This is a genomic window from Lacrimispora sp. (assembly GCF_036758025.1).
In the GTDB taxonomy this organism is placed as follows: domain Bacteria; phylum Bacillota; class Clostridia; order Lachnospirales; family Lachnospiraceae; genus Lacrimispora.
In genome coordinates this window covers 1-50560 of record NZ_DAIOXM010000031.1, presented here as the reverse complement: position 1 = coordinate 50560, position 50560 = coordinate 1, and the positions used below count along the sequence as shown (strand labels likewise).

51 protein-coding genes are annotated in these 50560 nt (G+C 44.4%); 5 read left to right on the top strand and 46 right to left on the bottom strand.

The features are described from left to right. The 12 genes from V7M78_RS19735 to V7M78_RS19680 all read right to left on the bottom strand — a co-directional run. Positions 1-500, bottom strand: a 500-nt coding sequence (locus tag V7M78_RS19735) for a phosphoenolpyruvate-utilizing N-terminal domain-containing protein (RefSeq protein ID WP_333652234.1), incomplete at its 3' end; no start/stop codon positions are given. 38 nt (positions 501-538) lie between these two features. After that, positions 539-802, bottom strand: coding sequence for an HPr family phosphocarrier protein (locus V7M78_RS19730; protein ID WP_333652233.1), 264 nt, complete (start codon positions 800-802; stop codon positions 539-541). Between the two features lie 50 nt (positions 803-852). After that, positions 853-2151, bottom strand: a complete 1299-nt coding sequence (locus V7M78_RS19725; protein WP_333652231.1) for a CdaR family protein — start codon at positions 2149-2151, stop codon at positions 853-855. Next, positions 2129-3001 carry a diadenylate cyclase CdaA gene (gene cdaA / locus V7M78_RS19720; protein WP_333652229.1) on the bottom strand — a complete coding sequence of 291 codons (873 nt, stop codon included), beginning with the start codon at positions 2999-3001 and terminating at the stop codon, positions 2129-2131. The genes V7M78_RS19725 and cdaA overlap by 23 nt, the downstream gene beginning before the upstream one ends. A gap of 26 nt (positions 3002-3027) precedes the next feature. Beyond that, complete coding sequence (locus V7M78_RS19715) at positions 3028-3975, bottom strand: ABC transporter permease (protein WP_333652227.1); 948 nt, start codon at positions 3973-3975, stop codon at positions 3028-3030. Next, positions 3972-4400 (bottom strand): hypothetical protein, encoded by a 429-nt coding sequence (locus V7M78_RS19710; RefSeq protein ID WP_333652225.1) that lies wholly within the window; start codon positions 4398-4400, stop codon positions 3972-3974. Before V7M78_RS19710 ends, V7M78_RS19715 begins: the two co-directional genes overlap by 4 nt. Positions 4401-4661: 261 nt before the next feature. After that, entirely contained in the window at positions 4662-5873 is a 1212-nt protein-coding gene (locus V7M78_RS19705; RefSeq protein ID WP_333652222.1) for an ABC transporter permease, read from the bottom strand. A 12-nt stretch (positions 5874-5885) separates the two neighbouring features. Next, positions 5886-7094 (bottom strand): ABC transporter permease, encoded by a 1209-nt coding sequence (locus tag V7M78_RS19700; RefSeq protein ID WP_333652220.1) that lies wholly within the window; start codon positions 7092-7094, stop codon positions 5886-5888. Further along, complete coding sequence (locus tag V7M78_RS19695) at positions 7088-7876, bottom strand: ABC transporter ATP-binding protein (RefSeq protein WP_333652218.1); 789 nt, start codon at positions 7874-7876, stop codon at positions 7088-7090. The genes V7M78_RS19700 and V7M78_RS19695 overlap by 7 nt, the downstream gene beginning before the upstream one ends. Before the next feature lie 12 nt (positions 7877-7888). Then, positions 7889-9277, bottom strand: a complete 1389-nt coding sequence (locus tag V7M78_RS19690) for an efflux RND transporter periplasmic adaptor subunit (RefSeq protein ID WP_333652215.1) — start codon at positions 9275-9277, stop codon at positions 7889-7891. 165 nt (positions 9278-9442) lie between these two features. Beyond that, positions 9443-9895, bottom strand: a complete 453-nt coding sequence (locus V7M78_RS19685) for an FMN-binding protein (protein ID WP_333652213.1) — start codon at positions 9893-9895, stop codon at positions 9443-9445. Then, positions 9892-11874 (bottom strand): methyl-accepting chemotaxis protein, encoded by a 1983-nt coding sequence (locus tag V7M78_RS19680; protein WP_333652211.1) that lies wholly within the window; start codon positions 11872-11874, stop codon positions 9892-9894. Before V7M78_RS19680 ends, V7M78_RS19685 begins: the two co-directional genes overlap by 4 nt. A 236-nt stretch (positions 11875-12110) precedes the next feature. Between V7M78_RS19680 and V7M78_RS19675 the strand changes: the two genes are divergently transcribed. Further along, positions 12111-12956: a DUF368 domain-containing protein gene (locus tag V7M78_RS19675; protein ID WP_333652209.1), complete on the top strand. Its 846-nt coding sequence runs from the start codon at positions 12111-12113 to the stop codon at positions 12954-12956. A gap of 115 nt (positions 12957-13071) precedes the next feature. Here V7M78_RS19675 and V7M78_RS19670 read toward each other — a convergent pair whose 3' ends face one another. The 13 genes from V7M78_RS19670 to V7M78_RS19610 form a co-directional block, all read right to left on the bottom strand. After that, the gene (locus tag V7M78_RS19670) at positions 13072-14028 is read right to left on the bottom strand and encodes a M14 family metallopeptidase (RefSeq protein WP_333652206.1); all 957 of its coding nucleotides are present in this window, start codon (positions 14026-14028) and stop codon (positions 13072-13074) included. Positions 14029-14053: 25 nt separating this feature from the next. Continuing rightward, complete coding sequence (locus V7M78_RS19665; RefSeq protein WP_333652203.1) at positions 14054-14878, bottom strand: ABC transporter ATP-binding protein; 825 nt, start codon at positions 14876-14878, stop codon at positions 14054-14056. Beyond that, complete coding sequence (locus V7M78_RS19660) at positions 14875-15705, bottom strand: ABC transporter ATP-binding protein (protein ID WP_333652201.1); 831 nt, start codon at positions 15703-15705, stop codon at positions 14875-14877. Before V7M78_RS19660 ends, V7M78_RS19665 begins: the two co-directional genes overlap by 4 nt. Continuing rightward, a complete protein-coding gene (opp1C, locus tag V7M78_RS19655) occupies positions 15705-16529 on the bottom strand; it encodes a nickel/cobalt ABC transporter permease (protein ID WP_333652198.1) in 825 nt (274 codons plus the stop codon). Before opp1C ends, V7M78_RS19660 begins: the two co-directional genes overlap by 1 nt. Position 16530: 1 nt before the next feature. Continuing rightward, entirely contained in the window at positions 16531-17472 is a 942-nt protein-coding gene (gene opp1B / locus V7M78_RS19650; protein ID WP_333652195.1) for a nickel/cobalt ABC transporter permease, read from the bottom strand. An 81-nt stretch (positions 17473-17553) separates the two neighbouring features. After that, positions 17554-19191, bottom strand: coding sequence for a nickel ABC transporter substrate-binding protein (gene nikA / locus V7M78_RS19645; protein ID WP_333652192.1), 1638 nt, complete (start codon positions 19189-19191; stop codon positions 17554-17556). Between the two features lie 83 nt (positions 19192-19274). Beyond that, entirely contained in the window at positions 19275-20186 is a 912-nt protein-coding gene (locus tag V7M78_RS19640; RefSeq protein ID WP_333652189.1) for a LysR family transcriptional regulator, read from the bottom strand. A gap of 360 nt (positions 20187-20546) precedes the next feature. Further along, a complete protein-coding gene (locus V7M78_RS19635; RefSeq protein WP_333652187.1) occupies positions 20547-21017 on the bottom strand; it encodes a hypothetical protein in 471 nt (156 codons plus the stop codon). Positions 21018-21065: 48 nt separating this feature from the next. Continuing rightward, positions 21066-21338: a hypothetical protein gene (locus tag V7M78_RS19630; protein WP_333652185.1), complete on the bottom strand. Its 273-nt coding sequence runs from the start codon at positions 21336-21338 to the stop codon at positions 21066-21068. An 88-nt stretch (positions 21339-21426) separates the two neighbouring features. After that, positions 21427-23094, bottom strand: coding sequence for a DUF2207 domain-containing protein (locus tag V7M78_RS19625; RefSeq protein WP_333652183.1), 1668 nt, complete (start codon positions 23092-23094; stop codon positions 21427-21429). Positions 23095-23189: 95 nt separating this feature from the next. After that, positions 23190-23702 (bottom strand): ClbS/DfsB family four-helix bundle protein, encoded by a 513-nt coding sequence (locus V7M78_RS19620; protein WP_333652181.1) that lies wholly within the window; start codon positions 23700-23702, stop codon positions 23190-23192. A gap of 28 nt (positions 23703-23730) precedes the next feature. Then, on the bottom strand, positions 23731-24159 hold the full coding sequence (locus V7M78_RS19615) for an N-acetyltransferase (RefSeq protein WP_333652178.1): 429 nt from the start codon (positions 24157-24159) through the stop codon (positions 23731-23733). Positions 24160-24229: 70 nt separating this feature from the next. Next, positions 24230-24685, bottom strand: coding sequence for an AraC family transcriptional regulator (locus V7M78_RS19610; protein WP_333652175.1), 456 nt, complete (start codon positions 24683-24685; stop codon positions 24230-24232). A 166-nt stretch (positions 24686-24851) separates the two neighbouring features. Here V7M78_RS19610 and V7M78_RS19605 point away from each other — a divergent pair, with 166 nt between their 5' ends. Continuing rightward, entirely contained in the window at positions 24852-25847 is a 996-nt protein-coding gene (locus V7M78_RS19605) for an SPL family radical SAM protein (protein WP_333652237.1), read from the top strand. A 51-nt stretch (positions 25848-25898) separates the two neighbouring features. On the opposite strand, the gene V7M78_RS19600 is transcribed toward V7M78_RS19605, so the two are convergent. From V7M78_RS19600 to V7M78_RS19580, 5 genes are all read right to left on the bottom strand, one after another. Beyond that, the gene (locus V7M78_RS19600) at positions 25899-26699 is read right to left on the bottom strand and encodes an ABC transporter ATP-binding protein (protein WP_333652172.1); all 801 of its coding nucleotides are present in this window, start codon (positions 26697-26699) and stop codon (positions 25899-25901) included. 19 nt (positions 26700-26718) lie between these two features. Then, the gene (locus V7M78_RS19595) at positions 26719-27759 is read right to left on the bottom strand and encodes a FecCD family ABC transporter permease (protein ID WP_333652170.1); all 1041 of its coding nucleotides are present in this window, start codon (positions 27757-27759) and stop codon (positions 26719-26721) included. Then, positions 27759-28811, bottom strand: coding sequence for a FecCD family ABC transporter permease (locus V7M78_RS19590; protein WP_333652168.1), 1053 nt, complete (start codon positions 28809-28811; stop codon positions 27759-27761). Before V7M78_RS19590 ends, V7M78_RS19595 begins: the two co-directional genes overlap by 1 nt. Before the next feature lie 162 nt (positions 28812-28973). After that, the gene (locus V7M78_RS19585) at positions 28974-29960 is read right to left on the bottom strand and encodes an ABC transporter substrate-binding protein (protein WP_333652165.1); all 987 of its coding nucleotides are present in this window, start codon (positions 29958-29960) and stop codon (positions 28974-28976) included. A gap of 88 nt (positions 29961-30048) precedes the next feature. Then, a complete protein-coding gene (locus V7M78_RS19580; protein WP_333652162.1) occupies positions 30049-30870 on the bottom strand; it encodes an AraC family transcriptional regulator in 822 nt (273 codons plus the stop codon). 858 nt (positions 30871-31728) lie between these two features. On the opposite strand from V7M78_RS19580, the gene V7M78_RS19575 reads away from it, so the two are divergent. Further along, on the top strand, positions 31729-32217 hold the full coding sequence (locus V7M78_RS19575) for a DUF2975 domain-containing protein (RefSeq protein WP_333652160.1): 489 nt from the start codon (positions 31729-31731) through the stop codon (positions 32215-32217). A 9-nt stretch (positions 32218-32226) separates the two neighbouring features. Beyond that, the gene (locus tag V7M78_RS19570) at positions 32227-32463 is read left to right on the top strand and encodes a helix-turn-helix domain-containing protein (protein ID WP_333652157.1); all 237 of its coding nucleotides are present in this window, start codon (positions 32227-32229) and stop codon (positions 32461-32463) included. Positions 32464-32603: 140 nt separating this feature from the next. On the opposite strand, the gene V7M78_RS19565 is transcribed toward V7M78_RS19570, so the two are convergent. From V7M78_RS19565 to V7M78_RS19550, 4 genes are all read right to left on the bottom strand, one after another. Further along, positions 32604-33545, bottom strand: a complete 942-nt coding sequence (locus tag V7M78_RS19565; RefSeq protein ID WP_333652155.1) for a hypothetical protein — start codon at positions 33543-33545, stop codon at positions 32604-32606. Between the two features lie 149 nt (positions 33546-33694). Continuing rightward, complete coding sequence (locus V7M78_RS19560; protein ID WP_333652152.1) at positions 33695-34219, bottom strand: flavodoxin domain-containing protein; 525 nt, start codon at positions 34217-34219, stop codon at positions 33695-33697. Further along, positions 34212-34673 (bottom strand): MarR family winged helix-turn-helix transcriptional regulator, encoded by a 462-nt coding sequence (locus V7M78_RS19555; RefSeq protein WP_333652150.1) that lies wholly within the window; start codon positions 34671-34673, stop codon positions 34212-34214. Before V7M78_RS19555 ends, V7M78_RS19560 begins: the two co-directional genes overlap by 8 nt. A 99-nt stretch (positions 34674-34772) precedes the next feature. Continuing rightward, positions 34773-35651: a LysR family transcriptional regulator gene (locus V7M78_RS19550; protein ID WP_333652148.1), complete on the bottom strand. Its 879-nt coding sequence runs from the start codon at positions 35649-35651 to the stop codon at positions 34773-34775. Positions 35652-35783: 132 nt separating this feature from the next. Between V7M78_RS19550 and V7M78_RS19545 the strand changes: the two genes are divergently transcribed. Continuing rightward, the gene (locus tag V7M78_RS19545; RefSeq protein ID WP_333652146.1) at positions 35784-36833 is read left to right on the top strand and encodes a threonine aldolase family protein; all 1050 of its coding nucleotides are present in this window, start codon (positions 35784-35786) and stop codon (positions 36831-36833) included. A gap of 143 nt (positions 36834-36976) precedes the next feature. Here the strand turns inward: V7M78_RS19545 and V7M78_RS19540 are convergent, their stop codons facing one another. The 12 genes from V7M78_RS19540 to V7M78_RS19485 form a co-directional block, all read right to left on the bottom strand. Next, positions 36977-37369 (bottom strand): hypothetical protein, encoded by a 393-nt coding sequence (locus V7M78_RS19540; RefSeq protein WP_333652144.1) that lies wholly within the window; start codon positions 37367-37369, stop codon positions 36977-36979. A gap of 47 nt (positions 37370-37416) precedes the next feature. After that, positions 37417-37767 carry a hypothetical protein gene (locus V7M78_RS19535; protein ID WP_333652141.1) on the bottom strand — a complete coding sequence of 117 codons (351 nt, stop codon included), beginning with the start codon at positions 37765-37767 and terminating at the stop codon, positions 37417-37419. A 78-nt stretch (positions 37768-37845) separates the two neighbouring features. After that, positions 37846-38367: a YcxB family protein gene (locus V7M78_RS19530; RefSeq protein ID WP_333652139.1), complete on the bottom strand. Its 522-nt coding sequence runs from the start codon at positions 38365-38367 to the stop codon at positions 37846-37848. 27 nt (positions 38368-38394) lie between these two features. Beyond that, a complete protein-coding gene (locus V7M78_RS19525; protein ID WP_333652136.1) occupies positions 38395-38895 on the bottom strand; it encodes a GNAT family N-acetyltransferase in 501 nt (166 codons plus the stop codon). A gap of 38 nt (positions 38896-38933) precedes the next feature. Continuing rightward, a complete protein-coding gene (locus V7M78_RS19520; protein ID WP_333652134.1) occupies positions 38934-40064 on the bottom strand; it encodes a DUF3810 domain-containing protein in 1131 nt (376 codons plus the stop codon). 526 nt (positions 40065-40590) lie between these two features. Further along, positions 40591-41151, bottom strand: coding sequence for a YdeI/OmpD-associated family protein (locus tag V7M78_RS19515; RefSeq protein WP_333652131.1), 561 nt, complete (start codon positions 41149-41151; stop codon positions 40591-40593). Between the two features lie 215 nt (positions 41152-41366). Then, entirely contained in the window at positions 41367-42395 is a 1029-nt protein-coding gene (gene namA / locus V7M78_RS19510; RefSeq protein WP_333652129.1) for an NADPH dehydrogenase NamA, read from the bottom strand. A 222-nt stretch (positions 42396-42617) separates the two neighbouring features. Continuing rightward, entirely contained in the window at positions 42618-43034 is a 417-nt protein-coding gene (locus V7M78_RS19505) for a YjdF family protein (protein WP_333652127.1), read from the bottom strand. A gap of 324 nt (positions 43035-43358) precedes the next feature. Next, positions 43359-44345: a Fic family protein gene (locus tag V7M78_RS19500; protein WP_333652124.1), complete on the bottom strand. Its 987-nt coding sequence runs from the start codon at positions 44343-44345 to the stop codon at positions 43359-43361. 342 nt (positions 44346-44687) lie between these two features. Further along, on the bottom strand, positions 44688-46229 hold the full coding sequence (gene guaA / locus V7M78_RS19495; RefSeq protein ID WP_333652122.1) for a glutamine-hydrolyzing GMP synthase: 1542 nt from the start codon (positions 46227-46229) through the stop codon (positions 44688-44690). 135 nt (positions 46230-46364) lie between these two features. Next, the gene (uvrA, locus tag V7M78_RS19490) at positions 46365-49190 is read right to left on the bottom strand and encodes an excinuclease ABC subunit UvrA (protein WP_333652120.1); all 2826 of its coding nucleotides are present in this window, start codon (positions 49188-49190) and stop codon (positions 46365-46367) included. A 241-nt stretch (positions 49191-49431) separates the two neighbouring features. After that, a partial coding sequence (locus tag V7M78_RS19485) for an SbcC/MukB-like Walker B domain-containing protein (RefSeq protein WP_333652118.1) occupies positions 49432-50560 on the bottom strand: 1129 nt, incomplete at its 5' end.

The window sequence follows — 50560 nt, the reverse complement described above, 5'->3', positions numbered from 1 at the left end:
GCAGTCATGGAAGGAGTCAAATCCTTTGCCACGATTACGCTTCCCTCAGGAAGGGCTGCAATGTCCACCGAAGATACTCCCATAAGGATTTTCTGCATGCGGGTTTTAATATCACGCATATCCGTGGCCCTCTGCTGCATCAGCTCGTCCCCCATGGAAGCAAAGGTATCCGCGTAAGTATTGCAGACGTTTTCAATGGCATATTCACTGTTAACGCTCTCCCCTGCAATAATGTTTTCAATTTCTCCCATGAGAAACATATCTGAAAAAAGAAGCAGATGGCCGTTTAATATTTCAGCTTCCTTAGGCCCTACTCTGGTAGCCAGATCCTTTGCCAGAACCTCTGTTTCTTCAATGGCCTGCTTTACCGCTGCCTGAAAACGGACTTTTTCCGCTTCAGGATCTGCAATGGTCTCTTTTTTAATCTTTAACTCTGTCTCCTCCACCACGACAGCTTTTCCGATTCCGATTCCCGCAGATGCACTGGTCCCTCTCATCATAATGTATCTCCTCCTTATTAATTAAATTAATGACTCACCTATTCACCCAGGCCTTCTTCAACAGCCTTAACCATGGCTGCAAGTGCCTCTTCTTCGTCTGCTCCCTCACAGACAAAGGTAATCTCATCGCCGCTTTTTACACAGGCGCCCAATACACTAAGCACGCTTTTGGCATTGGCAGTGGTATTTTTAAAACAAAAATTCACTGTGGATTTAAAATTCATGGCTTCCTTGCAAAGAATTCCTGCCGGCCTTAAATGCAGACCGGTAGGATTCTTAATAACAACTTTAGCACTGACCATCCTGAATCCCTCCGTTTTTTTCATCACTATCCTTTTTAGAGGAAGTTTATTTATTGAGTCTCTTCCTCTGTTCCAGAGGATTCGTCTGACGGCTCCTCTGAGGACCGTTCCTGACTCCTTCCTGTAACCGTAACATTGAAAGGAGTAACTGACGCTAATTCAAATCCTTCCGACACTTCAAGCTTCAAAACACCTGGATGAGTGCCGGGCCCTTGATTGGTTAAGTCTATGACAGCCTTTAAATCCTTGACTTCCAAGGCATCCAGATCCTCTGTCAGTCCCCTTATGGTAACATCCACGGAATCCTTATCAAAGGCGTATTCATAATCTGCCGATGCGCCCTTCTGAGCCAGCTCCTCCGGGTCTAAGGTAAAGGTTCTGCTGGTGAGAGGCTCCACCTTAAGAGTTACGGTAATATTTTTGTATTGATCCCTAATAGAAGTGTTTGGCGGCAGGTACTGGCTTAAATCCAGTTCCACTACTTTATCCTCTGTGGCATCTTCAATGCTCAGTTTATCGGAAACGACAGATAAAGAAGACAGGGTAGCCAGTACAGATTTGGTTCCTACAACAGGAACTGACTTTACTTCACTTTCCACTCCTGTAAACCGGTATCCCTTTTCCACCTGTCCGAAAACTTCAAAATTAAGAGTCAGGTTCTTGGCCTTCAGTACGGACACGTTATAATCAACGCCTTCGGTGTTGACAGAAACCTTGCTGCCTATATCCGGCAGCTTGTTGCCGTTGGCATCATAAAAAACAGGAACCGTTGAGCCGCTGAAATCAGCGGTCTGATTTTCTATATCGATTTCCACCCCTATTTTATTAATCTGTCCGATGGCAGACTCCGGCCCTTCCACGGTCACACTGTCCGGAGACAAGCTGACCATGCCAATGTCATATCCATCCGGCTTTTCTCCTGTCGTATGAACCGCAAGATCAAACACCTTACTCTGGAGTTCCTCTGTGTCAACCCTAATCACCATGGGCCTTGCCGTAATGGCATCGCTTTTTACCAGATTCTCTTTATCTCTATTGATCTCCACAGTAACGGGAATCGCTCCCGTCACATTAAAATCCTTTAAATCCACATAAGCGTGAAAGTCCTGCGCCCTTATGAGGGAACGGTCCCTGGTCCTCACCTGATAGCTGACAGTGACCGTGTCCTTCACTAATTCGTAGGTCAGATTAGAGTTTTTCAGAACCTCCTCATTGCGCACTTCCACATTCACCTGCTGGGAATCATTGATGACGGGGTTTGAAATGTTGACCACCGCCATCCAGACCGCAAAGGCCAGGGCCAGGGAAGCAACCTTAAGTCCAAGGTTATTTAAGAGTTTTTCCTTCATTCTTCCGCCTCCCTTTTAAAATCCGGAATCTGCTGCCTTCCTCCTCCGCCTGTTTTACACCTGACAGGATAGAGCGGAGCATATCCGCATCTGCAATCCGTCTCAGTCCGCCTTCCGAGGCAACAGTCACCCGACCGGTCTCTTCCGATACCACGATGGTGATGCTGTCGCTGACCTCACTGACGCCAAGTGCCGCCCTGTGTCTGGTGCCCAGCTCCTTGCTGATGGACATGTTGTCAGACAAAGGCAGATAACAGGTTGCTGCTGCCACCCGGTTTCCCCGGATGACCACCGCTCCGTCGTGAAGCGGCGTATTATGTTCGAAAATATTGATGAGGAGCTGACTGCTGACAATGGCTCCCACTTCAATTCCGGTACGTTCTATTTCTTTTAAAGAATCATTTCTCTCAATTACGATCAAAGCGCCTGTCTTGACCTTAGACATCTCAAAGGTGGCCTTTGCCAGCTCGTTGATGGTCTTGTCTGTAAAGGCAGAGCTGTCCCTTCCGTCATCAAAGGTCAAAATCCCTGTAAAGGGATTTTTGCTTCCAAGCTGCTCCAGCGCCTTGCGGAGCTCAGGCTGGAAAATCACAATGGCCATAGTCACGGCAGGAGTTGCAATCTTATTGAGAATCCAGAAGATGTTGTCAAGCCGGAAAACATATGCGAACAAATAGAAAAGGAGAATCACCACAATTCCCTTTAACAGGGTCCACGCCCTGGTGTTCATGATCCAGGTCAGCAGCTCATACAGCAGAACAGCTATGATAATGATTTCAACCAGATTTGTTTTTGAAATCCTGGGCAGAAAAGATACCCAGGAGTACATTCCATCTAAAAAATCTGCCATAATACCCACCTCCCTCTCATTTCTTCCTACCTCTGCGGTCTTTGGAGTTTTCTGGCATTAATTTTTTGAACCTTTACGTCAGGGGTTTTGACTGTAAGTTTTGGAACAGCCTTCACATAATAATAGTAATCGTCATCTTCAAACTGGACGTATTCCGTCCTGGAATAATCCACTGCAAAGACGAAAAATGTATAAATGGCCGCAAGAACCATGGAAACCAGCACTCCTGCTAAAAGTCCAAGAACTGATACGGACACGGTGGAGGTGATATCTCCCATAAAAATCACGCCAAGCTGGGTAACAGTGCCGCCTGCAATGGCAATGATCCAGGCGTAATCTACAGATAAATTTCTGATGATGACCACGATTACAAGGGCCAGCACGAATGCTGCAATCATGATCAGCATTTCTTTATTTGCCATAAGGCTTCTGATGATCTGCATGAATTTTTGCACTTCATCCTGAGATAAATCATTGGTAAGGACTCCGGCATTCTGCTTCACATAGAGAAGGGCATAGTAGATAAAAACGCCGCAGCTTACGGGAATGACAGAAATGGCGCTTCCTGAAAGTCCTGCAATCAAGGGGATTGCATAGGGAATCCTGAAAAGGAAACACATGGGTGTCAGTATCAGAAGATAGCTGTCTCCGGGTTGGAAGCCATAATACAAAAGTCCTGCCGCCAGAACAAATACCAGCATCACCAGGGTAATCTCTAAGGAGATTCCCCATAATTGGGCCAGCATAAATAATGCAGCCATAAAGGAAATGGCTCCATAAGGCAGAAAGGAACACACCAAAGCCAGAACCAAAGGAACCAAAGGCTCTGTCAGAGGTGCCGTAAAACCAATATTATTATTTATAAGGAAAAATGTCATACCGCTGAAAATGAATTTTATCACCGGCGTGATATAAATATCAAACCTGGCGTAAAGTTCCTTCAGCCTTTCCTTCAGCACAAGGAGGCCCATCATGATGTCCGCCCTCCCTTTGTCCGTTTTACCGGTCTGGAAGTTCCTCCATACCGTTTGTCCAGCTTTTTCAATTTGCCCAGGTAAACCTTTACCCCTCGGCTGGCATATTCGTAGCGTTTTAAATAAACATAGGCGCTGATAAGCAGATAGACAACCAGGCCTGCGCAGTAAATGGTACCGATCCAGATTCCGGCCTGGGTCAGTTTTTCAGGTTCTAAGTTGTTCAGCCAGTATTCCATGTGATATAGCCCCCATAGACTCAGGCATAAGGCAAAGCTTAGGGTGTAGCTGAAAAAGGAGCGGAACAGCTTGCTGCTGATGTAGTCGCTTTTAAAGTACCGGGCCGCAGGCAGGATCTTTTTTCCTTCATGCTTTTCAAACATGGCGAGGTTTGTCATGATTTTGATTTTTTCTTCGCTAATCATGGGATCTCCTTTATTAAGTGAGTCCGCAGGACAAACAGGAATCCTGCGGGGCCGCAGGGCAGCCAACAAATCCGCAGGATTTGTTGGCTCACGGGCATTCGCCCTATGAATCAGGACATAAGAAATTTTTCTTATGTGCAAGCACAACGAAAAATCTCTCACGCCCTGATTCACCCTGCTCATTGCTTTCGTGGATATTATAGCATACAACTCCCCACTTTGCGACCCCAATACAGAATTTTTATTTTTTTGTAATAGTTCTTATTCGTACCGCAATGCGTCAATAGGATCTGCCTTGGCCGCTTTCTGAGCCGGGTAAATTCCGAAAAATAATCCCACCAGGGCGGAAAAACCTACTGCTACCAGGATGACGGCCGGCTTTATGACCACTCCAATACCAAACAAAAGGCCTCCTGCCATCACCAGCCCTGCCCCTGTCAGAACCCCCAGGATTCCTCCCAAAGCAGATAGTATGGCCGATTCAGTCAGAAACTGGATCATAATATCCCTTGTTTTTGCTCCCAAGGCTTTCCGGATTCCGATTTCCCTTGTTCTCTCAGTGACGGAAACCAGCATAATATTCATGATCCCGATTCCTCCTACTAAAAGAGAGATGGCTGCAATACCGCCTACTGCAGCGGACAAGCCGCCCATAACCGCATCCACAGTACCCATTTCACTGGCTGCTGAAGAAAAGGCAATATCCTCTTTGTTCCGGTTCTTGGTCTTTGCAAGATAGGCAGAGAGCTTATCAGAAAAAACCTTCATATCCGTGCCTTCCCTGGCAAATACTCTGACTCCGAAAAAAGTATCATTTGGCCAGGTCAGCAGGGTATCCGGCATATATCCTGCCCTGGTTTCGCTTCTTCCTGCCATAATGGCCTCAAAAGGACTTTGATCCAGGCGGTAAATGCCTACTACATGGTAATCATCCGTACTGCCGTAAATGGTGGTGCGGAAGGTTTTTCCTACGGCATTTTCTGTGCCGAATAACTCTTTGGCCCCATTGGCCTCCAGCACAACATTATTTTTCCTTCCTTTTATATCAGCTTCATTTAAGTTCCGTCCGTAAACAATATTGATTTCATGCACGGCAGAGTAGTCCGCATAAATGCCCTCAAACTGATATTTGACCTTATTGCGTCCATAGAGGGCTTCCGCATTAACTGATGCATTGCTGTCAATGTAAGTCAGTTCATCTCCAAATACTTCTTTCATTCTCTCTGTCTCGTCAAGGGTAAAATAATCGCTTTCCCGCATACCGTCTCCGTCTGCCGGCCAGACGTAAACATAAGCCAGAGTCATGCCCACATTTTTATAAAGATCCGATACCATGAAACGCATGGTATCTCCAATTGACACAATGGCTATGACAGAGCCAATGCCTATGATGATCCCCAGCATGGTCAAAAAAGAGCGCATCTTATTGGCCTTAATGGCATGAATAGCCATATTCATATTTTCCAGCAGCATGACGCCCTCCTTTTACTCATATCTCAATGCTTCAATGGGATCTGCCTTAGCTGCCTTGGAGGCAGGGTAAAGGCCGAAGAAAATTCCCACCAGAGCCGAAAATCCCACTGCCAGGATGACCACGGAAGGCCTGACGATTACAGTCATCTGAAACATAGCTCCTCCGGCTTTTACAAGAAGCACTCCCAGCAAAATTCCGGTCACTCCTCCGCATAGGGACATAAACGCGGATTCCGTCAGAAACTGAACCATAATATCCATTGTCCTGGCTCCCAATGCCTTCCGGATTCCGATTTCCCTTGTTCTCTCTGTGACTGAGACCATCATGATATTCATAATGCCGATCCCTCCCACCAGCAGGGAAATGGCAGCAATTCCGCCTACTGCTGCTGACATGCCGGAAAGACCCGAGTCCACACTTCCCATCTGGTCCGCTACGGACATGGTCCTGATTTCCGATTCCGGCCTGTTCTTTAATTTCGCCACATACCTGGTCAGTTCTTTCAGAAAGGAAGTCATATCAACCCCATCCCTGACATAAAAATTCACGGTCTGAAACATATCCCCAGGCTTTGTAAGCACCGTATCCGGCAGAAATCCCGACTGGGTCTGTCCGTTTCCCATCATCATAGCCACCATGGGGGATAAATCCTTACGATATACGCCCACCACCGTATACTCCTGAGTGTCCTTATTTATGGTCATGCGGAAGGTTCTTCCTGCACAATCGGATGTACCGAATAACTGCTCTGCTCCTTTGTCTTCCAGAACCACATTCCTGGCTCCGCTTTTTATATCCCCTTCATTGATGGCTCTTCCGTAAATCATGTTTAAGGGCTGGACATCCGTATAGTTGGAATCAATTCCCTGGAATTGAAACTTCACTTTCCTGCGCCCGTTGACAGCCTCTGTTTCCGCATAGGAATCGCTGTCAATGTATTCTATCTTATCCTGGTATATATCCTTAATGCGGCCCATTTCCTCTCTGGTGAAAAGGTCGGTCATCCGGAAATCCTCCACCTCCCAGGACACCATGACAATGGCCCGGTTAAATCCTACATCCTTATAGGCATCGGCAAAAAGATTCCTCATGCTGTCACCTACGGACACAATAGCGATAACCGCTCCAATGCCTATGATAATCCCCAGCATAGTCAGAAAAGACCTCATCTTATTGGCCCTTATGGCATGAAGAGCCATACTCATATTTTCAATCAGCATGACATCTCCTCTCCCTGTTTTGCGTCCTCCCCGCTTTCCTGGCTTTTGGGAACATTGGAGATGTCGCTTACCAGTTCCCCATCCCGAAACCGTATGATCCGTTCCGTAAATGCCGCAATGTCCTCTTCATGGGTCACCACCACCACTGTAGCCCCTTCCCTGTGAAGTTTGGAAAACAGCTCCATAATCTCCAGAGAAGAAGCCGTGTCCAGATTTCCCGTAGGCTCATCAGCCAAAATGAGAGGAGGTTCATTGGCAAGAGCCCTGGCAATTGCCACCCTCTGCTTCTGTCCTCCGGAAAGCTCGTTGGGCATGTGTCCGCATCTGGTTCCCAGGCCCACCCGCTCCAAAAGCTCCAAAGCCCGTTTTTCCCTTGCCTTTTTTGAAATATGGGCATAAGTCATGGGCAGCTCCACATTTTTTAGAGCAGAAGTTCTGGAAATCAGATTAAAGGACTGGAATACAAAGCCGATCTTACGGTTACGGATGGCAGACAGGTCATCGGGAGGCAGATCCGCCGTATCAATGCCATCCAGGTAATAGTGCCCCATAGTAGGCCGGTCCAGACAGCCTAAGATGTTCATAAGCGTTGATTTTCCGGAACCGGACTGTCCCATAATGGCAACAAATTCCCCTCTTTTTATGGTCAGGTTGACCCTTTTTAATCCCAGCACCTTGATGGAGCCTGTATCATAAATCTTTGCCAGATCCACCAGTTTAATCAAATCCTCTTTTACATTTTCTGTTATGTAGGCCGGAAGCTTATCTTTCATTTTCCACATAGCGCCTCCCCCTTACTGAAGCTGAGGGGCCACAATCACTGCCATACCGTCAGTCATCATGGGAGAAGGTGTTTCAATCACCTGCATCCCTTCTGTAAGGGCTCCCTCCTCTTTTGGCACGATTTCCGCTTCGATGTCACTTTCCACTCCCGTTTCAACGGGGATGTATTTTACTTTATTATCTTCTACCGCCGCAATGACCATACTGCCGTCAGGCTGCTGGATCACTGAGGAAATGGGAACCACCCATGCCTGCTCCGCCTTTTGAAGCTCGATCCTGGCCTTAGCCGTAATTCCGGCAATGAGCCTGGTATTCTGGTCTATGATGCGGATGGTGGTGGGAATGACCCGTTCCGTGGAGCCGCCGCCCTTTTCTTCACCTGTAGGAGAAATGGCCGTGACCTCTCCCCTTACGGTTTCACCGTTTAAAATATCGGCGTTGATTTCCACCGGCTGTCCGATTTCCACCTTGCCTATGGAATACTCACTTACATTGATCTTCATTTCCAGCACATCCAGGTTACTGATAATGAACATGGGTTTATCGTCATCGGTTTTATCTGCAAACCGGCCCACTTTACAATTGACCCGCACCACTGTCCCTGATATGGGGCTTGTAATCCTGGTGTTTTCCAGTGCCTCCTTCTTCTGTTCCAGCTCAAATGCAGCCTTTTCGATCTGCAGGGCATAAGATTCGTTGGCAATGGGTCTTCCATCTTTTAATGGATAGGAGTTCATCTGTCTTTGGGCATCATTCATGGCATTGGAAGCTGCCTCCAGATCAACCTGGGAAATATCGCCTCCCTGAAACAGAATAAGGGACCGGTCATAACTGGCCTTTGCGGTCTCAAAATCCTGCCTTGCCTTTGCATACCCGTTTTCTGCTTCCAACTGGTTATCGTTATAGGTGCTGACAGCCAGATCATAACCGTTCTGGGCAATATCCACCTCTTTTTTTACATCCTGGTCATCCAAAGTGGCTAAAAGCTGGCCTTTCTCCACCCGGTCCCCTTCTTTGACCGGCAGCTCCAGAATCTCCGCATGGAGGTTGGAAACCACTTCCACGCTGTCGGTTCCCTGAACAGGGCCGCTGACAGAAAGCATTTCCACTACCTGGCCCTTAGAAAGAGGGATGGTGCTGACCATGACCGGCTTTGCACCTCCCCCTGAAAAAATCCGAAGCAGGAGTAAAACAGCTCCCAAAACTCCGGCTCCTGTGATAATCTTCCTTTTTCGGGTCCACTTTTTTCCCGTTTTCTTCTTTTTCTTCTTTCCGCCTGGTTCCTCTGTCATCAGGCTCTGCAGCTCCATGTTAAACTCTTCCTCAGACATGGACTCTGCCTCCTGATCTGCAGCTTCGGTTTGATCAAATTCACCTTTCCTGCCTTTCCATATACGCATCTTTTCTTCCCTCCTGTATGATGACAGCTTATGCTTTCTTTCAATTATAGCAGGTCTTCATAATAATTTTCCATACGAATTTCTTATAACTTTCTAAATATTCCTGTTATTACTGATAAAACAAAAAAATGTGCCGTCAAATTATGACAGCACATTTTCTAAGACTTATTGTTCAGATTCCACGATGCCTAAGGAGGTATCTCCTTTTCGGGCCTTTTCCATGAGAAGGGAGGTCATCTTCTGAAAGTTCCCTCCGGAAACAGAAGCTCCGCTTACGGTATCGATTCCCTGATCACTTTGGGCGGCAAGGAAACTGGCGGCGTAAGCCCGTGTATAATGGTTGGGGTATGTACCCTTTTTGGAATCCATGTTGCGCATATAAGCAATGTCCCAGGATTTGATAAATCCGCTTGAATTCCTTGCATTGTATTCAACGGTTACTATTTTGCCGTTGCTGATCCGGATGGTGACAAATTCTTTCCAGCCCTTGCTGTATTCCGACATTTCTGCGGTGTAATAGCCATCCTGAAGGCTGTTCCCTCCCTTTTTGCAGCCGTTTATGAAAAATACCAGCATAAAGGCCAGGAGGATTATGAGTATGTATTTTCCCCGTTTCATTCTGCATCCCTCCCTTCTGCGTCAGAGCGGAGACGGAAGCGTCCTGACATTTCCTCAAGGCTCTGGGCCTGCTGTGCCAGATCTCCGCTTAAGGAAGCCACGTCGGAACTGGATTCCAGGTTCTGGCGGGCAAGCTGGGAGATTCTGGTTATATCGAGAGACGCATTTTCCAGGCTGGACTTCTCATTTCCCACAAGTCTTGCTAAGTCTTCCGTTATCTCATAGGTCTGTTTGGACATACTCGTCAGTTCGTTTAAGAAACTGGCTGTTAAGTTGGCATACCTGGAACCTTCTTCAATGGCTTTTTGGGAATGCTCAATCATTTCAGCCGTGCGCTTGGAGGAATCCGCACTCTTTTCAGCCAGATTACGGATTTCATTAGCCACCACTGCAAAGCCTTTTCCGGCTTCCCCTGCATGGGCAGCCTCTACGCTTGCGTTAAGGGCAAGAAGGTTGGTCTGGAAGGCTATTTCCTCCAGGAATTTTGCAATTTTCGTTATTTCAGAAGCATTGTGACTGATGTTCTTCATGGACTGGAGGGTGTTTTCCATGTGCTCATCCCCCATTGTCAGCCGTTCCATGGACTGCTCCATCAGTTCCCGGGCAGTTCTTGCGTGTTCATCTACAATGTTTATATCCCTGGATATGGAATCCGTCTCCTCCAAAAGCCGGTCAATGGAAGATGACTGATGGCTTGAGGAGTCATTCATCAAAAGGGCGCTCTGGGATACCCTCTGGGCTGCATGATTTAAGGCTTCCGCTGACCGCTGCAGATCGTGAATCAACTGGTTTAAGAAGTCGGTGATGCTGTGAATAGAATCCTTCATAACCACGAAATCACCGGCAAACTGATTGCTGACGCTGACATCTAAATTGCCGGCTGAAAGCTGTTCCAGGGCATTTTGAAGCTGTAAAATATATCCGCTCACCCGTTCCACCGTATCCTTTAAGGAATTGGAAAGAGTCTGGGCTTCGTCGTTTGTCATCATCACTTCCACAGGGCTGGTTAAATCGCCTTCCGCCAGCTTTTGTATCCGTCCGGTCACATTCCCCAAGGACTTGGAAATCTTTCCTGCAAAGCGGGCAATGAACCATATTGCAAGGAGGGTCAGAGTCAGGGTAGTTCCTATATTGACCAGAATGGCCGTGTTGACAACGCCGGTAAAATCTGATTTTGGGGTGATGATAGCCAGGTACCAATTGACACCTCTTACAGGCGCATAGACAACCAGGGTGTCCTCTCCATCTAAAGATACGGAGGCAGAACCGATCCTACCCGTTTTCATGGTATCAAACACGCTTAAAAGCTTTGTGTCATTCTTATAAAGGGAATAAATATTTTCTCCCTGTCTGATAAACTCCTTATCCGGGTAAGCCATGACCTGTCCGCTTTCGTTCATCACAAAGGCATGGCCGCTGTAGCCGATATGGATGCTGCTGATTACATCGTCAAGCATATCATATTTGTAGCTTCCCACCAGATAATAGGTATTCTCTTTTTCCGTGGTAATGGGCATCCCCACAGATACCTCAAGCCCATCTTCACCGGCATATGTGTCCCCTATTACAAGGTTATTGGTCTCCTGCATCGTCTGAAACAGCTTGTCTCCGGAAATGTCGGAAGGACTGTTTCCCTTTCCTGTGTACAGCTTCCCTTCTTTTGTGTAAAGGGCAAGCCAGATAAATTCTATTCCTGATGTGGCTTTATCGAGAACCTGCTGTTTTTCCGAAATAGTCGCCTCTTCAGAGGACAGTTCCTTATTTTCCCCTATCATAAAGATGCGGTCTGCCATGATATGTAAGTTGCTTTCTATGCTTTTTGAAGCTGTTTTGGCAAAAGGCACAAGAGTTTCCTCCAACGTGACATTTGTCAAAGACATTGCAGAGATGGACAACACAATGGTTGTGACCGCTGATATAATGATGGTGACAATCAATGTATTTAAAATGATTTTCTGACGAATCCCTTTTAAATTCATAGCTCCTCCTTTGTATTGTTACAAAAATAATTTATTACCTATAAAATAATATAACCGATTTTGGGCAAAAAACAATACTTTTGTCAAAATTTGTCATTTTATTGACAAAAAAGCTCAAATAATACCGAAATAGAACATTCCACTGTCTCTTCCTCCATCAGGCTGTTGCTATTTTTATTCATATATGTTAGGATAGCAATATTTAAAAAAATCCAATGCATTTACTGGAGGCAAACATGAAACACACTCTAATGATTATGTTAAAAGGCTTTATGATCGGCTCATCCATGAGCGTTCCCGGCGTCAGCGGCGGAACAATGGCAATCCTGCTGGGAATTTACGACAGACTGATTCATGCTATCAGCAACTTTTTAAAGGACATTAAAGGAAATACCATTTTCCTTTTTAAATTCTGTCTGGGAGCAGGAATCGGAATCGGTTCCCTGGCATTTTTGATTCAGTGGCTCCTTGAAAAATTTCCCTTTGTAGTTTCATTCTTTTTCCTGGGAGCGGTAATCGGAGGAATTCCGGCCCTTTATCAAAAGACAAAGGAACGGAAATTCAGCCTTTCTTCCCTCCTCTACTTTCTGCTGGGCCTTGGCATTGTAATTTCCATCGGCTTTATACCGACAGGCAATTTTGATATTGTTTCCGGCTCCGGCTTCATTCACTATGCAATGATCTTGGTGACAGGAATCGTAATTGCGCTGGCCCTTGTCCTTCCCGGAATCAGCACCTCCCACATGCTTCTGGTGCTGGGAATGTATGATACCATGCTGGCCGCCATCACCCGGTTTGACGTTCTATATATCGGGATTCTGGGCATTGCCACCCTGATCGGCGTATTTTTAATCACAAAACCGCTGGAATTTTTAATGAACCGTTTTCCTCATTCCACCTACTGTATGATCATCGGCTTTGTTATTGGGTCCACCTCTGAAATATTCGGTGAAACCATACTGCCGGCAATCCCGGTCAACGCTTCTATGTCCTGGTGGATTCCCTCCCTTGTTCTGGCTGCCATTGCCTTATATCTGGGTGGTGCAGGAATCCTGGCTTTGTCAAAGTACTCCAACGACTGAAACATTTCATCTTTCTTGTCCATGGTTTTGGGACATAGGGGTATGCTCTCAGGGCGCATCATCAAAAGAAGCATGGCTTCCGGACAAAAGTCCGGCCGCCATGCTTCTTTTTTGTCTATTCTCCTTCTTCCATCATGCCGTATGCCACCAAAGGATCCCCCTCTTTGATTCCCATGCCAACAGTCTGATAGAGAATAATTCCGTCATACTCTCCATAATAAGCCTTTTTTAAATCTCCCCACACATCCCTGATTTCTCCTAAAAGCGCACCGGAAGAAAACTGATCTCCTGCGTTTAAGGCAGGATACCAGAATCCTTCTGTCTCAGCTTCTATGTACGTGGCCTTGTTTACTTCTGACTGGCTGACTGTATGGACTTCTTCTCCCTCCAATACCTTAAGGCGGATCAGAATATTCCTGATATCCTGTTTATAAAGCTCCACCTCTTCCCTGGTAAATACTCCGCCGCCTCCCCTTTCCAATAAAAGAGAGGGAATGCCGTGAGCACCGGCGCAGCCGCAGGCTCCGATTAAAGACCCTGACCTGGCACGAACCGCCATATCCGTTGCTTTTGCCATATTTTTAGAAGCTTCTACCACATCTTCACTGGCTCCTCCCGGGAAATAGAGAAAGGGCATCACCCGTTCACTGGTATCCCCTGCGTGTATGTCCAGAAAGTAATCAGCCTTGGGGTAAAGCTTATTTACCATAGTATAAGCAATCCGCTCCGATAAACTGCCGTCTTCTTTTCCGGGAAACATCCGGTTTAAATTCCTGCCGTCTTCCGGCACCGTAAACCGCACAAAATCCTTAAAGGCGGAAGGGTTTGCAACCAGAAGAAAAATCAGGTTTCCTTTTACATCTTCCGGCTTTATTTCCCTGGACAGCTCCATGGCAGTCTGGATTCCAATATATTCCGCCCCATGGATTCCTGCGGAAATGAGAACCGTTGGCCCTTCTTCTTTTCCGCAGATCAGGGTCATGGGAAGCTTTGGATCATGTTCTCCCACTTCCAGCATTCCGTTCTTCTTTTCCCCCGGTTCCACCTGATAATTTCCTATATGCAGACTCATTCATACTCCTTTCCTGAGAACCTCTTCAAACAGCCTGTTCCCAGCCATCTTTTTTATCAGCTTCCAAATCCTGAATCTGGTCAAAATCCATGACAGATTCCAGTAACCTTTTCGCATAGGGATGGGTCACTCCGGCAATGTCCTCCACATCCCTGATTTCCGCCACTTTCCCCTGATACAAAAAGAGGACGCGGCTGCACAAATAAGTGACTGAGGTAAGGTCATGGGTAATAAAAACATAAGTCAGCTTTCTCTTCTCCTGAATGTCCTTTAAAAGGTCCATAACCTGAACCTGAGTATGGGCATCTAAGGAACTGATGGCTTCATCAAATAAGATGATCCTTGGGTTTACAGCAATCGCCCTGGCAATGCATACCCGCTGAAGCTGGCCGCCGCTCAGTTCATGGGGAAAGCGCTCGGAATAGCTCATATCCAGCCCAACCAGCTCCAGCAGCTTTTCAAGCTCTGCTTCCCTCTCCAGCTTGATCTTTTCCCTTCTTTCCCGCACCATCAGGGATTCTCCAATTAAATCTCTGACCCGGAATCTGGGGTTGGCGGAGGTGGTGTAATCCTGAAATACCACGCTGATCACAGTCTTTTCCTTTTTTCTGCCTCTTCCGGTAAGGGGCATTCCATCCAGCTCAACACTTCCCTTGTCCGGCTTTAAAAGCCCGCAAAGAACTCTTCCCAGGGTGCTTTTTCCGCTTCCGCTTTCTCCTAAAATCCCCAGACACTCCCCTTCCTTCACTTCAAAGGAGACGTCAAACAACACCTGCTGCCGCTCTTTTCCAAACACGGTCTCCTGATTTTCCTTCCGGAAACTGACATCAATGTGCTCTGCCTTTATCATGCCTCCTTCACCTCCATTCCCTTCATGGCATACCGGTATTTCTTCATAACAGCCTTTCTCTTTTCCACCAGCAGTCTGGTATAAGGGTCCTTGGCCTGTTCCATGATCTCCTGGAAGGTTCCCCGGTCAGCCACCACGCCCTGGTTCATCACCAGAACGTGATCCGCAATCCGGGAAATAACCCCTAAATCATGGGTAATAAATATCATGGCTGTTTTGGCTTCTTTTTTAATCCGTTCAAATTCCTTCATGATTTCAAACTGGGTGATGGCGTCAATGGCCGTGGTCGGCTCATCGGCAATCAGAATATCCGGTTCCATGGACATGGCTAACCCAATCATGATTCGCTGGAGCATGCCTCCGCTCAGCTGGTGGGGATATTTTTTCAACACTTCCTGCGGATTTTTAATCTGCATGGTTTCCAGCACTTCTATGGATTTCTCGTAGATTTGTGCTCTGGGCAGATTCAAGTGTTCCTGATAAGTTTCTGCCATCTGGTCATCAATCCGGTAGAGAGGGTCAAAACAGGTCATGGGATTTTGTAAAATCATGCAGACTCCCTTTCCCCGAATCCGTCTCAGCTCCTCTTTATTCTTTTTCAGCAGGTCTTCTCCCCGGTAAACGGCTTCCCCTGAAACAGAAAAGCTCTGGTCCAAAAGCCCCATAATGGCCTTGCTGCTCATGCTTTTTCCGCTTCCTGATTCTCCCAGTATGCCAAGGCACTGGCCTGAGTACAGGGCAAAATCCACCCCTTTGATAATGGGCTGGACCCGTTTTTTATAATGAAAATCCACTTTTAAATTCTTCACTTCCAGAATAGGGGTCATTAAATCTGCACCTCCTTCGGGTCCAGGGCATCTCTTAAGGCATCTCCCAGCAGGTTAAAAGCCGCCACTACCACCACAATGGCAACTCCCGGCGCAATCATCTGTATGGGATTTGTGGTCATGACATTTTTCGCCTCATTGAGCATGGCTCCCCACTCCGGAATAGGAGCCTGTACTCCAAGTCCCAGGAAAGAGAGGGTAGAAATATTAAGGATTGCCCAGCCAATGTCCAGAGTTGCTAAAACCGCCATTTCCGATGCAATGCTTGGCAACAGGTGTCTTGCCAGAATAAACCGTTCCCCGGTTCCGATGCATCTGGAATAGAGAACAAAGTTCCTGTCTCTGTATTTCATTACGTTGGTACGGATCATTCGGGCATACCAGGCCCATTTGATCAGCACATTTGCCATGATTACGTTGCGCACGTCAATACCCAGAAGGGCCACTACGGCAAATACCATGATCTGGCTGGGAAAGGACATCATCACATCCACGGACCGCATAATGATTTCTTCCACCGGTCCCCGGAAATACCCGGCCAAAAGGCCCAGAATGGTTCCAAGACCAATGGTTCCTATCATGGTCACAAGGGAAAGAAACAGGGTGGGACGGATTCCGTAGATCATTCTGGACAGAATACACCGGCCCAAATGGTCTGTTCCCAAGGGGAACTGGAGGCTGTAGGGGGCAAATTTGTTTAATATATCGTTTTCGTATGGATCATTGGGGGCCACCAAGGGGGCAAATATACCCAGCAGCGCCACAATTCCAAGGAGGCACATCATAATAAGAGCCATTTTGTTCTGAAATAAACGCTTCCACATATCAGGATACCTCCCTTCTCAGTCTTGGGTCAGCGATACACTGGATAATATCAAATAACAGGTTAAACACAACAAACAGGGTTCCGATCAGCAGAACGTAAGTCTGTATGACCGGATAATCCCGGTTAAAGATGGAGTTGATACACAGCTTTCCAAGACCGGGCCAGGCAAATACATTTTCCACTACAATGGTTCCTGCCATTAACTGAGGGATGCTCATACCAATGGCTACAATACACGTATGGAGAGAGTTTTTCAAAATGTGCCTGACCAGAATATTTTTCTGCTTCAAGCCTCTCACATTGGCATACAGCACATAGTCTTCCTTCATATTTTCCAGCATGTTGTTGCGGATGAGGCGGATGTAGGTGGAAATATAGGTCAGGGAAACGGTAAAGGCCGGTAAAAGCAGATGTTTCCAACTTCCGCTTCCGCTGGTGGGAAGCAAGTCCATCTTGATGCTGATGAGCCATATCATTAAAAGCCCGATCCAATAGGCAGGCATGGCAGTGGTCATAAACACAATTCCCCGGACAATCCGGTCAAACCAGCTGTCCTTATACACGGCGCAGAAAAAGCCGATGGGAAGGCTCAGTACAATGACAAAGACCAGAGAAGCAGAAGCCAGTACTGCAGTGGCAGGCAGACATCTCTGAATTTCTCCCAGAACGGTTCTGGCCGGATTGGTGTAGCTAACCCCAAAATCCAGACGGAGGCAGTCTGCCAGCCACCGGAAATAGCGGACCATATAGGGATCATTTAACCCCAGTTCCTCCCGGACCTGTGCAATGGCTTCCTCAGTAATAATAGGCGTCTGGCGCACACGAAGGGCCACCTCTGCCGGGTCAGAGGGGATTAAGTTGATAAAAACAAAACACAAAAAAGAAATGCACAGCAAAAGCGGAACAGCCGATAAAATCCGCTTTACAATATAAGCTTTCATAGGAGGTCCTTTCCGAAAAAAGCATGCCTGTCCTGAGATTTAAGGACCGGCATGCATGTTTTCTTGTTTCCTGATTTCCCTCTATTCGAAATACATCTGGGTAAACGGCACCTCATACTGAGTCTGGGTGAAGCCTACTCCCTTTAATGAAGAGGTACTGATGGCTTTGTTGCACTCAAAGGTCAGAGGAATATACACGGCATCCTCATGAAGTCTGGTGAGAACAAAGGTGTAAAGTTCCTGTCTTTTGGCTTCGTCAGTGGAAACCAGAATATCTGTAATAGCCTGGTCGATTTCCGCTTTGTCATCCAGTCCAAGCTGGGCTGCGTAATCTCCGTACACCGGCTGTCTCATAGCTGCCAGTGAGGACTGAGGATCATAAGGGGTTCCCCAGCAGATATTGAATACCATGTCAAAATGTCCTGCCTTCATATTATCACGGTAAGACTGTTCTTCTTCTCCCTTGATATCCAGCTGGATTCCCAGCTTTCTGTATTCAGACTGAAGGTATTCTGAAATAGTTTTTTCTGTAACGCTGTCACTGTTGTAGAGCAGGGAAAGAGCAAGAGGAGTTCCGTCTTTTTCCCTGATACCGCTGCTGCCCATTGCCCAGCCTGCTTCTTCCAGCATAGTTCCTGCTAAGTCAGCATCATATGCATATGGCTTCAGGTTAATATTGCAGTAAGGAACAGTTGAGGAAAACAGGGTATCAGCAGGAGCTTCCAGTCCGTAGAAAATACCGTCGGAAATGGCCTGGCGGTTGGTGGCGTGCTGAATAGCCTGGCGTACAACCTTATCCTTTAAAATAGCATTGGAAGTATTTAATACAATCTGTCTGGTGGATGTGGGATCTGATAAGGAAACCTGGAAATCTTCACTGTCCACGTATTTATTCACTGCATCAGCATCGATCATGTTCTTTCCGAATATGAGGTCGATTTCTCCTTTTTCAAGGGCCAGAATTCTGGTCTGGTTGTCCGGGATTACTTTTACCGTAATCTTTTTAATGGCCGGCTTCTCTCCCCAGTAGTTTTCGTTGACTTCAAATACTGCATATTCATCTGTAACGAAATCTGTCAGAACGTATGCACCGGTTCCTATGTATTCATTAACGCCATCCTTTGTGCTGCCGTCTTTCATGGCCTTAGGGGAAATCATGGCAAAGGGCCGTGTCACTCCAAGCTCTGTCAGCATGGGATAGTAAGGCTCTGTCAGTTCGATCACAAAGGTTTCGTCATCAGGAGCGGACACTCCTACCAGAAGGTTCATCATTTCCAGCCAGGTGTGGCGGTCCTTGTTCTCAATGATAGCATCGAAGTTGGCCTTTATGGCATTGGCATCGCATACCTCTCCGTCGGAGAAGGTTACGCCCTTACGGATCTTAAAGGTATAAACCTTTCCGTCCTCGCTCACTGTCCAGCTTTCTGCCAGGCAGGGCTCATAGCCTTTGTCTGAAATAGTTACCAGGGTTTCATAAAGCATTTCCTGGGCATACATTTCTCCTGCATACAGGTGAGGGTTTAAGTCTCTGATATCTCTGTAATTGACAAATACCAGTTCATCTTTCGCTTCTGCCCCGCTCTCCTGCTCTCCGGCAGATGCTTCTGCCTGTACGGAAGTGCTCTCTTCCTTTGATGGGGCGGCGGAATTTCCGCAGCCTGCTAATATTGACGCAGCCAGAATGCCTGCCGCATATAATCCAAAAAGTCTTTTTTTCATGTCAGCTCTCCTTTTGTTTTTGACTATGGATCATAATAGCACAGTTAGTCTAGACTTACTAATACCAAATCGGAAGAGGGCTGTTATAGCGATTCGTTATAACTAACTAATTTTTCGATCAGCATTTTGCTCTCTTCAGACAGCTCATCCTTTTTGCGGTTCACATATCCTAGCGTGAGAAAATGCTGGCAGTTGTTTACTTTTAACGCTTTTATTCCCTGGTTTTCATAGTCTCTTGATACCAGATCAATTCCCATGCAGCATACGTCCGTATTTTTAAGCAGGTTGTGGATCATGTAGTCGCTGTTGGTATAAAAAGCGGTGTTTAAATTTTCTAAATGGGCGGCGCCTCCGCTGATCTTTTCAATATGATTCTCTATGGCAAAAAAATCTTCCTTTCCCTGCATAAATTTAAGGTCGGTTAACTCGGAAAAGTCAATGCTGTCCCTGTTGTAGAGAGGATGTTTGCTTCCTATATAAATGCAGATTCCCCGCTGGAAAAGGGGATGGAATTCCAGCTTTTTATGACCGATGATGTGGCGGAAGCAGCAGATTTGATCTTTGGCAATGTAGACGATGCCGATTTCAGATATATGATCTGCTACATTGTCTGTAATTTCCTCTACTACTCCTTCCCTGTATTCCAGTTTCAGTTCGTTTTTCTTACCTTCATAAATCTCCGCCATAAATCTTGCAATAAGGCTGCTTTGATAACCGGATACACTGAAGCTGCGGCGTGTCTGCTTCTGCGCCATGGAAAGTATGATATCAGAGCTTTTTAAAATAGAAGCTGCATGGCCGTACAGCATTTTTCCATGCTCCGTAAGCTCAATTCCCCGGTTGTTTCGTTTGAATAACTGCACGCCTATTTCCTTTTCAAGGGCGGCTATTACCTTGCTTACATTGGGTTGGGAGGTGTATAGTCTCTCGGCTGCCCGGTTTAAACTGCCGTGGTCGGCGGTTGCAACAAAGTATTCTAATTGCTTGATTTCCATTTGTCTTTTTGTTCCTTTCTGAACTCTTGGCGGCCTCCTGGGTTGGAATGGAGGGGTGTAGTTATGGGATTATTGGATATTGGGGCGTTATAAGTAATAGAAAGAGGCTTTACAGAGGCGATGGGTGCTAATCTCCTCTGCAAAACCTCTTCTTATATTTCTATCAGCCCTGAGGATTACTGCCCGAAGGCAATAGGGAGGGTTGGATTTTTTTGCTGGTTTTCTTGGTTGGTCTGTCGGTTAGATTTCTCTAACAGTTTTAGTTTATCAATAAAGAGTTGGTTTGTCCATGAAGTTAACGATAATTTTTATCATCAACTCCCATTTTTCCCGTTTCATATTTATATGCCCAATTGAATTTCAGTGCTTTATCTTCTTTCGGTGCTGTAAGTGGATTCCAATGTGTCCGATTCCCAGAATCACAACAGAAATCAAAAGCCAAATTACTTTCCCATACACACCAAGCAGAAAAAACGCGGCTACTGGTAATGTTGCACCGGCTACCGGAACACCCCAAATGCTGCTGTAAAAGTCCCATAAGGTCTTTTTGCTTTTAAAATATCTAATCCACCATGCTTCATACAAGAGCATCAGTAGTACTGCGGCAATCAGCCACAGCGTCCATGTTGACCACGGGCGAAGATTGAAGTCTGAAAAAATGAGGGCAGTGCAGGTAACAAGAATCTGTCCAATGCGTTCAAAAGCCACCAAAATTTCACTTTCGTTTTGAGAATCATACTCCTTAGGCTGATGCCTTGTCCATATGAGGTTAGGGACTATCAGCATCAGCAAGAAAATCAGACCTATATAAGAAAAACCGAAATGTCCCATACTTATCCCCACTAAATTAAAATTGTAATTTCTGTTTGGTTACAGTTCTCACTTCCATATCTTTCTTACAAATATTGAACTAATAGAAAGTATTACAAATATAAGCACAACATTTATTGCCATATCCATGAACCAGGATTTAATTGACAATATTTCTACTATCAAATCTGCTAAATAAAATGCAATGAAAATACCAAAAAAATCAATTATATATTCAATAATTTTTACTTTTTTTCTATTTTTAACTTCGCTTTTAAAGGTATTCTTTAAAAGCTTTTTATTTAACTCTTTTCTTTCCTTTTCATTCTTTTGCTTATCCATTTTTCGGCCTTTCTTTCCCGTGACAAATCCCGATTTAACTTCCCATTATGCTCATAATGGAAAATGCCATAAGATATCGCTGCCTCCATTACCGGCTGCCTCCTCCGCCTCCTCCGGAGAAACCTCCTCCGCCGACTGAACTTGCTCCTCCGCCGATCCCAGACGTGTTATTGGTTGGAGATGCAGCGCTGGAAATGTGATTTGTCATATTCATGAGGTATATCATGGTGTAGGCGTTGTAGCCGTACATGCCTGTAAAGGTATCAAAATATGCAGGGTCAAGAGCTTTCATGCTTTCCAGGACATGCTCTCCCATGCCAAACAAGATAGCAAACACAAGATAATCCCCCCAAAGTTCTCCATGAACTGACCTGTCTTCACTTTGCCTGCGCAGTTCTATCAGGTATTTCCGGAACCCCAGCAGTTTGACAGCATGCTCAAACCCAGATGCAGTAAACCGAACAGTGCCCTTTGTATCCGTTGCCGCCGCACCTGACAGGATTAATGCTTGATCGCCTTCACTTTTTACTTCTGCCGCCCATGCAGTGAGCTTCTCATAAAGCGCCTTCGCTCTCTTTCCGATGTCAGAGGTCCAAAGAATGCCGTCACGGTCAGTGTTGTCGGTTAAGATTTCATACAGCTCCCGCTCCACCCCTGGGTCCAGTATTTTATCCAGGCTAAATACAATGACTTCTTCTTGACTCCTTTTTTTAGTTCGCTCGTTTTCCCGCTTTTCTATGCGGATATAACCCACCTTCTGCCAGCGGATAAGATACGCGCTCATAAGCATTTCACTGGAAATGCCTTTGCGCAGCAGCAGCATTGCGGAATATACAGCAGGAATGCTGCTGCCAAAAGGAACCGACCAATTTAAATCTATTTGTTTCTGTCTTGGAAGCCGCATGACTGTGCCGTCTGCCAGTTTATATTGTGAAGAATAGAAAGTGATTAAAAGAACGGTCACGGCAATAACCGAACCTATAGCAGCAAGAACGATATACAATGCCGTATTAGAGTTTATATTTTCTGCAGATTTCTGCAACTTTTCAAAAGAGATGTCGGCTGCGGGGGCCAGCGGGAACAAGCTTCTGTCAAAGCGGCACAGTACATTTACATAGTCTCCGCCATCCAAAGCTTCAGAAGAAAAAACATTAAGGCTGTCGTCGCTTCCAATCTCTACTTCTCCTGTAAAGCCATATGCCCAGATCCGGGCGTTGTTTTCCGTCAGACCTGTATCCACCATCCGAATTTTAATATAAGCTGATTCCGGAGCACTTGAAAGTTCCGATATAAACTGATGATAGAATCCTGCATAGTCACCATAATCCTTTACCAATCCATCTACGGTATACCGGATGGTATATTGATGGTTGCCATAGCTGCCAATGCCCCAACAGAGTTCATATCCATCGGAGGTTTTCAGGATGCCGCAGGTACCGGACTTCTCCTCTCTGGAGAGCTTTGTGTTCCAGACATCCAGGGTTTTGTATTGGGTTCCCGACTCGTCCCATACAGTCAGGGAATGGACGCTCATCCCATCCATGTTATTCAGAGCCTTGTAATATTCCGTACCGCCGGATACACCGCGCACATCCCAGATCTCAGTTATGACCGCAGAGCCGTCACTCTGAAGAATGACATCCAGCTTAATAGACGGTATCCCATCCTCTTCTGCAAATACTGAAACTGCACTCAGGATGAACAGTACTGTGAACAATACGAAAAAAGCGAGCAATCTTTTTTGTTTTAATTTCATTAGCCATCTCCTGCCTTGTTGATATGAACAATAAGTTATTGAAATTCCCATTATATAAATAATCCACAGTTAAAAATCTCCTGATAAATTCCTATTTACCCGTTCTGCTTTTTCCATTTTCTAATTTTACTTCTAAATGTCTTAAATGGTGCAACAGTGTTTATGTGAATCCATTTCCAGATTGGCCAGTTAGCAGGTGTTGAGGAAGCCCATTTTCTGCCGCCAGACTGAAAAAGTTCTGCATCCGTGTAGCTTTCTGCCAGGTTGATGATTTGCTGTACTGTTTCTCCAAATATACTTTTTAAATCCTGCAAGCTGTAATTTTCATATTGTTTATAGAAGCTGTCATATAATCCGCCAAGATTGTTCCACTTATAGTCAGCATGGGGAGTTGCCACCGTATTTCCTTGCAGTTCTTGTTTTTCCCAATCAAGAATAAGATTAAGCCATCCTAATTGATAAGCTATCATTTGTGCAGGAGTCCGATCAACATCATCAACCAATTTGTTTTTATCTGCTTCTGTAACAGAGGAAAATTCATCAATGAATAATTGGGCCCGCTTTGATATTTCATCAATCAATTCTTGTTTATCTTTGTATTCCTGCATATTGCACCGCCTTCAAATTATAATTTATTTATATTAATTTTATCCAACTCATTACAAGCTCTGTTTCGCCGGTATGTTCATCTGTCTGCTCATTTAATACAGCAAAGCCTTCTCTTATGTAGAATCTGACCGCCCGGGAATTCTTTTTATAAACCTGCAGTAACAATTGGGTGCTGCTTTTCTTAACGTGATCAAGCAACGCTTTTCCTATCCCTTGGGATTGACTGTTTGCATCAACAAATATTCCGGCAATATAATTTTCTGTCAACCCAATAAACCCCAGAACTGCATCTCCTTCTTCATAAACAAATATTTCTGCATCAGGTAACACCTTTTCAACTTGCTTATAATTCTCCTGCCAGTAATTCCGGCTAATAAAATCGTGAGCCGAAATATTCGATTCCAGCCATATTTTCATGACCGCTTCTAAGTGATCAATTTTAAACCTTCTAATCATACTTACCTCTTTTTATAAATACATGTATTTCAAGGTTGCCCGGTAAATCGGAATTTAATTTAATATTACTTTATAATATTGGTACGCAAATCTCACAATGGTGTTGTTTTATCATCTGCATTGCATAGCGTTCCATAATAAGTCTTCTGCCATCAAATTCATAATTTCTTTTACCTAACTCCGAAAATATCTCCAGCCATGCTTTTTGCACCCCATCTGCGGTATGGCTTATTTTAAATACACAATACGTTCCGCCCATGATTTTTCCAAAATTAATAGATTCATCGTCAGCCTTAAACTCATCCGAAACAACGAAACATGTATCATAACGGCAATTTTCAGGCTCTGTGAATTGAGGATTATCTCGGACTATTCCTAATATAATTGAATCTTCATTAAATAAGTTCTTCTCTCTTGCCCAGCTTTTTAATTGTTCCATTATCTGCACATTCTCTGAACCGTAGGAGCCTGTTCTTCGTATATAAGCGATTTTATATGATGGTATCATTTCAATACTGACATTCATAACTTACCTTCTTTTTTAATAGAGTACATCGATGTCTGAATTCATCATATAATGCTTTAAAATGTATTTCAACTTATTTTTTAAAATTGTTGCATTGAACTCTCCGTACAGAAATAATTTCCGCAATTTTCGGTAAACTATTCTCATCGGAGGTGTTCACATGAATATGAGCTTTGATGCGGTTTATTATGAACCAGGAGTGCTTGATTATCAGTTGGGACTGGAGTTGCAGAGCAAATATGCAGACCTGCCTTGGATATCCATAGAGAATCATAACCATATACCGGAAATGACTGCGTCACCCAACCAGGACTTTCCAAGACTAAAAAATCATTTGATCATAGGGACCAGAAAAACCCATCGGTACGTCCCCAATCATAAGGTTTCAGATTGGCTTGTACCCTATACGTCCTCAGGCTGCAAAGCCATGTGCCTATACTGTTATCTGGTCTGTAATTACAATAAATGCGCCTATTTGCGGTTGTTTGTCAACCGCGAGCAAATGCTGGACAGGCTGCTGAAAAAAGATGCCGGGGCTCCGGCTCCCCAAACCTTTGAGATTGGCAGCAACAGCGATTTGCTGCTGGAAAATACAATAACAAATAATTTGATCTATACAATTGAGCGTTTTTCCCATGAAGGCCGGGGGAGTCTGACATTTCCGACAAAATTTGATATGGTGAATCCATTGCTTAACCTTGACCACAAAGGGAAAACCATATTTCGAATGAGCGTGAATCCGCAAGAAATAATACAACGCATAGAACTGGGAACCTCCCCGCTGCACGCAAGAATCCGTGCCCTTAATGCCATGGCGGAAGCCGGATATCCAGTTGGGCTGCTGATTGCTCCCGTGATACTGCTTCCGGACTGGAAACGCATGTACGGAGAGCTGATTGATCAACTGGCAGATGAACTGAGTGTTAAGGTCACACAAAATGGCTTTATAGAAATTATATTGATGACATACAGCTTCGTGCAAAACGCGATTAATACAGATGCATTTCCAAATGCCATACAGCTTCTCGACCGGGAAACAATGACCGGGCGGGGGCGGGGTAAGTATTCTTACCGGAATGATATACGCGCGGAGGTCGAATCCTTTTTGCGGGAAAGGCTGTCACGGCAGTTAAAAAACATGCCAATATTGTATATTTCATAATACTGCGCAGACGGCTTCATAACATGCTGCTTTGTGTTTTGACAAGAAGTATCACATGCCGCCCCATTTATGAATCAGATCATAGGAGATGCAGGTGGGACGTCCTGTCCTGGATTCTTTGACGATCTCCGCATCAATATGGAAGGTTTCCTTAAGGATTCCGGCGGTCATGACTTCCTCCGGCGTACCGTGCTTGATGATATCTCCGCAGCGGATGGCAATCATATAATCGGCAAAGCGTGCGGCAAGATTGAGATCATGGAGCACCATCACAATGGTGCAGCCCTGCTCCCGGTTCAAGCGGTAAAGAAGCTCCAACACTTCCAATTGGTAGGCCAGGTCAAGGTAGGTAGTGGGCTCGTCCAGTAAAATCAAATCGGTCTGCTGGGCCAACGCCATGGCAATCCATACCCGCTGCCGCTGACCGCCGGAGAGATTGTCTACCTCCGTGTTTTCATGTTCAGTGAGTTTTGTGACCTCCAGCGCCCAATTGATAATCTTCCTGTCCTCCGGTTTTAGCTTTCCGAAGCTCCGCTGATGGGGAAAACGGCCATAGGCCACCAGCTCACCCACGGTCAGCCCCGCCGGGGCCTGGGGGGATTGGGGAAGAACCGCCATCTTCTTCGCCACCTCCTTGGTGGAAAGACGGGTAATGTCGTCCCCATTTAAGTACACCATGCCGTTTTTCGGTTTAAGGATGCGGCCAACGGCCTTGAGCACCGTGGACTTCCCGCACCCGTTGGGCCCGATGATGGTTGTAATCTTTCCTTGAGGTATCTGCATATCCAGGCTGTCTACAACCAAGTGATCCTCGTAGGCGACAGCTAAGTTTTCTGTTGCAATACTGTTCATTTTATTCAGCTCCTTTTTGCTATTGCTTGCTTTTGGCCAGCAGGTACAGGAAGTAGGGAGCGCCAATAATAGCGGCCATAATCCCTGTGGGAATCTCCGAGGGCTGCACAATCACCCGTGCTATCGTATCCGCCGCCGACACCAGCACCGCACCAGTGAGCAGGCAGACAGGCAATAATATTGAATGCTTCGGCCCAACCAAACGTCTTGCCAGATGAGGGGCGATCAGCCCTACAAAGCTGATACTGCCGCTAACCGCCACACAGGAGGCAGCCAGCGCCACCGACGCTGCCAGGAGCTTTCGCCGTTCCTTTTCCACCGGCGCACCCAAGCCGTACGCCACATTGTCTCCAAGATTCAGTACGTCCAGCACCCGGGATTTTGTCAGTACATAAGGAACCAGAATCACCAGCCACGGCAGCAACGCCAATACAAACTGCCAGTTGCTGCCCCAGATACTCCCAGCCTGCCATGTGGCGACGAAGTTATATTGGGTTTCGTCCAGCTTCACCACCAACACAGTAGTCAGAGCAGAAATACCCGCTTGTACCGCCACACCGGTCAAAATCAGACGCATAGGCGCTATACCTTCTCCCTTTTTATAGGCCAATGCATAAATGATGACGGCCGTCACACCTGCTCCTGCCAGTGCCAGAAAGGGCAAGGTGAACACCGACAGAAAGGACTGTGTACCCCAAAACATAACATAGAGGATCACCATCATTCCAGCTCCCGCATTAATCCCCAGCAGTCCGGGGTCTGCCAGCGGGTTCCTGGATATCCCCTGAATGATACATCCGGAGAGAGCCAATCCCATTCCCACCAGCATGGATACCACAATTCGGGGCAGACGGAAATCAAATAAAATTAAGGTTTCCTTGGGGGTGCCTCTGCCAAGCAAAGTGCGCAGAGTATCCATAGGAGACAATTTGGCATATCCCGTATTCATGCTGACGATAAAAGAAATGGCCAGCAAAGCCCCGCATCCAATGACAATGATCATATTTCGAAGGACGATTTTCTTTTTGTATACTTCATTTTTCTTCTGTATGTCCTCCATTACAGCGCCCTCCTTTGCCTGCGTGCCAGATACAGGAAGAAAGGCACGCCAACCAGCGCAATCAATGCACCAATGGGGGTTTCAAAGGGCGGATTGATTATCCTGGCTCCTAAATCTGCCAACACAACCAACAGCGCCCCCAGCACCGCTGAGGAAGGAATGATCCAGCGGTAATCTACGCCGACGAGATACCGGGCAAGGTGCGGAATGACCAGGCCGACAAATCCCACCGCACCCACGATGGACACCGATACACCTGCCAAAATCAGCACAATGACCGAACAGAGTACATTGACCATAACGGTATTAAGCCCCAGCCCCTTTGCCGCCTCCTCTCCCAAACTAAGAAGGGAAATGCTGCGGGAGAGCGCCATAGCACCAAGCAGTGCCGCCGCAACCAAAGGAGTCATTATTTTGATCTGCTCCCAGTTGGAGCCAGCCACACCGCCTGCTGTCCAAAACATAATACCCTGTGCCACATCGAAATACAGCGCAATGCCCTGGCTTAAGGCAGCCAGTAAAGCACTGACCGCAGCGCCGGCCAGCACAAGCCGCATGGGAGCTGCACTGCCCCGGCCCATGGAAGCGGCACCGTTGACCAGCACCATTCCCATAGCAGCTCCGAGGAAAGAAAATAGAATGATTTGCATATATTTCATGCCGGGAAAGAAAGCGAAGCATAGGGCCAGAGCAAAACCCGCCCCGGCATTCAGTCCCATCAGACCTGAATCAGCCATAGGATTTCCCGTTATTCCCTGCATGATGGCTCCCGCAACGGCAAAGGATGCGCCCACCAGCGCGCTGGCAATAACACGGGGAAGCCGTAAATCTATTACGATCAGGTGATGGGTATTTTCTGCGCTAAAATGGAACAGGGCGTTCCATACAGAGGAAAGCGGAATTTCTGCCGCTCCCTTGGTAATAGAGAACGCCATGAGCAATGGCAAAATTCCGCTGCCTATGAAGATGATGTGCCAAGCCACCCAAGCACGGCACTTTGATTTTTGATTGGTTTCCTGAACCAAGGTTTCCGGTTCCTTTTGACGATTCATGATATTCTCCCTTTGCCGTTATCTTGCCTGAATCAGTTGTAACGGCTGTTACATTTAGTTTTCTTCCTTAATGACCGGGAAGCCCAAAAACCGACTGACCATACGGTTTTTGGGCTTCCAAAGTACTCAATCATGATTCTGCTTGGAAAACAGTGTAAATTCTTACTCTTCTGTCATCAAGCGCTGAATCTCATCTATAGACCATACGAGGGATAAAACATCCCCTGCTGACAGGCGGGAACCCAGCTCATAAACACGTCCATTTTTTACGGCGGACAATTGCTTCCACACTGAGTTGTTAGTTGTTTCCGCTATAAACGCTTCATCTGCATCAGACAGCTTGGTTATAAAAATATAATCGGGATCATATTCAGGCAGGATCTCAAGAGAAAGCTGGAAAGTCTGCTGGGAAGCGTCTGTCTGCAAATTTGAAATGGCGCCGGACGGAACGTCCAGATCCAGATATTCATAGATAACAGGGAATGTGCTGGAGGGGTAGGTGTACATACTCTTCTGATAGAACTGGATGACCATGGCGGTTTCCCCAGCCTGAACCATACCGCTCAGGGACTCCTTGACCTCATCAAGATGAATTTTAAACTTGTCCTGCCAGTCCCGGGCTTCTTGCGTTCTGCCGGTCAATTCTCCCATGATCTGAAGGTTTTCCAATGCATTACCGTACCACGGGCCAACAACAGTAGGCGCAATTTTTTCCAGGGATGCAAGCACCTCGGGAGAGGTAACCCTTTCTATATTGGGAGTAATAATCAAATCCGGGGCCAGTTCTGCAATCTTTTCAAGATTCAGGGTTCCGGCAGCACCCGCACCAATTGACTCAATGCCCTTTTTCTGGTCGTCATCCATATATTGAAGCCATCCGTCTGCCCCGCCTACAGGTGTTATACCCAGAGCAACCAGCTCGGCAACCATATTGACTGTGACGATTCTTTCCGGGTATACGGGAATTTCCACGGTTCTCCCGGTTTCATCGGTATACATTCTGGTATCCGGCTTCTCATCATTTAGCACCTGGGAAGAGGATGTGTTTTGTGACGCAGAAGGTGTACCAGTTGCGGCTTGTTTTCCGCAGCCAGCGAGTATACTGGTGAGTATTACAAGTGAAAGCAGTAAAGCTATCATTTTTTTCATATAAAAACCTCCATATAGTTTGCTTCGGCTAACCATTAACCATATGTTAGTTTAGCAAAACCATATGGAGATTTGAATGTCCATATCATTAATATGCATGTCTATTTTTACAGTCATATGATTTTTGGAAATAGCTTGGCGGAATTCCATATTTTTTCTTAAATTGCTTGCTGAAACTGAATGCATCAGAATATCCGACCGTCAAGGCCACATCTTCTACACCGATTCCCCCAACTCTTAAAAGTTCGGCTGCCTGGCACATTCTGCAGTTATTGAGATAACCTGCAGGTCCCACCTCCGAGTATTTGCGAAAGACATAATGAAGCCTGTTTTCCTTAATACCGAAGTGCCGCGCTACAGAAAGCATGTCCAAATCCTGTGTACAGTGATCCTTGATATATGATGCAATCTGGCTGTATAAGGCGTGCGCATCCATATCCCGGTCGCTCATAGTATTCGAGAAAATTTCATACAGAATATTATAAAACATACTATTTGCACGCAGCCGATACATTTTCTCATCTAAATTTTGATTCATGTGCATTTGAATGAGTTGCTTGTTTATTTCCGGCGATTGATATGTATTTAAGCTGTACCCGCTTGTTATATCATTTGCATAGGGACCCAAAATGTCATAAGCTATGATAATAATATCCCATTCATTTTCCCCCAGTGTAGCATACTCATGCCAGCAGTTGGGTCCACCGTGAAATACTACGTTATTTTGTGCGATTCCCTTGGCATCGTTAAACTGCATTCTACCCTTGCCTGATAATGTAAATATTAAACCGTAATGTTCATCAATGGTAGGCCCCTCGTAATTGAATCCGGGTTTATGCTGCATTCGGTAGATGTTTTGTACAACAAGCCCGGCGTTGTTATATAAATCAAATATTTTTTGTCTGTCCATACTTGTTCACCTCTAAGTAGGCTGTCAAATTCATTAATTGTTATTTTAAAACCAGAATCTTAGTTAAGGTTGACTTTGTGTGATAATAGGTCCCAAGCCAAGGAGCTGCCGTATGGCTTCCTCCATTGCTTCACATAAATTTATTTTAATATTGATTCCCCCGCAAAATAATCATCTTGGTGCATATGCCGGACTTTTATCACAAATAAGCCGTTTGGTTAGAATCAACTAACTACAGAATACCATGATACCATGTTTAAATGGAAAGTTCAAGAATAACCCCTTGTCACGGAAGTTAAAGACTATGCCAATATTGTATGTTTCATAACACTCCGGAGTTCATTTTCCTATGATATTCTCCGGAGTATTATGTCCAACCAATTATCTGAACAATTTAAAATGAGAATTGTTTATGCCTTGCTCCTTTTTTGCTCCTTTTTTAATGAATTCACGGCTCAATTGTAAATCGAAATGCAACCCTTCCGATTCTCGATATTTATTTATTGACAAACGATAAATCAAGTGTTATATTAACAATATAATCTTTTATGGAGGTAGTTTATGGCGTGTGTAGCTGCTACGGTATTATGAAGAGCCGCTATTCTAATAGGATCAGTTGCGCCGGCATTTTGTGTATATCTGCCGAGACAGCTTTTCTTTGGATATGAGCCGCAAATTCCATAAGTATCATTCTACCCATTTTGTCCACGGGTGGATTGACGGCGGTACTCATAATAGCTGCTATTGTTGCTTTAATTTATGTGCTTCAATATCTGTTTCAACAGGCTATTGATAACAAAGTTATGAATGATGGTATTGTCTGACGAAAATATTATGAATGTGTTAGAGGTGAACAGTATGAAACAACGTATTTCCACAATTTTTCTTAAAATTGCACTTATGATTATTGGCCTTGCTGTATTCGTATTTTGTATATTTGCGCTTCCTGTTTTCGCAAATAATGCAGTGAAATTTGTACCTGATACAGCTTTTTTCAAATATCCATTTTTAATCTGCATGTACGCTGCAATGATAACCTTTTTCTTTGTTATATACCAAGTCATCATATTATTAGGCTACATTGACAGAGGCATGGTTTTTTCCGACTCGTCGATTAAGGTATTAAAGTATATTAAAATATCAGGAATAATTATTACAGGGCTATTATATATAGCAGCGTTACCTGCAATATATCTTGTGGCACAGATAGAAGATGCTCCTGGTCTTATCGTAATCGGATTTGGATTTGTTTCAGTTCCGTTATTGATGTCAGCTTTTGTTGCAGTAATGCAGAAACTATTACAGGAAGCCGTAGACATGAAATCTGAAAATGATTTTACGGTTTGAGGTGTCTGAATGGCAATTATTATTAATATTGATGTAATGCTTGCAAAAAGGAAAATGAGTGTAACGGAATTGTCTGAAAAGGTGGGCATAACACTAGCCAATCTTTCTATATTGAAGAATGGAAAAGCAAAAGCAATTCGGTTTTCCACACTCGAGGCAATTTGCGAAGCTTTGGAGTGCCAGCCGGGGGATATACTTGAATACAAGGCAAGCGAACCCGTGCAGAATGTATCAAATCAACCGTAATTCTATGAAGATGAATTTATTCTCTATGAAATAACGAAAATCGGCATAGCCTAGTGTGCTATGCCGATTTCCCCATGAAATATTTTCTCAGCTCACCGGCCTTAATAGGCTGGTTACTCCGTTTCAAATGCCCCACTGTTTCATATCTTTGCCTTCGTAATTAAATCATTCAGCACTGCTTTTTCATTTTCCAGGCTTTTATCATTAACACCGAGCATAGCAGTCAAACTGCCCATGACATGCTCGATCTGGATTTTAGTATTCTGTACCTGAGCTTGGGATTTATTAATTTTATCCAGCACTGCCCAATCTGCAAACAATCCATCCAAAAAAAAGTCTGCAAAGCCCAAAAATCCTCCAATACCGACCTGCATATCTGCGGAAATCTTTACATCGGTCAGTTCTGTTTCAAAGCGGCGCAATTGTACCTGCAAATGCTCAACCTTCCGCTGGGCTTCATCCAGATGACCGTGCTTTATCATATCCGATAGAAACCCGCCTCCTATCAAGTCCCAAGTCCCCCACCCTTCCGCACTATTAAGGCTGGAGAGAATATTATCCGTAGTCTCAAGCGCTGTCTGACCGGCACTGAGCGCCTCTTGGATTTCTTTGGCCTGCCCCTCTAAATAAGAGATACGCTCCTCAACCCGAAGAATTTCCTCAGCTTCTTTAGTGCCGAGAGATTTAACAGCCTCCAACTTATCCTTCACGATCTGATCATATTGCTGCTCGCATTGGCGCAGTTCATCAAGTTCCGCCTCGCAGCGCTTGATGTCTTCCTCAACCGCATAAAGTTCATATGCAGCAACATCATACTTCACGCTGGCAGCGTAGGCCTCTTCTCGTTCTTTGTCCAGCTTTTCATCCATTTTGCCAATGACTCCATAGAAGAAGGCGGTTAAACTATGGCCTTCCAGGTGTTCAACATCGGCTTGTTCGTCCAGCTTACATTTTTTAAGCTCATCGACTTTGGCACTCAAAGACTCCCTCTGAAAATATAATTCTTTTAGCTTGGACTCTTTGTGCTTTTTTTGTTCAATTTGCAGCCGAAGACACTGCATTTTTTCATCATAATACGCCACTGGGAGCTCCTTTCGATTCAATATCCTCCGGTTGATTAAAATGCGTCTGTTCCAACGCAGTCTGTATGCTTGATTATACCCAATATCGCTATAAAGCACAATCCCATTGCTAATGCACTTGCTCAACCACGTGATTGCTTGTATACAGTTTATAGACCTTTTACATAAGCAATTATGGAATCTATGGTTTGCTTATCTTCAAAATTCACTTTTGAATTATATGTATCAAGAAATTCCTTGTCCTCAGCTTCCCGTTCGGATTCAGGCTTTTTTTGAATCATGCTTTTCATCATAGCCATCATAACTTTATGGACAGGGCTGAGTTTTTTGTAATCAATTCCTCCGCGAAGGTGAAAAAATTTTGTTTTTGCCAGAAGTCCTGGCGTAAAGTTTTTATTTATAATGGTACTGTAGTCTGTCGTATGGGGATCAGCTAATCCAACGGTAAACACAATAAGATTGTTGCAGGGATTATGAGTAACCAGTTTTACACCCGCTATGCCGCCTGCATACAAACCGCCTCCATATATAACAACGTCGTATTGGCTTAGTGTTTTCGCTTTAACCGTTTGAGATGGAAATAAATCTGCATTCAGCGCAGAAGCAATCCATTCAGCATACTTACGGGTTGAACCGTACTTCGATGTGTATGCCACTAATATTTTTTTAGACATTTGCTGTTCCCCCATTTACGTTATCCAGATTTTCAAATATTTTCATTAATGAGCTGCTTAAACCGGCGATCTCCTCCATACTCATACCAGAGAACATACCGTCAATAAATTGTTCTGCCATTTGTTCATTCTCTTTGTCCCACTGCTCGCATTTATCACTTGCTGTTATCCGCATGGCTCTACCGTCTTTCTCATCGCTCTGGATTTTCACAAAGCCCTTTTCAACCAGCTTCATAACAAGCTGCTTTGTATTTTGGTGAGACGTATCGCAAGCTGACGCAAGTTGTTTTAGCGTGGGCGGGTGTTCAAATAATCCCAGTGCCAGAATTACAAACCATTGCTTGGCAGTCAGGTCTTTCATCTGCGAATCCATTTTACTTTGAAGACGATTCGCCACACGAAACAGATAGCCAAACACCAGTAGTCTTTTATCCATCGTATCGAAATCATACATTGGCATACCTCCAATATAAGTAATATATTCCCTATATAGGTATTATATTACCTATTACTTTCCTTTGTCAATAAATATATCGGAAAAAGACCATATGCCCTATGGTAACTCTTTCAAAGTATCTTTTACACAGTCGATAAATCTTTTCGTTGCCGGGGAAGCTTCCTTCAGTGAGGGCACTCCAATGCCCAAGGAGATGAAATGCGGTGGATCAAACGGCAGCGTGACGACGCTGCCACCCCATTTTTGTATAATAAGACGGTTGTTAAAGCTGATACCAAGCCCTTCCTCCACCATGCAATAAGTCGTATATGCATCTGCTGTAGAAAACCGGATATTCAGTGAAAGCTGCTCATCCCGTACCAGTCTGTCAATATCAGTGTCCTGATTCGGCATTGTGATGATAAATGGTTCATTTTCAAGTTCACGGATCGGGAATGCCTTCTGCATCGCCTTAGGGTGTGTTGGAGGTATCCACACCAACAGTTCATCCTGCCGAATCGGTATCCAATCACACAAAGTTTCCTTTGAAGGCTCGGCAGCAAAACAACAATCTACAGACTTCTCATTGAGCCATTGTGTCATTTCACGGTTGCCGCCCTCTTTCATATTGATTCGCACGTTGGGATACATCTGCTGAAACCTTTTGAAAATTGACGGCAGCCAAAGAGCTGAGACGCTGTAATAACTGCCAATGGTCAGTGTTCCGCTTAAAATTCCCCGAATGTCAGTACCGATCTCAGATGCATATCTATGGGCACGTACAATCTCCCGGAAAGCCGGAATCATGGCTTCACCGTTAGCCGTTGGTGACACACCTTTTTTAGTGCGGACAAATAACGGAAAGCCAATCTCATCCTCCAATGAATTAATCATTCTTGTAATACCAGGCTGAGTGTACCCCAGTGCCTTGCCAGCAGCTGTCAGACTGCCGTAGTCTATGGCGGCAAGAAATGCCTCACATTTGGTACTATCCATATCATTTTCCTCTCTTTATATATGATGATATGTTATGACACATATGCTGATTTGCAATTTGTGTCATGGATAAAATGATTGTACAATTACATTAATGACATGTCAAATACAATATGAAGGAAAGATAAAATTATGGATACATACGCAGACAAACTGTCTTTTTCATCTGATTACATGGAGGGTGCCCATCCCTTCATTATGACACGCTTAAGTGATACCAATTTGTTAAAATCCCAAGGATATGGAACTGATTCGTTTTCTCAATCTGCCAGGGATAAAATCAGAGCGGCCTGCGGCTGCCCGGATGGCGAAGTGCATTTTCTTATGGGAGGTACTCAAACCAATGCAACGGTAATTAACGCGGTGCTGAAATCCTATCAAGGCGTGGTTGCGCCAAATAGCGGACACATCAGTGTACATGAAGCCGGGGCAATTGAATTTGGCGGGCATAAAGTGCTGACCCTGCCGCAAAAGTTAGGAAAGATTACAGCAGATGATATTCAAGAGTTGCTTTCAGATTATCAAAATGATGAAAATCATGACCATATGGTCATGCCCGGTATGGTTTATCTCTCTCATCCGACAGAATATGGGACACTGTATTCTCTTGAAGAATTGCGGTCAATCAGTCAAGTCTGCCGGAAAAATGGTCTTCCTCTTTATTTGGATGGCGCACGGTTAGCTTATGCACTGGCCTGCCCGGAAAACGATGTCACCCTTCATGACCTGGCTGAATTATGTGATGTGTTTTATATGGGAGGGACAAAGTGCGGCGCATTGTTTGGAGAAGCTGTCGTAATTCCTCAAAAGAATTTCATTCCACATTTTTTCACCATTATGAAACAGCACGGCGCACTTCTTGCCAAGGGAAGATTGTTGGGTATTCAGTTTGATGTGCTGTTTACCGATGATTTGTATCTGCATATTGGAGAACCTGCAATTATTGCAGCTGAGAGAATCAAAGAAGCCCTTCTTTATCAGGGCTATCAACTCTATTTTGAATCTCCCACAAACCAGTTATTTGTTGTAATGGAAAACACCAGGATAGCAAAACTTACCCAAAAGGTTGAACTTGGATTTTGGGAAAAGTATGACGATACTCACACTGTCGTGCGTTTTGCCACCAGTTGGGCAACGAACAAGGAAGATGTGGAGAAGTTGCTGAAAATCCTCGCTGAATAACCTCTCTTCACTGAAATGCATACAGTAAAGTCAAATTGAACAAACTCGCTGCGTCATGGCCTGCTAAAGCTGAGATGCAGCGAGTTTGTTCAATTTTAATTTATTGGTTAGAAAGCCAGCTTAAAATCATGATTTGGCATGGATTAATTCACTGCAAAGGAATTATATGATTCTTTCAGCGCAGAAAGCAGCCTTTCCCCACTCATATCCTGAATGGAGTCCAATGCATTTGTAATCCAACCAATGGAAACCTGATGTTTTTCGTATTTGTCAAAAAACCGGTCAGCAATGTTATCATATTCTTCTGCACTAATCTCTTTTCCATCAGCGTCAGTATAGGTGATTTTACTGGAATTGGGATCAGAATAAATTGTTGACTTATATGCCAGAGGCGTTTCCAGTAATTTCCCTTCCTGAAGGGAAATCGCACGCTTATTTTCATAATATTCTGCTGCACCGTTTTTAAGAAGGTCATCAAAAATATAATAATAAGCATTGGAGCCAGGATCATAGAAAACTGGAACGGACTCCACCATAATATCTGCCTGTGAATCCCCTTCCTTTGTTTCTGCTTCACAAAGTTCTATCCCGTCAAATTCTCTGTTGACTTCCCATATTTGATGTATGAGTAAAATCCTGTCCCTTGAAGAGATGAAAAAATAATCTCCAGTCTGCCGTTATGATCTAAATCCGTAACAGCGAATCCGGAAGCCCCATCCTCCGTATTGTTCAACCATATTGATGAATTTTCTGCAATTATATGAAGCTGGTTTTCGATTGACTCTTTAGTGGGAACATCGCTGCTTATTACCGAAGCCGCGGAAGTATTATCAATTGCTTCTTTATCGTTATTATCATTTTTTTGACTGCCGGCACAGGCTGTAGCGAAGAAACACAAAGCCATTGTGAGTACCAGCATTACAGTTCTTTTCATTCTACAGATTCTCCTTTTCCAATACATATACGTTTCAAATTTCTATCCGTCTGTTTTCGATTATGCTCATAACCTGCATCAAATATGTTTGTATTTATCATTAAATACTTTCATCACAAACTGCTTAAATGCATCCGGCGAATCGACATCCTTTTTTCGAATAAGACAAGCTTGATTTGCAGTTAAGTAAAAAATGAAATAGTCCTTGCTCTCTATTACAGAAAAAAACTGAGTATACTTTAATTCACCTGTAGATTTGAGCAAATCATTCTCCATAACCATCTTCTCATCATAGAATTTCAGAATATTCAGTGAACCAAAGGTTCCAGTATTGTCTGAAGTAACACGAATTTTATTTTTCCTTTCTACCTTGAAACATACCGTAACAACAGCCAGAACAAACAAAAATATCCAAGATAAGGTTATTGCAATCCAATTTAAAAGGTGTAGATTCCAGTTAATTAGAATACTGCCTGCAAATGCAATACTTGCTATCATGGGAATGACCATCTTGTTTCTGCAAAAGGTTGCTAAGTATAAGAACTTTCGGTAGTCTTCTTTTTCCATAGTCGTTCTAATAATATATTTTATTTCATCCATTTTACATACCACCTATAATACTCATATCTAAAAGAGTTTAGACATGTAATACTCATCAATATACTCACCGTCTATAATCATTGATTGTTTCTTTACTCCCTCAACAACAAACCCTCTTTTTTCATAGAGATGCTTTGCAGCTTCATTTTGGCACATAACTGTCAGTTCAAGCCGGGTAATATGATTCTTCTTTGCCCAGTTATCCAATTCAATAAAAAGTTTTGAACCAATCCCATGGTTCTGATATGCGGCACGAATCCCTGCGACGATATGCGCTGAATGATGTACTCTTTTACATCTGCCTCTTTCTGCTGAAAGATATCCAATCAATTCACCTTTATTTTCAGCTACTAACAAGAGATTATCTCCATGGACGGACTTATAAATGACATCTTTTACCCGTTGTATATCTTTTGATCTTTCACCTGGCTCGTACATCATATATTTTGTTTCAAAATCGAGAGCATACATCAGTTGCCATACTGCTTCAGCTTGATTTTCAGCAACCGGGCGAATTATAATATCCATACCTACCTCCTATTATGTAAATAATCTATATTGCAAATTTACACTTGTTTTTGAAGCCAGGATACCAGCATGGAAACACAGTCATCATAGGACTCAATTCCGGCAGTGACACCATTTGACTTTAAGTACTTATCATATATTGTTGTGACCGTTTCAGTAGCGGAAGTTTTATGGCTATTCCAGTATGCATTGTTTTCTTTCCAATCCTGAAGGACATTGGCATTAAGTGTTGATGTAATCTGCCGGCAAGCGTATGGATCAGCCTTATTCAAGTCATCTATCAGATGAAGAAGACCAAGTAAATAACCCGAATATTCATATACAGGGCTGCCAGATGTGATACAAGCAGCAATAGCGGAGAAATTAGCTTCTGCCTCAGAATTGATGCCGCGCTGGTGTGCCATTTCATGTGCAATTGTTACAGGGAGGAAGGAAGCAGGTATATCAACATTAATATTCATTTCTCCGGTCAGAGCAATGTAAATGCCTGAAAATCCACTGGCACTCATAAATTTCGAGTACATCATCGCTTTAGGGGGAGTGTTCCTGCCATTGAGTGCAGGAAATTCCTCTACAATGTTCACATAGAGGTCTTTGTCGGGTGTAAAATAAACTTGTCTGTCCTCATTAAAACGATTGTTTTCATCGCGTACTACCTGGGTGGACAACTCATTGGCTTTTTCGGCAAAAAGTCTTGTAACGTCTGTAAGCTGCTCTGTAGTAATGCCGCCGGAGTCAAGGTCTATTTTTTCTATAAGACTTGTACCGTGATATCCTGCATCCCACATCCAAAAATGCGCAGCTACTATGTACAGCGCGAAAACAATAGTTATATAAAGCCCGCGTCCCAGATCTGACAGCCGATGCGGACATCGTATCAAAATAACGACCGCTTTCACGATAAAATACAGTGTCCATAGTATGTAAAGTGTGATCAATACTTCTGCCAGAGAAAAGTATTGAAATGGGCCGAAAGAGGTGACCTGTGCTGCCGCGGCACTGTATGGCAGGGAAATGTTCATTAAGACCCAATCCATGGTATGCTTTCTATTATTGAGTATGTAATATAGGATGATTAAGGTAATCGGCGAGGCAAGCAGGATATAATGCCAAATGCGGTACAATAGACTTTTTTTCGTTGTTGGCTGCATCTTGATTTCCTGCTCCATAACGCCTCCCTGCAACGGAGTATCAAATTTGAATTCCATATAGCCTCTCTTTCCTGTGCTTTGTGTATTTTCTCTTATGGCAGGATATGCAATAATTAGAATGTCAAATTCCTGTTTATCGGCAAACCCATGACTTTGTAAATCATTCGGCGGACAATTTTACACACCCGCGGTATATTTTCCTATGGGTAATTAAAAGCCGGTAAAACTAAGTGTACTCTCTTTTACAATCGCATAAATTCCAAATTGATATTGTTAAAAATTTCTTTTCTAAGCCTGTATTGTATTACAGACACTGCATTATCCAAAAAAATCCATCAATTTATTTAGAATCATAGCTTCATCCCAGCTTTTTTTTATAGCATTTGTTTGATGTGATAATTTTAAATTTATTATACCATCATTTTTATAAAAAGACATAGCTTTCATCAGTAGGAAAGTTATGCCTTTTTTTGAAAATAATGTAAAAATGTTTAGGAATAATAGGATACTGCTCATAACCCACCGACAAGTTGAAATATAACCCTTACATCGGTTTTAAATTCTTATTAAGTCTATCAATGATTTTCTCTAATCGAGTTTGGCGTGTTTTATCGGTTTTTGCGTCAAGATAAAAGCCAGTATATGTCTTTTGTATAGATAAGGGCATAGCTAACAAGTTGGTAAATGCAGGTTCATATTGCTGGATGATTTGTTTGAATGCCTGTATTTGTTCATCACCGATACTAACGCGTCCGGATAAATCCCATGTACCGTTTTTCTTGGCATTTTCAATGGCATCCAGGCCTTGCTGGGTCATTCTTCCTTGCTCAATAAGAGATTGCGCCAACTTTTTGTTCTTATCAGACCAATTGCTTTTAGCTGTACGGCGTGCAAAATATTTCTTGTATTTCGTGTTGTCAAGGCTTTGCATCTGCCCATCTATCCAGCCAAAGCAAAGAGCTTCTTCCAATGCTTGGCTGGCTAAAATGGTCACTGGCCCGCCCCTTTTACCAATAAGCAGCCATATTCCATCGTTATCGGCACTGTGTTTATTCAGCCAATCCCTAAACGCTTCTCTATTAGCAAATTCTAAGACATTACTCATCGTTAGCCTCCCGAATGCGTTATATTTATTGTATTGCAACGTTTGATAAATTGCTGTTTATCCCTATAATATCATAAATGTTTCATCAAACATGCCATGCTTTCCCAAGCAGAGAAAGACCTATCTTCCCCTTGTGAACTGATCCCCATAATTTTAGATTTTTAGGTCTAACTTATTGAGGTCACATCATTGGCGAAAGATAGGTCTTTCTATCACTACTTTCTTGCATTAAACCCGCGCAGATATTGCTCCGGCCATTGGTATTCAACATTCAAATCACGGGCAGTGTGCAGCACCCAATAAGGATCACGCAAAAGTTCCCGGCCCAGAGCAACGAGATCTGCACGCCCTCCGCCCAAAATCTCTTCCACCTGATGCGGGTCAGTAATCAGACCAACTGTAACTGTAGGCAAGCCTGATGCCTGTTTCAGTTCTTCTGCAATTTTCACCTGATAGCCCGGGTAAATGGCCGATGGCGGTGTTGGCACAACCCCGCCTGTGCTCACATCCAGCACATCAATATACGGCTTCACCAGTTCAATAATCCTGGCCATTTCCGCTGGGTGCATGCCGTCCGGTTCGTAATCCTCTGCTGATACACGCAGCAAAACAGGTTTTTCAGCAGGCCAAACCACATGTACTGCCTGCAGTACTTCAATCAGCATACGGCAGCGGTTTTCCGTTGAGCCGCCGTAATTATCTGTGCGGTGATTGCTTAAAGGTGACAGAAACTCGCTGATCAGATAACCATGGGCACCATGAATTTCAATCGCATCAAAACCGATTTCAGCCGCCCTTGCAGCAGCACTCCGAAATGCATTGACTGCATCGTGAATATCCTCTTCCGTCATCTCATGGGGCATAGGAGAATTCTGATCAAATGGAATGGCACTGGGTGCGTAAATCGTTTTTTCCTGTGCTCCGCATTTGCGGCCTGCATGATTGAGCTGAATCGCCATCTTTGCACCTTGCCTCTGGCATGCAGCGACGATTGGCGCAAGCGCCTTTGCCTGTTCATCATTCCAAAGCCCCAGGCAATGGTCAGAAATACGGCCCCAGGGAAAAACACCGGTAGCCTCCATAATAATCAGCCCCACTCCGCCAACTGCACGGGAAGTGTAGTGGGTAAAGTGGAATTCATTTGGCATGCCATCGGTTCCGGCACTGTACATACACATGGGAGGCATAACGATCCGGTTGCGCAGCGTCATGTTTTTTATTGTAAATGGGTTAAATAAATACATAGGACATTCTCCCTTCTATCATAGGATTTGACAAAATAGTTTACTTCATACTGTCCATTATATCACGGCCATGTATCACGTACAATGGAGAAACGACCAAAAGCATATGGTAACAATCTTTAAATCTGCTGTTGACCAATCCCCATAACACAATGGCCTCAAGCTTCTACAGAAATTGAATCTTAAAAAGCGGCTCACACTTTTATAATGCATAAGGGGCAGTCACCTGCCCCTATGTTTCTCTTTCTTCTTCTGCTGTCTCAATTCAAAATGCCGCTGTTTTTCCGATTCACGCTGCTCCCGGTTCAAAATCTTTCGTTCCGTTTTCATCTGATCCTGCTGTAATTTCAAAGCCAGCTGCGATTTCGTACCTATACCAACATTCTGTACCTGCTTGTGAACCTCTCGCTGTACTCGTTTCGGATTACGGCAAACTTCTTTCACATCAGTTACCACATCCAGACTAAATCGCAGCCGGTAGTAATTTTTCAGAACAAAATCATGTACCTCGTAATCTTTTGGCTCTGCACCAAATGTAACTTTACAAACTGATAGCCTTCCCTCAGACATGCGTTCAAAAACACCTATCCAGAATGGTTCCTGAAAAAACACGGTCAATTTACTCGTTACCTTATCCATAATAACGCCTCCTTAAAATTGTATTGCACAAAGAACGGACGACCCAAGGAGGGAGGGTTACTTACACCTAAAAAGGTGCGGCTGGACTACCTACCAGCTCTGCAAGATGATAACTTGCGTTGTGTTTTTATCTCTGCTTCTCAATTTTAGCACACGATATAACATTTTTCCACTGATTTTAGGGGGAGGGTATTTAAGGGTAAAATCAACATGTAAATATATTGTTTTATTACAGCAAATAGCTGTCGCTCAGCGATTTATCATCACTGAGCGACAGCTATTTTAATATTTTTATCATTCAAACTTAGTGCCTAGAATCATTTCCTAGATACATTTGTTTACCTTTCGGTATTTCTGCTTACTACTATTTGGCTTATCTGGTATTGTCATCTCAATATAACCTAGTTCCAAAGCTGGTAATAAATAATTATCTCTAAACGTTGGCCTATGCTTTAATCCTAATAATTCCATAAGTTCCTTCGTAGAACACTCTTGTTCACCAAAAACCTTTAACAGCTTTTCAACCTGTTCGGTAACTTGTTCGGTGTCTTCTATCTCACATAATGCATCATAAATAGCTTTCAGCAGAAACTCTATGAATTTTCCCGAATCAGCACTATGATCACACTCTCCTAGTACTTTATAATATTCATCCTGTCTCTCCCTAATTAATGTTTCTATTGGCAGCCAACCAAACAGCGATTTCCATTTATACAGCAACAATGTCTGCCACATTCGCCCCATCCTGCCATTTCCATCTGCAAATGGATGAATAAACTCAAATTCATAATGAAATACACAACTTTTAATTAACGGATGTACATCTGCGTTCTTTGCCCAACCAACTAAATCTTTTATCAGATGTGGCACCTGATTTGCAGACGGTGCCATATGAACTAACTGTTTTCCAGCAAATACACCTACACCACCACTTCGAAATGTTCCTGCCTCTTTTGTTAATTCATCCATCAGCACCTTATGAGCTAGTAGCATATCCTTAACTGAATACGGATTCATTTCCAAAAGTTTGTTATATGCTTCAAAGGCATTCTTTACCTCACAGATTTCATTTGGTGGACCCAGAATCCGTTTCCCATTGATAATATCAGTTACCTGATCCAAGGATAAGGAATTATTTTCAATAGCTAATGAGGCATGAATCGTACGGATACGATTATCTCTTCGAAGTCTTGAGTTATTATTCATATTATCATTTATTGTGATTTTGGTTATTATTTCAGTAATAGCAGAAATTAAATTTACTGTCTTATCTGTTATTGTATATGGTGGGACATAACCTTTTTCGCTCATATCTTTCCTCACTTATGCTAAAATTAGCACTTGCATGAATAAACAACATGCTCTTTCCTACTTGTACATTATTATACCGTACAAGTCTTGATAATACTACTATTTTCTTAATTATTTTAATAGTAACTATTTATTAAATAGAAACCTCTCACTCAAACTCAATACAGTATTATAAACTTAACGTACACATATGCTTATTTCCGTTCAAACTGTTGTCTCATTCCGTATAAAATCAATGTCAAATTGTCTTTTGGGGTGTCATTTGGGTGTCACTTTGAAAAAACAGAAGTCCGGGAACCCGCATAAACACTGGGTATTCCCGGACTTTTTTATTTTTGTGCGTTATTCAAACTCAATCGTAGCCGGCGGCTTCCCAGTGCAATCATACAGCACCCGGTTCACGCCCTTTACTTCATTTACAATTCTCCTTGTAGCCGCTCCCAGTACTTCCCAAGGAAGCTCCGCAGACTCAGCCGTCATAAAGTCAGATGTCAGCACTGCCCTAAGCGCAATAGCATAATCATAGGTTCTCTCATCTCCCATGCATCCCACAGAACGCATATTAGTCAATGCTGCAAAGTACTGTCCCAGTTCCTTATCAACTCCGGACTTCCTAATTTCTTCCCTATAAATAGCATCCGCCTCCTGAACAATTTTAACCTTCTCAGGAGTAATAGCGCCTACAATGCGAACTCCCAGTCCAGGACCCGGGAATGGCTGACGGTAAACCAGATATTCCGGAATACCAAGCTCCAGACCTGCTTTTCTTACTTCGTCCTTAAACAGAAGTCTCAAAGGCTCAATAATTTCTTTAAAATCAACATGCTCCGGAAGTCCGCCTACGTTATGGTGAGACTTAATAACCGCAGATGTTCCCAGACCGGACTCAATCACATCTGGATAAATGGTTCCCTGAACAAAGAAATCAACTTTTCCGATCTTTTTGGCCTCTTCCTCAAATACACGGATAAATTCTTCGCCAATAACCTTACGCTTTCTCTCCGGATCTTCTATACCCGCTAATTTATCATAAAAACGATCCTGCGCATTTACACGGATAAAGTTCAGATCATAATGACCATCCGGTCCAAATACAGCCTCAACTTCATCTCCCTCATCCTTACGGAGAAGGCCATGATCTACGAATACACAGGTAAGCTGTTTTCCAACTGCTTTTGCCAGCATAACTGCTGCTACAGAAGAATCTACACCGCCGGATAATGCACAAAGCACCTTGCCGTCTCCGACTTTTTCCTTGATTGACTCAATGGAAGCCTCCACAAAGGAGTCCATCTTCCAGTCACCGGAACATTTGCAGACATTGTAAACGAAGTTAGAAAGCATCTTCACGCCTTCCTGAGTGTGCATAACCTCAGGATGGAGCTGTACTGCATAAAGTCCCTTCTCCTCACATTCCATAGCTGCAACAGGGCAGGCAGGGGTATGGGCGGTGATGGAAAACCCTTCCGGTGCCTTCTCAATATAATCCGTATGGCTCATCCAGCAAACAGTTTTAGAGCTGACGTTTTCGAAAAGCTTGCTGCCCGCTTCCACATCAACCTCCACTTTTCCGTATTCACTGACAGGAGCTGTGGAAACCTTGCCATCCATCATGTATGCAATTAACTGGGCGCCATAGCAGATTCCCAGGATGGGGATTCCCATATTAAAGATTTCCTTTGCACAGCGGGGAGACTCATCTTTATATACGCTGTTTGGTCCGCCTGTAAAAATAATTCCTTTCGGATTCATTTCCTTAATCTTGTCCAATGATAAGGTATAGGGATGGACCTCACAGTAAACATTGCATTCTCTGACCCTTCTGGCAATCAGCTGGTTATATTGTCCGCCGAAATCCAGAACGATAATCATTTCTCTTTTCACGGGTATTCCTCCTAATATGATCTTCAATGAATATTGCAATTTAGCTTTGGGTTTCATTATATTCTACTTCCCATAGCTTGACAAGTATTTTCTCGAAATCTGAAAAAAGATGTCGAATCTCACCAATCCAGCCAATTACTCCAGATATTTTTTCACATAATATCCTGTATAGGAAGCGGGAACCTCTGCCACCTCTTCCGGTGTGCCCTGGGCAATGACCCTGCCGCCTTTGTCTCCGCCTTCCGGTCCGATATCGATGATATAATCAGCCGTTTTGATCACATCCAAGTTATGTTCAATGACAACCACCGTATTTCCGCCCTCAGACAGCCTTCTTAAAATCTCAATCAGCTTATGAACATCTGCAAAATGAAGTCCTGTCGTCGGCTCGTCCAGAATGTAAATGGTCTTTCCAGTCCCCCTCTTGCTCAGCTCCGTAGCCAGTTTGATTCTCTGGGCCTCACCGCCGGAAAGCTCTGTAGAGGGCTGTCCCAGCCTGATATAAGAAAGCCCTACATCATTGAGGGTGGATATCTTCCTTGCAATGGAAGGAACATTTTCAAAGAACTTTAAGGCTTCTTCCACTGTCATATTCAAAACGTCATAAATACTCTTTCCCTTATACTTCACGTCAAGGGTTTCCCTGTTATACCGCTTTCCGCCGCAGACCTCGCAGGGAACATATACATCGGGAAGGAAATGCATCTCAATCTTAATGATTCCATCACCGCTGCAGGCTTCACACCGTCCGCCCTTTACGTTAAAGCTGAACCGGCCCTTGGAATAGCCCTTGGCCTTTGCATCAGCAGTAGAGGCAAACAAATCGCGGATCAAATCAAATACACCCGTATAGGTGGCCGGGTTGGACCTTGGAGTCCTTCCGATAGGGGACTGGTCTATGGCAATGATCTTGTCAAGCTGCTCTGTTCCCTCAATCTTCTTATGCTTTCCAGGAATGGTTCTGGCCCGGTTCAGCTTCTTTGCCAATGCCTTGTAGAGAATCTCATTGACCAGAGAACTTTTTCCTGAACCAGATACACCGGTCACACAGGTCATAACGCCCAGAGGGAAGGTCACATCAATATCTTTCAAGTTATTTTCAGCCGCTCCCTTTACAGTCAGATAGCCAGTCGGCTCTCTTCTCTCTTTTGGAACCGGAATCTTAATCCGTCCGCTTAAATAGGCGCCTGTAATGGAGTCCTTATTTTTCATAATCTGCTTTGCATTTCCAACGGCCACTACTCTTCCGCCGTGCTCCCCTGCTCCCGGTCCGATGTCCACGATATAGTCAGCAGCCATCATGGTATCTTCATCGTGCTCCACCACAATCACGCTGTTTCCTAAATCCCTGAGATGCAAAAGGGTTTTCAAAAGCTTATCATTATCTCTCTGATGAAGACCGATGCTGGGCTCATCCAAAATATAAGCTACTCCCACCAAACCTGAGCCGATCTGGGTAGCCAGACGGATTCTCTGAGCCTCTCCTCCGGATAAGGTTCCTGTGGCACGGGTCAGGGACAAGTAATCAAGTCCCACATCAATGAGGAAGGAAACTCTGGCTATGATCTCCTTTAAAATCTGGTCGCCAATGGCATGCTGCATAGAAGTCAGATTCAGATCATCCATAAATTCCCGGAACTTCACTATGGACATATTGGTAGCTTCATAAATATTTTTATCTCCTACCGTAACGGCCAGAGATTCTTTTTTCAGTCTCATGCCGCCGCAGGAAGGACAGGGAGTGATCCGCATAAAGGATTCGTACTCTGCCTTGGAGGACTCGGAATAAGTTTCCCGGTATCTCCTTGCCACATTCTGAACCAGGCCTTCAAAGGCCACATCGTAGACGCCTTCTCCCCTCTGACCCTTGTAGTGGACTTTCAGTTCCTTTCCATTGGTTCCGTAAACGAGCACATCATGTACTTCCTTGGGATAGTCCTCAAAGGGAGTATCCAAACGGAATTTATATTCCTTTGCAAGAGCCTCCAAAACCGCCCGGGTATAGCTGCCTTTATCTGTGCAGGACTGCCAGCCCAGCACCACAATGGCACCCTGGTCAATGCTTAAACTCTTATCGGGAATCATCAGCTCTTCGTCAAATTCCATCTTATAGCCAAGTCCAAAGCAATCGGGACACGCGCCAAAGGGATTGTTGAAAGAAAAGCTTCTGGGCTCCACCTCATCCACACTGATACCGCAGTCAGGGCAGGAAAAGCTTTGGCTGAAGTTGATAGGCTGTCCATCCACCACATCCACAGTCATCAGGCCGTTTGCAAGCTCCATGACCGTCTCAATGGAATCGGTCAGACGCTTTTCAATGCCTTCCCGGATGGCAAGGCGGTCTACTACTACTTCAATATTATGCTTGATATTTTTATCCAGCTTGATTTCTTCAGAAAGCTCATAGAGGTTTCCGTCAATGCGGACTCTCACATATCCGCTTCTCCGGGCATGCTCCAAAACCTTGGCATGCTCTCCTTTCCGCCCCCGCACTACAGGGGCCAGAAGCTGGATCTTAGCCCGCTCAGGCAGCTCCATAATCTGATCCACCATCTGGTCAATGGTCTGCTTCCTGATCTCCCTGCCGCACTTGGGGCAGTGGGGAATGCCGATTCTGGCATAGAGAAGTCTCATATAATCGTAAATTTCTGTAACTGTACCAACCGTAGAACGGGGATTGCGGTTTGTGGATTTCTGGTCAATGGAAATGGCCGGAGACAGACCTTCAATGCTTTCCACATCAGGTTTTTCCATCTGGCCTAAAAATTGACGGGCATAGGATGAAAGGGATTCCATATAACGCCTCTGCCCTTCGGCGTAAATGGTATCAAAGGCCAGAGAGGACTTTCCCGAACCACTGAGTCCGGTTAAAACCACCAGCTCATTCCTTGGGATCTCTAAGTCAACGTTCTTTAAATTGTGCTCATTGGCGCCTCTTATCTTAATATACTGTTTTGCCATACTATCTATACTCCTGTAATAAACTGAGATCCGGAATCTCACAAACTCCTAATGCGGGCCGGATAAGGCCCGCATTTTTATCACTCAGTGATTGTTTTCCCCCATTATAACACACTTGTTTTCGCATTGCAAACACTTGTTCGAAAATATGTTTTCCAATTATTACCCCCGTACTTCGGGCACAATGGTATATTCCCAGGGTGCTTCCTATTTATGGATCAGGAAACCAGAATCTATTTTCTCACAATTCCTCCCTCACATCCATATCCCACTGGATTTTACTTCCCTTTTCCGTCTTTTTCACCAGAATCTTTTTCCCGATCTGCTCTTTTAATTCCGTCACGTGGGAAATGATTCCAATGAGCCTCCGCTCCCCGGCCAGTTCCTGAAGAATGCGGACTGCCTTAAGTCTGGATTCTTCGTCAAGGGAGCCAAAGCCCTCATCAATAAAGAGAGCATCAATGGACACATTTCCTGCTGTGCGCTGAATGATGTCCGCCATTCCAAGGGCCATGGACAATGCCGCCAGAAAGGATTCTCCGCCGGAAAGGGTCTTCACATCCCGGATCTTGTCCGCATCCATGCTGTAAATATCCAAATCCAGCCCCACCTCCCCCTGCTTTCCAAGGGAGTCCAGCTCCCTGCACTGCAGAAGGAACCTGCCATCGGTCATCACCTTCAGCCTGCTGTTTGCAGCCTGTATCATTTGGTTAAAATACTGCCGCTGGACATAGGTCTGAAAATCCAGGCTGGCAGAGCCGGTCATTTTCCCATTGGCAGTCTGAAACAGGGTGTGGTACAGGCGGTATTCTTCATTCAGCTGCTCCTGCTCCTTCCAGAGCTTCTTTAAATTTTCTTCTGCCTGAACAGCCCTGCTGAGGATTCCGGTAATCCTGGCTTCTTCTTTTTGAAACTGCTTCTGTTTTTCCCTAAGCATCTCAGCCTGCTCAATCCATGGACCGGTTTCTACCTTCTCCCGGCCTGCTGTCTGCTCCCGGTACTGGCTTTCAACGGTGCGGGCTTTTAACAGGTCATTTTCATAACGGTTTATGCCTTCCTCCCACTGCTTTCTGGTTTCCGGCGGCTGTTTTGCGCTGCGGTATTCTTCCTCTGAGGAAAACCCCAGCTCCGATAAAGCCAGGCAGTAAGATTTATATGCCTCTTCCATATCAAGGCGGACCGCTTCCCCGTTTTCCTTCTGAGAAATCATACGGCCCATCATTTCCTTTTCCATTTCCGAAGCACGGCGGAACCGCTCATCTGCCTGTTCCCCCGCTTTACCCAGTTCTTCCCTTCTTTTTTTGCATGCTTCCAGCTTTCTTACAGCTTCTTTTTCATCTATTTCCGGAAGACGGGCTTTAAAATGGTCT

Coding starts and splice junctions, on each gene's coding strand:
- uvrA (WP_333652120.1), bottom strand. CDS start 49,190: ATGGCAAAACAGTATATTAAGATAAGAGGCGCCAATGAGCACAATTTA.
- V7M78_RS19710 (WP_333652225.1), bottom strand. CDS start 4,400: ATGATTAGCGAAGAAAAAATCAAAATCATGACAAACCTCGCCATGTTT.
- V7M78_RS19545 (WP_333652146.1), top strand. CDS start 35,784: ATGGATACATACGCAGACAAACTGTCTTTTTCATCTGATTACATGGAG.
- V7M78_RS19515 (WP_333652131.1), bottom strand. CDS start 41,151: ATGAGTAATGTCTTAGAATTTGCTAATAGAGAAGCGTTTAGGGATTGG.
- V7M78_RS19640 (WP_333652189.1), bottom strand. CDS start 20,186: ATGGAAATCAAGCAATTAGAATACTTTGTTGCAACCGCCGACCACGGC.
- V7M78_RS19540 (WP_333652144.1), bottom strand. CDS start 37,369: ATGGTGGAGTCCGTTCCAGTTTTCTATGATCCTGGCTCCAATGCTTAT.
- V7M78_RS19685 (WP_333652213.1), bottom strand. CDS start 9,895: ATGAAACGGGGAAAATACATACTCATAATCCTCCTGGCCTTTATGCTG.
- V7M78_RS19665 (WP_333652203.1), bottom strand. CDS start 14,878: ATGATAAAGGCAGAGCACATTGATGTCAGTTTCCGGAAGGAAAATCAG.
- V7M78_RS19595 (WP_333652170.1), bottom strand. CDS start 27,759: ATGGAGGACATACAGAAGAAAAATGAAGTATACAAAAAGAAAATCGTC.
- V7M78_RS19560 (WP_333652152.1), bottom strand. CDS start 34,219: ATGTCTAAAAAAATATTAGTGGCATACACATCGAAGTACGGTTCAACC.
- V7M78_RS19730 (WP_333652233.1), bottom strand. CDS start 802: ATGGTCAGTGCTAAAGTTGTTATTAAGAATCCTACCGGTCTGCATTTA.
- V7M78_RS19700 (WP_333652220.1), bottom strand. CDS start 7,094: ATGCTGATTGAAAATATGAGTATGGCTCTTCATGCCATAAGGGCCAAT.
- V7M78_RS19675 (WP_333652209.1), top strand. CDS start 12,111: ATGAAACACACTCTAATGATTATGTTAAAAGGCTTTATGATCGGCTCA.
- namA (WP_333652129.1), bottom strand. CDS start 42,395: ATGTATTTATTTAACCCATTTACAATAAAAAACATGACGCTGCGCAAC.
- V7M78_RS19590 (WP_333652168.1), bottom strand. CDS start 28,811: ATGAATCGTCAAAAGGAACCGGAAACCTTGGTTCAGGAAACCAATCAA.
- V7M78_RS19715 (WP_333652227.1), bottom strand. CDS start 3,975: ATGATGGGCCTCCTTGTGCTGAAGGAAAGGCTGAAGGAACTTTACGCC.
- V7M78_RS19725 (WP_333652231.1), bottom strand. CDS start 2,151: ATGAAGGAAAAACTCTTAAATAACCTTGGACTTAAGGTTGCTTCCCTG.
- V7M78_RS19660 (WP_333652201.1), bottom strand. CDS start 15,705: ATGACCCCTATTCTGGAAGTGAAGAATTTAAAAGTGGATTTTCATTAT.
- opp1B (WP_333652195.1), bottom strand. CDS start 17,472: ATGAAAGCTTATATTGTAAAGCGGATTTTATCGGCTGTTCCGCTTTTG.
- V7M78_RS19555 (WP_333652150.1), bottom strand. CDS start 34,673: ATGTATGATTTCGATACGATGGATAAAAGACTACTGGTGTTTGGCTAT.
- V7M78_RS19635 (WP_333652187.1), bottom strand. CDS start 21,017: ATGGGACATTTCGGTTTTTCTTATATAGGTCTGATTTTCTTGCTGATG.
- V7M78_RS19670 (WP_333652206.1), bottom strand. CDS start 14,028: ATGAGTCTGCATATAGGAAATTATCAGGTGGAACCGGGGGAAAAGAAG.
- V7M78_RS19625 (WP_333652183.1), bottom strand. CDS start 23,094: ATGAAATTAAAACAAAAAAGATTGCTCGCTTTTTTCGTATTGTTCACA.
- V7M78_RS19610 (WP_333652175.1), bottom strand. CDS start 24,685: ATGAATGTCAGTATTGAAATGATACCATCATATAAAATCGCTTATATA.
- V7M78_RS19605 (WP_333652237.1), top strand. CDS start 24,852: ATGAGCTTTGATGCGGTTTATTATGAACCAGGAGTGCTTGATTATCAG.
- V7M78_RS19505 (WP_333652127.1), bottom strand. CDS start 43,034: ATGGATAAGGTAACGAGTAAATTGACCGTGTTTTTTCAGGAACCATTC.
- V7M78_RS19600 (WP_333652172.1), bottom strand. CDS start 26,699: ATGAACAGTATTGCAACAGAAAACTTAGCTGTCGCCTACGAGGATCAC.
- V7M78_RS19705 (WP_333652222.1), bottom strand. CDS start 5,873: ATGCTGCTGGAAAATATGAATATGGCTATTCATGCCATTAAGGCCAAT.
- V7M78_RS19620 (WP_333652181.1), bottom strand. CDS start 23,702: ATGCAGGAATACAAAGATAAACAAGAATTGATTGATGAAATATCAAAG.
- opp1C (WP_333652198.1), bottom strand. CDS start 16,529: ATGTGGAAGCGTTTATTTCAGAACAAAATGGCTCTTATTATGATGTGC.
- V7M78_RS19530 (WP_333652139.1), bottom strand. CDS start 38,367: ATGGATGAAATAAAATATATTATTAGAACGACTATGGAAAAAGAAGAC.
- V7M78_RS19575 (WP_333652160.1), top strand. CDS start 31,729: ATGAAACAACGTATTTCCACAATTTTTCTTAAAATTGCACTTATGATT.
- V7M78_RS19525 (WP_333652136.1), bottom strand. CDS start 38,895: ATGGATATTATAATTCGCCCGGTTGCTGAAAATCAAGCTGAAGCAGTA.
- V7M78_RS19585 (WP_333652165.1), bottom strand. CDS start 29,960: ATGAAAAAAATGATAGCTTTACTGCTTTCACTTGTAATACTCACCAGT.
- V7M78_RS19535 (WP_333652141.1), bottom strand. CDS start 37,767: ATGAAAAGAACTGTAATGCTGGTACTCACAATGGCTTTGTGTTTCTTC.
- V7M78_RS19690 (WP_333652215.1), bottom strand. CDS start 9,277: ATGCGTATATGGAAAGGCAGGAAAGGTGAATTTGATCAAACCGAAGCT.
- V7M78_RS19580 (WP_333652162.1), bottom strand. CDS start 30,870: ATGGACAGACAAAAAATATTTGATTTATATAACAACGCCGGGCTTGTT.
- V7M78_RS19630 (WP_333652185.1), bottom strand. CDS start 21,338: ATGGATAAGCAAAAGAATGAAAAGGAAAGAAAAGAGTTAAATAAAAAG.
- nikA (WP_333652192.1), bottom strand. CDS start 19,191: ATGAAAAAAAGACTTTTTGGATTATATGCGGCAGGCATTCTGGCTGCG.
- V7M78_RS19570 (WP_333652157.1), top strand. CDS start 32,227: ATGGCAATTATTATTAATATTGATGTAATGCTTGCAAAAAGGAAAATG.
- V7M78_RS19695 (WP_333652218.1), bottom strand. CDS start 7,876: ATGTGGAAAATGAAAGATAAGCTTCCGGCCTACATAACAGAAAATGTA.
- V7M78_RS19615 (WP_333652178.1), bottom strand. CDS start 24,159: ATGATTAGAAGGTTTAAAATTGATCACTTAGAAGCGGTCATGAAAATA.
- V7M78_RS19680 (WP_333652211.1), bottom strand. CDS start 11,874: ATGAATTTAAAAGGGATTCGTCAGAAAATCATTTTAAATACATTGATT.
- V7M78_RS19500 (WP_333652124.1), bottom strand. CDS start 44,345: ATGAGCGAAAAAGGTTATGTCCCACCATATACAATAACAGATAAGACA.
- cdaA (WP_333652229.1), bottom strand. CDS start 3,001: ATGGCAGATTTTTTAGATGGAATGTACTCCTGGGTATCTTTTCTGCCC.
- V7M78_RS19550 (WP_333652148.1), bottom strand. CDS start 35,651: ATGGATAGTACCAAATGTGAGGCATTTCTTGCCGCCATAGACTACGGC.
- V7M78_RS19520 (WP_333652134.1), bottom strand. CDS start 40,064: ATGGAGCAGGAAATCAAGATGCAGCCAACAACGAAAAAAAGTCTATTG.